This is a genomic window from Muricoccus roseus (genome assembly GCF_900141905.1).
Classification (GTDB): domain Bacteria; phylum Pseudomonadota; class Alphaproteobacteria; order Acetobacterales; family Acetobacteraceae; genus Roseomonas; species Roseomonas rosea.
Genome location: NZ_FQZF01000008.1, coordinates 56,668 through 112,658, shown reverse-complemented (window position 1 = coordinate 112,658; position 55,991 = coordinate 56,668). Strand labels below are relative to the sequence as shown.

The 55,991-nt window shown below is 73.1% G+C and carries 50 protein-coding genes (2 of these 50 only partly in view); 25 read left to right on the top strand and 25 right to left on the bottom strand.

The genetic code is table 11. The annotated features are described in order from the left end of the window. A protein-coding gene (locus BUB97_RS08435) for a YjbF family lipoprotein (RefSeq protein WP_073133588.1) crosses the window boundary here: on the top strand, positions 1-227 show its final stretch. It extends 451 nt beyond the left edge of the window; the window shows 227 of its 678 coding nt (coding positions 452-678); its start codon lies off the left edge, out of view; the stop codon is at positions 225-227. Here BUB97_RS08435 and BUB97_RS08430 read toward each other — a convergent pair. The 6 genes from BUB97_RS08430 to BUB97_RS08405 all read right to left on the bottom strand — a co-directional run bounded on the left by BUB97_RS08430 (position 208) and on the right by BUB97_RS08405 (position 4,886). Continuing rightward, positions 208-1,272 carry a glycosyltransferase family 4 protein gene (locus tag BUB97_RS08430; protein ID WP_073133586.1) on the bottom strand — a complete coding sequence of 355 codons (1,065 nt, stop codon included), beginning with the start codon at positions 1,270-1,272 and terminating at the stop codon, positions 208-210. The genes BUB97_RS08435 and BUB97_RS08430 overlap by 20 nt on opposite strands. Continuing rightward, complete coding sequence (locus BUB97_RS08425; protein ID WP_073133584.1) at positions 1,272-2,021, bottom strand: FkbM family methyltransferase; 750 nt, start codon at positions 2,019-2,021, stop codon at positions 1,272-1,274. The genes BUB97_RS08430 and BUB97_RS08425 overlap by 1 nt, the downstream gene beginning before the upstream one ends. Further along, positions 2,018-2,848 carry a VOC family protein gene (locus tag BUB97_RS08420; RefSeq protein ID WP_073133582.1) on the bottom strand — a complete coding sequence of 277 codons (831 nt, stop codon included), beginning with the start codon at positions 2,846-2,848 and terminating at the stop codon, positions 2,018-2,020. The genes BUB97_RS08425 and BUB97_RS08420 overlap by 4 nt, the downstream gene beginning before the upstream one ends. A gap of 11 nt (positions 2,849-2,859) precedes the next feature. Continuing rightward, on the bottom strand, positions 2,860-3,546 hold the full coding sequence (locus tag BUB97_RS08415; protein ID WP_073133579.1) for a glutathione S-transferase family protein: 687 nt from the start codon (positions 3,544-3,546) through the stop codon (positions 2,860-2,862). Beyond that, positions 3,539-4,558: an NAD(P)/FAD-dependent oxidoreductase gene (locus tag BUB97_RS08410; RefSeq protein ID WP_073133577.1), complete on the bottom strand. Its 1,020-nt coding sequence runs from the start codon at positions 4,556-4,558 to the stop codon at positions 3,539-3,541. The genes BUB97_RS08415 and BUB97_RS08410 overlap by 8 nt, the downstream gene beginning before the upstream one ends. Before the next feature lie 148 nt (positions 4,559-4,706). After that, entirely contained in the window at positions 4,707-4,886 is a 180-nt protein-coding gene (locus BUB97_RS08405) for a hypothetical protein (protein WP_073133574.1), read from the bottom strand. Positions 4,887-5,023: 137 nt separating this feature from the next. Here BUB97_RS08405 and tsaE point away from each other — a divergent pair, with 137 nt between their 5' ends. The 5 genes from tsaE to addA are packed head-to-tail and all read left to right on the top strand — an operon-like array spanning position 5,024 to position 13,724. Beyond that, positions 5,024-5,503, top strand: a complete 480-nt coding sequence (gene tsaE, locus BUB97_RS08400; RefSeq protein ID WP_073133572.1) for a tRNA (adenosine(37)-N6)-threonylcarbamoyltransferase complex ATPase subunit type 1 TsaE — start codon at positions 5,024-5,026, stop codon at positions 5,501-5,503. Further along, positions 5,500-6,525, top strand: coding sequence for an aminoglycoside phosphotransferase family protein (locus BUB97_RS08395; RefSeq protein ID WP_073133570.1), 1,026 nt, complete (start codon positions 5,500-5,502; stop codon positions 6,523-6,525). Before tsaE ends, BUB97_RS08395 begins: the two co-directional genes overlap by 4 nt. After that, positions 6,522-7,247, top strand: coding sequence for a nucleotidyltransferase family protein (locus tag BUB97_RS08390; protein ID WP_073133568.1), 726 nt, complete (start codon positions 6,522-6,524; stop codon positions 7,245-7,247). The genes BUB97_RS08395 and BUB97_RS08390 overlap by 4 nt, the downstream gene beginning before the upstream one ends. 46 nt (positions 7,248-7,293) lie before the next feature. Next, entirely contained in the window at positions 7,294-10,281 is a 2,988-nt protein-coding gene (addB, locus tag BUB97_RS08385; protein WP_073133566.1) for a double-strand break repair protein AddB, read from the top strand. Continuing rightward, the gene (addA, locus tag BUB97_RS08380) at positions 10,278-13,724 is read left to right on the top strand and encodes a double-strand break repair helicase AddA (protein WP_073133564.1); all 3,447 of its coding nucleotides are present in this window, start codon (positions 10,278-10,280) and stop codon (positions 13,722-13,724) included. The genes addB and addA overlap by 4 nt, the downstream gene beginning before the upstream one ends. A gap of 18 nt (positions 13,725-13,742) precedes the next feature. Here the strand turns inward: addA and BUB97_RS08375 are convergent, their stop codons facing one another. From BUB97_RS08375 to BUB97_RS26150, 3 genes are all read right to left on the bottom strand, one after another. Then, positions 13,743-14,999 (bottom strand): RNA polymerase sigma factor, encoded by a 1,257-nt coding sequence (locus BUB97_RS08375; protein WP_073133562.1) that lies wholly within the window; start codon positions 14,997-14,999, stop codon positions 13,743-13,745. Between the two features lie 27 nt (positions 15,000-15,026). Then, positions 15,027-15,452, bottom strand: a complete 426-nt coding sequence (locus tag BUB97_RS08370) for a YciI family protein (protein ID WP_245818236.1) — start codon at positions 15,450-15,452, stop codon at positions 15,027-15,029. A 109-nt stretch (positions 15,453-15,561) separates the two neighbouring features. Further along, positions 15,562-15,717 (bottom strand): hypothetical protein, encoded by a 156-nt coding sequence (locus tag BUB97_RS26150; RefSeq protein ID WP_175562589.1) that lies wholly within the window; start codon positions 15,715-15,717, stop codon positions 15,562-15,564. A 161-nt stretch (positions 15,718-15,878) separates the two neighbouring features. Between BUB97_RS26150 and BUB97_RS08365 the strand changes: the two genes are divergently transcribed. Next, entirely contained in the window at positions 15,879-16,895 is a 1,017-nt protein-coding gene (locus BUB97_RS08365; protein WP_073133560.1) for a Bug family tripartite tricarboxylate transporter substrate binding protein, read from the top strand. A gap of 42 nt (positions 16,896-16,937) precedes the next feature. Here BUB97_RS08365 and BUB97_RS08360 read toward each other — a convergent pair whose 3' ends face one another. The 5 genes from BUB97_RS08360 to BUB97_RS08340 form a co-directional block, all read right to left on the bottom strand. Then, a complete protein-coding gene (locus BUB97_RS08360; RefSeq protein WP_277614025.1) occupies positions 16,938-18,599 on the bottom strand; it encodes a histidine kinase famiy protein in 1,662 nt (553 codons plus the stop codon). A gap of 184 nt (positions 18,600-18,783) precedes the next feature. Further along, positions 18,784-19,482, bottom strand: a complete 699-nt coding sequence (locus BUB97_RS08355; protein WP_073133558.1) for a class I SAM-dependent methyltransferase — start codon at positions 19,480-19,482, stop codon at positions 18,784-18,786. Between the two features lie 125 nt (positions 19,483-19,607). Beyond that, positions 19,608-20,816, bottom strand: coding sequence for a ribonuclease D (gene rnd / locus BUB97_RS08350; RefSeq protein WP_073133556.1), 1,209 nt, complete (start codon positions 20,814-20,816; stop codon positions 19,608-19,610). A gap of 106 nt (positions 20,817-20,922) precedes the next feature. After that, positions 20,923-21,642 (bottom strand): LrgB family protein, encoded by a 720-nt coding sequence (locus BUB97_RS08345; protein WP_073133554.1) that lies wholly within the window; start codon positions 21,640-21,642, stop codon positions 20,923-20,925. Continuing rightward, on the bottom strand, positions 21,639-22,010 hold the full coding sequence (locus BUB97_RS08340; RefSeq protein WP_073133552.1) for a CidA/LrgA family protein: 372 nt from the start codon (positions 22,008-22,010) through the stop codon (positions 21,639-21,641). The genes BUB97_RS08345 and BUB97_RS08340 overlap by 4 nt, the downstream gene beginning before the upstream one ends. Positions 22,011-22,156: 146 nt before the next feature. On the opposite strand from BUB97_RS08340, the gene pgi reads away from it, so the two are divergent. Then, positions 22,157-23,767: a glucose-6-phosphate isomerase gene (gene pgi, locus BUB97_RS08335; protein ID WP_073133550.1), complete on the top strand. Its 1,611-nt coding sequence runs from the start codon at positions 22,157-22,159 to the stop codon at positions 23,765-23,767. Positions 23,768-23,794: 27 nt separating this feature from the next. Here the strand turns inward: pgi and BUB97_RS08330 are convergent, their stop codons facing one another. The 3 genes from BUB97_RS08330 to BUB97_RS08320 are packed head-to-tail and all read right to left on the bottom strand — an operon-like array spanning position 23,795 to position 27,645. Next, positions 23,795-25,081, bottom strand: coding sequence for an NAD(P)/FAD-dependent oxidoreductase (locus BUB97_RS08330; protein ID WP_073133548.1), 1,287 nt, complete (start codon positions 25,079-25,081; stop codon positions 23,795-23,797). A 59-nt stretch (positions 25,082-25,140) separates the two neighbouring features. Continuing rightward, a complete protein-coding gene (locus BUB97_RS08325) occupies positions 25,141-27,219 on the bottom strand; it encodes a TonB-dependent receptor family protein (protein ID WP_073133546.1) in 2,079 nt (692 codons plus the stop codon). Positions 27,220-27,276: 57 nt separating this feature from the next. After that, positions 27,277-27,645: a DUF2946 family protein gene (locus BUB97_RS08320; protein ID WP_073133544.1), complete on the bottom strand. Its 369-nt coding sequence runs from the start codon at positions 27,643-27,645 to the stop codon at positions 27,277-27,279. 111 nt (positions 27,646-27,756) lie between these two features. On the opposite strand from BUB97_RS08320, the gene mutL reads away from it, so the two are divergent. Next, complete coding sequence (mutL, locus tag BUB97_RS08315) at positions 27,757-29,625, top strand: DNA mismatch repair endonuclease MutL (protein ID WP_245818235.1); 1,869 nt, start codon at positions 27,757-27,759, stop codon at positions 29,623-29,625. Between the two features lie 22 nt (positions 29,626-29,647). Here mutL and BUB97_RS08310 read toward each other — a convergent pair whose 3' ends face one another. From BUB97_RS08310 to BUB97_RS08290, 5 genes are all read right to left on the bottom strand, one after another. After that, positions 29,648-30,871, bottom strand: coding sequence for a DUF4336 domain-containing protein (locus tag BUB97_RS08310; protein WP_073133542.1), 1,224 nt, complete (start codon positions 30,869-30,871; stop codon positions 29,648-29,650). Between the two features lie 176 nt (positions 30,872-31,047). Continuing rightward, positions 31,048-31,293, bottom strand: a complete 246-nt coding sequence (locus tag BUB97_RS08305) for a hypothetical protein (protein WP_073133540.1) — start codon at positions 31,291-31,293, stop codon at positions 31,048-31,050. Between the two features lie 67 nt (positions 31,294-31,360). Continuing rightward, entirely contained in the window at positions 31,361-31,807 is a 447-nt protein-coding gene (locus BUB97_RS08300; protein WP_073133538.1) for a DNA polymerase III subunit chi, read from the bottom strand. After that, the gene (locus BUB97_RS08295) at positions 31,804-33,276 is read right to left on the bottom strand and encodes a leucyl aminopeptidase family protein (protein WP_073133536.1); all 1,473 of its coding nucleotides are present in this window, start codon (positions 33,274-33,276) and stop codon (positions 31,804-31,806) included. The genes BUB97_RS08300 and BUB97_RS08295 overlap by 4 nt, the downstream gene beginning before the upstream one ends. Positions 33,277-33,308: 32 nt before the next feature. After that, a complete protein-coding gene (locus tag BUB97_RS08290; protein WP_086062012.1) occupies positions 33,309-35,000 on the bottom strand; it encodes a leucyl aminopeptidase in 1,692 nt (563 codons plus the stop codon). Between the two features lie 325 nt (positions 35,001-35,325). On the opposite strand from BUB97_RS08290, the gene BUB97_RS08285 reads away from it, so the two are divergent. The 16 genes from BUB97_RS08285 to rsmA all read left to right on the top strand — a co-directional run bounded on the left by BUB97_RS08285 (position 35,326) and on the right by rsmA (position 53,854). After that, positions 35,326-36,861 (top strand): GGDEF domain-containing protein, encoded by a 1,536-nt coding sequence (locus BUB97_RS08285; RefSeq protein WP_175562587.1) that lies wholly within the window; start codon positions 35,326-35,328, stop codon positions 36,859-36,861. A 75-nt stretch (positions 36,862-36,936) separates the two neighbouring features. Then, positions 36,937-37,674, top strand: a complete 738-nt coding sequence (locus BUB97_RS08280) for a metallophosphoesterase family protein (protein ID WP_073133532.1) — start codon at positions 36,937-36,939, stop codon at positions 37,672-37,674. Positions 37,675-37,717: 43 nt separating this feature from the next. Further along, on the top strand, positions 37,718-38,491 hold the full coding sequence (cysQ, locus tag BUB97_RS08275) for a 3'(2'),5'-bisphosphate nucleotidase CysQ (protein WP_073133530.1): 774 nt from the start codon (positions 37,718-37,720) through the stop codon (positions 38,489-38,491). Then, positions 38,488-39,456, top strand: coding sequence for an L-threonylcarbamoyladenylate synthase (locus tag BUB97_RS08270; protein ID WP_073133528.1), 969 nt, complete (start codon positions 38,488-38,490; stop codon positions 39,454-39,456). The genes cysQ and BUB97_RS08270 overlap by 4 nt, the downstream gene beginning before the upstream one ends. 10 nt (positions 39,457-39,466) lie before the next feature. After that, positions 39,467-40,582: a THUMP domain-containing class I SAM-dependent RNA methyltransferase gene (locus BUB97_RS08265; protein ID WP_073133526.1), complete on the top strand. Its 1,116-nt coding sequence runs from the start codon at positions 39,467-39,469 to the stop codon at positions 40,580-40,582. A 51-nt stretch (positions 40,583-40,633) separates the two neighbouring features. Next, positions 40,634-41,218 (top strand): chromate transporter, encoded by a 585-nt coding sequence (locus BUB97_RS08260; RefSeq protein ID WP_139281312.1) that lies wholly within the window; start codon positions 40,634-40,636, stop codon positions 41,216-41,218. After that, positions 41,215-41,754, top strand: coding sequence for a chromate transporter (locus BUB97_RS08255; RefSeq protein ID WP_073133524.1), 540 nt, complete (start codon positions 41,215-41,217; stop codon positions 41,752-41,754). The genes BUB97_RS08260 and BUB97_RS08255 overlap by 4 nt, the downstream gene beginning before the upstream one ends. Positions 41,755-41,846: 92 nt before the next feature. After that, positions 41,847-42,866, top strand: a complete 1,020-nt coding sequence (locus BUB97_RS08250; protein WP_073133523.1) for an extracellular solute-binding protein — start codon at positions 41,847-41,849, stop codon at positions 42,864-42,866. 19 nt (positions 42,867-42,885) lie between these two features. After that, entirely contained in the window at positions 42,886-44,565 is a 1,680-nt protein-coding gene (locus BUB97_RS08245; protein WP_245818234.1) for an ABC transporter permease, read from the top strand. An 86-nt stretch (positions 44,566-44,651) separates the two neighbouring features. Further along, positions 44,652-46,052, top strand: a complete 1,401-nt coding sequence (locus tag BUB97_RS08240) for an FAD-binding oxidoreductase (RefSeq protein WP_338141776.1) — start codon at positions 44,652-44,654, stop codon at positions 46,050-46,052. Beyond that, complete coding sequence (locus BUB97_RS08235) at positions 46,049-46,783, top strand: trypsin-like peptidase domain-containing protein (protein WP_073133520.1); 735 nt, start codon at positions 46,049-46,051, stop codon at positions 46,781-46,783. The genes BUB97_RS08240 and BUB97_RS08235 overlap by 4 nt, the downstream gene beginning before the upstream one ends. A gap of 79 nt (positions 46,784-46,862) precedes the next feature. Next, on the top strand, positions 46,863-48,050 hold the full coding sequence (gene lptF, locus BUB97_RS08230; RefSeq protein ID WP_073133518.1) for an LPS export ABC transporter permease LptF: 1,188 nt from the start codon (positions 46,863-46,865) through the stop codon (positions 48,048-48,050). Beyond that, entirely contained in the window at positions 48,047-49,165 is a 1,119-nt protein-coding gene (gene lptG / locus BUB97_RS08225) for an LPS export ABC transporter permease LptG (protein WP_073133516.1), read from the top strand. Before lptF ends, lptG begins: the two co-directional genes overlap by 4 nt. Continuing rightward, entirely contained in the window at positions 49,162-51,543 is a 2,382-nt protein-coding gene (locus tag BUB97_RS08220) for an LPS-assembly protein LptD (protein ID WP_245818233.1), read from the top strand. The genes lptG and BUB97_RS08220 overlap by 4 nt, the downstream gene beginning before the upstream one ends. Positions 51,544-51,635: 92 nt before the next feature. Continuing rightward, positions 51,636-52,976: a peptidylprolyl isomerase gene (locus BUB97_RS08215; RefSeq protein ID WP_086062009.1), complete on the top strand. Its 1,341-nt coding sequence runs from the start codon at positions 51,636-51,638 to the stop codon at positions 52,974-52,976. Between the two features lie 44 nt (positions 52,977-53,020). Continuing rightward, positions 53,021-53,854, top strand: coding sequence for a 16S rRNA (adenine(1518)-N(6)/adenine(1519)-N(6))-dimethyltransferase RsmA (rsmA, locus tag BUB97_RS08210; RefSeq protein ID WP_073133743.1), 834 nt, complete (start codon positions 53,021-53,023; stop codon positions 53,852-53,854). Positions 53,855-54,147: 293 nt separating this feature from the next. On the opposite strand, the gene BUB97_RS08205 is transcribed toward rsmA, so the two are convergent. The 3 genes from BUB97_RS08205 to glpD all read right to left on the bottom strand — a co-directional run. Further along, entirely contained in the window at positions 54,148-54,540 is a 393-nt protein-coding gene (locus BUB97_RS08205; RefSeq protein WP_073133514.1) for a hypothetical protein, read from the bottom strand. Between the two features lie 84 nt (positions 54,541-54,624). Next, positions 54,625-55,071, bottom strand: a complete 447-nt coding sequence (locus BUB97_RS08200) for a hypothetical protein (RefSeq protein ID WP_073133512.1) — start codon at positions 55,069-55,071, stop codon at positions 54,625-54,627. A gap of 32 nt (positions 55,072-55,103) precedes the next feature. Next, a protein-coding gene (gene glpD / locus BUB97_RS08195) for a glycerol-3-phosphate dehydrogenase (RefSeq protein ID WP_245818232.1) crosses the window boundary here: on the bottom strand, positions 55,104-55,991 show its 3' portion. It continues 627 nt past the right edge of the window; 888 of the gene's 1,515 nt are visible here — the last part of the coding sequence; its start codon lies beyond the right edge, outside the window — the gene reads right to left on this strand; its stop codon occupies positions 55,104-55,106.

Here is a 55,991-nt window from a genome sequence, read left to right as displayed (position 1 = left end):
GCAGGGACCCCGGCCGGATGCGCTTCGGCGTGGCGCTGGAATGCCGGATGAAGGCCGCCCGTGTGCCGGAGGGGCTGTTCGTGGAGGAGCGTTGCGGCGGCGGCGCCCGCTTCGTGAACCGCTACTGGGCCGATGCGGAAACCGGGGCCGTCTGGCGCTCCGAGCAATGGGTGGGGATGGAGGACCGCCCCATGACCATCGAGGTGGTCAGCCCGCCCGCCAACTGAGCCCGGCCCGCCGCACGCGGCGCGCGACATAGGCCAGCCAGAGAAGCTGGATGGCGAGCGGCGGCAGCACGATCAGCGGCTTCACCGCGGGTGCCAGATGCGGGAAGGCGAGGGCGAGCGCCGCCTGGAACAGCACGAAGGCGCCGTGGATGGCGGCCACCCGGTGCACCGAAAGGCCGGAGCGCTGGGCCATCTGGTAGAGATGCGTCCGGTGCGGCGTGCTCGGCCGCTCCCCCATGGCGATCCGGCGGGCGAGGGTGAAGCCCGTGTCGAAGAGATGCGCGAAGAGCAGCAGCGGCACGATCAGGAAGGAGAGCTGCGCCGTGTCGAAGCGCGCGCAGGCCACCGCCAGCACGGCCATGACGAAGCCGAGGAACTGGCTTCCCACATCGCCCATGAAGATGCGCGCGGGATGGATGTTGAAGGGCAGGTAGCCGACCAGCCCGGCCGTGAGGAACAGCGCCGCCGCATAGACGAACCAGGCCTCCTGCCCCGCCGCGATGATGCAGAGCGAGGCGCAGGCGACCAGCAGCGACCCGCCGACCAGCCCGTCCATCCCATCCATGAAGTTCACGGCATTGGTGCAGGCCACGATCCAGAACAGCGTCAGCAGCGGACCCGCGATGCCGAGATCCACCACCCCGATCCAGGGCAGAGCGAGGCGCGTCACCACCAGCCCGCTGGCCATGGCGACCAGCGCGGCGCCAGCCTGGGCGGCCAGCTTCACCACGAAGCGGAAGTCGCGAAGGTCGTCCGCCAGCGCCACGCCCGCGATGGCGAGGGCCGCGAGGATGGTGCCGACGAATTCCGGATCGGCGATGCGCGCGAAGCGCGCCGTGCCGTAGAGCACCACCATCCCCGCCACGAAGGCGGCGACGATGCCCAGCCCCCCGCCCTTGGGCGTGGGCACCTTATGCGCGGTGGCCGCGCGCCGGGCCGGGTCGTCCAGCATGGGATAGGCGATCATCAGCCGGACCACGGCGGCGGAGAGCAGGGCCAGCAGCGCGGCGAAGCCGAGATGCGGGACGAAGGCCTCGAAGCGCATCAGGGCATGACCCGCGCCGGGTCGAGGCTGGCATAGACATCCCCGCTGTTCGCGGCGTGGGGCAGGCTCTCGATCCAGTCCCGCATCGCCTCGGCCTCCACCGGGGCTGGCAGGGCGAAGGACAGCGTCTCGCCGAGCGAGGCGTTGAAGCGGTAGGGGCCCAGGGCCGCGAGCCGGGCTAGGCATTCGGCCGCGACGCCGCGCTGGATGGTGGTGAACTCGAAGGAGAGGGCGCGCGGCGCGAAGGAGAGGCCGGCCAGGGCCTCGGCCTCGTAGCCCTCCACGTCCAGCTTGATGAAATGCGGGGTGCCGTGGGTCAGCGCCAGCGCGTCCAGGGTGGTGACGGGGCAGGCGATCTCCCGGTCCCAGCGTTGGCCCTCCCAGCCCGGCGCGCCATCGGCGGCGGCCACGAAGGCGTCCGAGGCCGTGGCGACGGTGGGGTTGCCCGTGTTCAGCCGCAGCACGGCCTCGCCCGGTGCCGCGCCGACCAGGGCGGAGACGATCGCCACCGCCTCGTCCTGGCGGAACAGCCAGCGCAGCAGCCGGAGCAGGCGGGGCTGGGGCTCGACCGCGAGGGCGGTGGCGCCCAGGCGGCGGAAGCTCGCCGTGCGGTCGCCGACATGGGCGCCGATATCGAAGCCCAGCTCCCCGGGCCCGAGGAACCGCGTGAGGAAGCGGTCCAGCGCCTCGTCCCGGCCTGGGGCGTAATAGGTCTCGATGGAGCGCCGCAGGGCGCTGGGTCGCCTCATGCCGAGAAGACCACCGCGCAGCCTGCCGCCTCTTCGGGTGGGACCATCACGCCGGCCGGAACCTCCACGCGCATCACGCCCGACAGGGCGGCCCGCGTCGCCGCGGGGTCGGCGACGCCGACCACCATGCCCATCACCGCGGGCAGGACGGGGGGGCGGACCCCCGGGAGGATTTCGGCGGCCACTGCGGGCGAGAGCATCCGCACCACGGCGCCATCCGGCAGCGGCAGGGCGAAGCCGCCGGCCGGGTCGGGCTCCAGCGGCAGGCCGGCGAGGCGGGAGAGCCGCGCGGCGCTTTCGGCCGGGCTGTCCGAAACGATGATGGCGGCGCGCAATTCCGTGGCGCCGTTCGGGTGCTGCATCCAACGCTCCTGCCAGATCGCCTCGGGCGTCAGGTGACGCACGAGCTGCACCCGCCCTTCCGGGGCCTCGGGCAACGGCAGGCGCTCGAAGCGCGCGACCGGGCCGCCGGGCTCCACGGGGCGGGACAGGGGGGCGATGCCCGGAATCTCCAGGCCCGCCCGCCGCAACCGTTCCAGGTTCCCCTGCGAATCGGTCATTCCCAGGGCAAGGATGCGCGTGCCCTCGAAGCGGTCGAGCATCGCGCCCAGCCCATTATCCGGCAGGGCCGGGTCGAGGATGGCCAGGAGCTCGATATAGCCGCGCCGGAGCATGGCACAGCGATTGGCGGTGCCGAGCGGCTCATCGCCGCGCGACTGCCGGGCGATGGGCGTCAGCGCGAAGCCGAGCCGCTCATAGGTGTCCCACAACGCCGCCGCATCGCGCGAGCAGACGCCGAGATGGTCGAGGCCGGAGGCCGTGCGCATCGGCCGGTCGCTCAGGCGGCGGGCCCGGCCTCGTAATGCGGCAGCAGCCACTCCTCAGGCTCCCGCGCCGCCTCGTCATACCAGCGGGCCACCAGCGGATGCGCGCGCACCGCCTGCACATAGGCCTTGCTGCGCGGCGAGATGGCGGGGCCATAGGTGATCAGCCGGGCGACGACCGGCGCATACATCGTATCCGCCACGCCCATGGCGGCGCCGTGCAGGAAGGGCCCGCCGGTGGCGTCCAGGCATTGCGCCCAGACCGTCTCGATGCGGGCGATATCGGCCAGCGCGTCGGGCGTCGCGCCGCGGCCGGTGAAGTCCCGGCCCAGATTCATCGGCATCGCCATGCGCAGGCCCCGGAAGCCCGCATGCATCTCCGCGGCCGCACTGCGCAGCAGGGCGCGCGGAATGCGGTCCTCCGGCCAGAGGGCGGGCGCGAATTCCGCGCAGTACTCGGCGATGGCCAGGCTCTCCCAGATCCGGGCACCCTTGTGCTCGAGATAGGGAACGAGTCCGGCGGGGGTGGCCGCCTTGATGGCCTTGGTCCCGCCGCCCCCGGCAAGCGGGATCAGCACCTCCTCCACATCCAGCCCGGCAAGATGCACCGCCAGCCAGCCGCGCAGCGACCAGGACGAGTAGCGCTTCGTCCCGATGACGAGCCTGCCGTCCACCCCTTGCTCAGCCCCTTGCTCAGCCATGCGCCGGAACCCCCTTGGAGGTGGAATACTCGAAATGCAGCGCCTCGCCCGGATGGACGCGGGGATGGATGGCATGCGCCGCCATCGCGGCCTCGGAGAAGCCCTGCAGGATCAGCTTGAGCTTGCCGGGGTAGGTCGCGACATCACCTATGGCAAAGATGCCGGGGCGCGAGGTCTCGCAGGTGGCGGGCGCCACGGTCACGTGGCTGCGCTCCATGCCGAGGCCCCATTCGGCGATCGGCCCCAGCTCCATGGAAAGGCCGAAGAAGGCGAGGAGGTGGTCCGCCTCCACGTCGCGCTCCTCTCCCTTCAGCGTGGCCAGGGTGACATGGGTGAGCGTGCTGCCGTCGCCCTTCAGCCCGTGCAGCTGGTAGGGGATGGCCAGCTCCAGCTCGCCCTTGGCGGCGGCGGCATCCATCTGGGCGGCGCTTTCCGGCGCGGCGCGGAACTTGGGGCGGCGGTGCACCACCGTCACCTTCGCCGCGATCTCCTTGAGCGAGAGCGCCCAGTCCACCGCCGAATCGCCACCGCCCGCGATGACCACCCGCTTGCCGCGGAAGTCCTCCCGGCGGGAGACCATGTAGCGAACGGCCCCCGAGGCCTCGTAGCGCTCCAGCTCCTCCAGCGGCGGGCGGTTCGGGCCGAAGGCGCCGGCCCCGGCGGCGAGGATCACGGCCTTGGCGCGCACGCTGTCACCCTGGCTGGTACCGAGGATGAAATCGCCATCCTCCTCCAGCAGCCGCTCCACCCGGCGGCCCAGGAGGTAGATGGGGGAGAAGGGCTGGGCCTGCTTCTCCAGCTGGTCGATCAGGTCGGCGCCGGCGATGCGGGGATGGGCCGGGATGTCGAAGATCGGCTTCTCCGGATAGAGGGCCGAGCACTGGCCGCCGATGGCCTCCAGCGCGTCGATCACCACGCATTTCATCCGGAGCATGCCGCATTCGAACACGGCGAAGAGCCCGGCGGGGCCTGCGCCGATGATGGCGACATCGGTCTCGATATGCGCGGTCATGGGTGCGGCGCGTCCCCGTCAGCGGTCAGGGGAGGCGTGATACAGCGCGTTTCCAGGGGGGGGAAGGCGGGGGAGGCCGCGGGGGGACGCGGCGCTTCCCCCGGAACCCCCCCTTTCGGTTGGGGGAGGCGGGCCTCCCCCGGCACCGTCAGTTCGGCCGCACCCGGTCCACCGCCCGGTCCACGGCCCGCCCGGTCGCCTCGACCGGCCCGCTCGGCGGGTCCACCGTGTCGCGCACGCGCTCGCCGAAGCTACGGTCGTTGCCCGTGCAGGCGGCCAGGGTGGCAAGGAGCAGCATCGGCATCAGGGCCGCGCGGACGAGACGCATGGTGGGGGATCCCTCTCTGTGGCGGCGGCGCTCCGGCCGCCCATGCCGTGCTAACCAGAGGGGGGCGGCGGGGTTTCGCCCGCTTGCCCCCGGCCCGCTTGCCCCGCCCGGGGGCGGGAGGGCAGATTGGGGCGCCCATGACCGCCCCGATCACCTTTTCCCTGCCCGACGAGGCGGCGACCGGCGCGCTTGCTGCCCGCGCCGCCCGGCTGGCCCGCCCCGGGGACGCCATCCTGCTCGATGGCCCGCTCGGCGCCGGGAAGTCCGCCTTCGCCCGGGCCTTCCTCCGCGCGGCGGCGGGCGATCCGGGGCTGGAGGTGCCGTCGCCGACCTTCACCCTGGTGCAGTCCTATGAGCTGCCGGGCGTCACCGCCCATCACATGGACCTCTACCGGCTGGAGGGGCCCGATGCCCTGGCGGAGCTGGGCTGGGAGGAGGCGCGGGACGGGATCGTGCTGGTGGAATGGCCGGACCGGCTCGGCCGCTACGCCCCGCGCGACGCGCTGCGCGTCACCCTCGCCCCGGCCGAGGCGCCAGAGGGACGAGGGGAGGCCCGATCTGTCACCCTGGCGGGCTGGGACGATGCCCGCCTGAACGCCCTGGCGGCCCTCGCATGAGCCCTGATCTCTTCCTCGCCGCCCATGGCTATGCCGCGGCGGCCCGCGCGCCGCTTCCGGGCGATGCCGGGCATCGCCGCTATCTCCGCCTGACCGGCGGGCCACGCCCGGCGCTGCTGATGGACGGCTCCGGCGCGGCGGCCGTGGGCCTGCCCTCGGCCGAGGCCGACCTTCGCGCCTTCATGGCCATTGCCGCCCATCTCCGCCGCCTCGGCCTCTCGGCGCCCGAGGTGCTGGCGGCCGACCCGCCGGCCGGCCTGCTGCTGCTGGAGGACCTGGGCGAGCCCACCCATGCCACGCTGCTGGATGCGGGGGCCGAGCCGATGCCGCTCTACCTCGCCGCGGCCGAGACGCTGGCGGCGCTGCATGCCGCCCCGCCGCCGCCCGGCCTGCCGGCCTGGGAGGGCGAGGCCATGGCCCGCGCCACCGCCGCCACCTTCCTGGACTGGTGGTGGCCCGCCGCCCTGGGCGCGGAGCCCACGGGGGCCCAGCGGGCCGCGTTCCAGGCCGCCATGCGCGCCATGCTCGCCCCGTTCGAGGGGGCGGGCTCCTTCGTCCACCGGGACTATTTCCCCGCCAATCTCCTGCCCTTGCCGGGCCGCCCGGGGCCGGCCTCGGTCGGGATCATCGACTTCCAGGATGCCGGGCAGGGCCACCCCGCCTATGACCTGGTGAGCCTGCTGCAGGATGCGCGGCGCGACGTGCCGCCGGCGGTGCGGCAGGCCGCCACCGCCCGATACCTCGCCGCCCGCCCCGGGCTGGACCGGGAGGCGTTCGAGGCCGCCACGGCGGCCATGGCTGCCCAGCGGCATTTGCGGGTCGCGGCGCTCTGGGTGCGTCTGGACCGGCGCGACAAGAAGCCGCACTACCTCCGCCACGGCCCGCGCTGCTGGCGCCTGCTGGACGAGGCGCTGCGGCACCCGGCCACGGCGCCGCTCGCGGCCTTTCTCGACGAACACGTGCCGCGCAGGCTGCGCGCCAATCCCCAAGGGGCCAATCCCCAGATGGAACCCGCCGCATGATCCGCCCCACCCATGGCATGGTGCTGGCGGCCGGGCTCGGGACGCGGATGCGCCCGCTGACCGAGGCCGCGCCGAAGCCCCTCCTCGCGCTCCGCGGCCGGTCCCTGCTGGACCATGCGCTGGACCGGCTGGCCGATTCCGGGATGCGGGAGGTGGTGGTGAACGCCCACCACCTCGCCCCGCAGATCGTCGCCGCCTGCGAGGGGCGGACGGAGCCCCGCTGCCAGGTGGTGGTGGAGCCGGAGCTGCTGGAAACCGGCGGCGGCATCCGCAACGCCCTGCCGCTGCTGGGGCCCGCGCCCTTCGCCGTGGTGAATGGCGACGCCTATTGGCTCGATGGCCCGGTGCCCGCGCTGCGCCGCCTCGCCGCCGCCTTCGACGAGGAGCGGATGGACGGGCTGTTGCTGATGGCCCGCTCTGCCACGGTGGAAGGCGAGGTGGGGCTGGGCGACTTCCTGCTCGACCCGCTCGGCCGCCTGCGCCGGCCGAAGGAGCGGGAGATTGCCCCCTACATCTATGCGGGGGTGCAGATCCTCCACCCTCGCCTGCTGGATGGGACCCAGGCCGGCCGCTTCGGCCTCATGGGCCCCTGGATGCGCGCCATCGAGGCGGGGCGGCTCTACGGCCTCGTGCATGACGGCGCCTGGTTCCACCTTTCCACCCCGCCGGACCTGCAACGGGCCGAGGAAATTCTGGACAAGGGGCTGGTGAAGCTGTTCTAGCGCTGTTCTCCGGGCGGGGGCCCGGGAAGCAGGGGAGGGGCGCGGGTTGAGGCTGTACGAAATCCCGGCCCATCGCCCGTTCCTGGATGACCTGGCCTATGGCGTGCTCGCCATGGCGCAGGACCCGGACGACCCGGCGGCGCTGGCCCGCACCACCATCCTCCTCCCCACCCGGCGCGCGGCCCGCTCCCTGCGCGAAGCCTTCCTGCGCGCCTCCGGCAAGCCCGCCCTGCTGCTGCCGCGCCTGCGCGCCCTGGCCGGCCTCTCCACCGAGGATGCGGAGGAGCTGTCCCTCCCGGCCCTGCTCGACGAGCCGCCTGCCGTCGATCCCGCCCGGCGGCTGGCGGTGCTGACCGAGATGGTAATGCGCCTGCCGCCGCATTTCGGCGGCCCCGGCAGCCCGGACCAAGCCTGGCGCCTGGCGCTGGAACTGGCGACCCTGCTGGACGAGATGGCGCTGGAGGGCTGCGACCCGGAGCGCCTGCCCGAGCTCGTCACCGGCGATCTCGCGAAGCACTGGGAGATCACCCACACCTTCCTCGGCGGCGTCATCCGCTCCTGGCACGCCTGGCTGGAGGAACAGGGGCTGTCCGATATCGGCGCCCGGCGCGTGGCCGCGCTGCGCGCCCAGGCGGCGGCGTGGGCGGACAACCCGCCGGCCGACCCCGTCATCGCCGCCGGCATCGGCGTCGGCGGCACCATCCCCGCCGCGACCGAGCTGCTGCGCCAGATCGCCCGCATGGAGAAGGGCGCGGTCGTGCTGCACGGCGCCGGGGAGGAAATGGAGGCGGAGCTGTGGGAGGTGCTGCGCGGCGCGCACAGCCACCCGCTGAACGGCACCGCCCGCCTGCTGCGCGGCATGGATGCCACGGCGGAGGACATGCGCCCCTGGCCCTATCGCGCGCCGGATGCGCCCGCGCCCAACGAGGCCCGCGCCGCGCTGCTGGCCCGCGCCCTGCGGCCGGAGGACGCGATCGCCTGCTGGCAGGAGCGCGAGCCGGAGCGCTGGCGCCCCTCGCTGAACGGGCTGGATCTTCTCGTCGCGCCCGACGAGGCCGGAGAGGCCGCCGCCATCGCCCTGCTGCTGCGGGAAGCCCTGGAGACGCCGGGCGCGCGCGCCGCGCTGGTGACGCCGGACCGCGACCTCGCCCGCCGGGTCTCGGTGGAGCTGCTGCGCCACGGCATCCTCGCCGACGACTCCGCCGGCCAGCCGCTGGGCATGACGCCCGCCGGCGCCTTCCTGCGCCTGATCGGGCGGATGGTGGAGGAGGAATTCGCCCCCGTCCCGCTGCTCGCCTGCCTGAAGCACCCGCTCTGCGCGGGCGGTATGGTGCGGTCGAGCTGGATGCAGGCGGTGCGCGAGCTGGAGCGCTACGCCCTGCGCGGCCCGCGCCCCGGCGCCGGGCTGGACGGGCTGCGCCGTGCCGCCGAGGCGATCCGCCACGAGCAGCCGCGCGAGCGCGTGCGGGCGATGCTGGATGCGCTGGAGGCGGCGCTGGGCAACTTCCGCGCGTTGGAGCGGGCGGTGCGCCCACCGGCCGACCTGCTGGCCGACCATCTCTCCGCGGCCGAGGCGCTGGCCTCCACGGATGAGGACCCGGGCGGGCTGCGCCTCTACCGCGGGGAGGAAGGCGAGCCGCTGGCGGTGCATCTGGCCAGCCTGGAGCCCGCGATGCGGGCCCTGCCGCCGCTGGAAGCCGCCGCCTGGCCCGCGCTGTTCGACGCGCTGCTGGAAGGCCCTCTCGCCCCCGGCGTGCGCACGATGCGGGGGCGCAAGGGCGCGTCGCATCCACGCGTGCAGATCCTCGGCCTGCTGGAAGCGCGGCTTCAGAGCTTCGACCGCGTGGTGCTGGGCGCGCTGGAGGAAAGCGTCTGGCCGCTGGCCACCGATCCCGGCGCCTGGATGAGCCGCCCGATGCGCTCGCAATTCGGCCTGCCCGCGCCCGAGGCGCGCATCGGGCGCGTCTGCGCGGACTTCCTGCTCTCCGCGCTGTCCGCGCCGCGCGCCACGCTGTCCCGCGCGCGCAAGCGCGGCGGCTCGCCCACTGTCGCCGCGCGCTGGCTGACGCGGATCGAGACCTTCCTCAACGGGCAGGGGCTGGGCGGGCTGGAAACCTCGCCCGCGACGGGCTGGGCCGGGCTGCTCGACATGCCCGAACGCCCGCTTCCCTGCGCGCGCCCCGCGCCCTCGCCCCCCGCGGCGCTGCGCCCACGCCGGATCAGCGTCACCGATGTGTGGCTGCTGAAATCCGACCCCTATGCCTGGTATGCCAAGCGCATCCTGAAGCTGCGCCCGCTGGATGATCTGGATGCCGAGGCGGATGCGGCGGAATACGGCAACATCGTCCACCACATGGTCTCGCGCTGGCTTCATCTCTGCGACGGCGATCCGCATTGCCTCGACGCGGTGGAGCACTTCGCGCAGGCGACGGAGGAGGCGCTGGCCGAGTTCGCGCCGCGCCCGGGCCTCGTCGCCTATTGGCTCCCGCGCCTCGCGCGCATCGCCGAATTCGTGCTGGAGGAGGAGCGCAAGCGCGACGACGTGGCGCGGCGGCACTCCGAGATCACCGGCGCGATCGACCTGCCCTGCGGCGTCCGCCTGGAAGGCCGCGCGGACCGCGTGGACGTGCTGAAGGACGGCCGCCTCGTCCTGATCGACCTCAAGACCGGCGCGCCGCCCAGCAATGCCGAGATGGCCGATGGCCGCGCGCCGCAGATGCCGCTGGAAGCCGCCATCGCCGCGCGCGGCGGCTTCGCGGGCATCCCCGCCTCCGAGGTCTCCGAGCTGGAGCACTGGCATGTCTCGGGCGGCTACGAAGCCGGGGCGGCGGTGCGCTTTCGTCCGAAGGATTCCACCCTGCCCGAGGTGAGCGAGGAGGCCTTCGAGGCGCTGAACGGACTGGTGCAGGACTTCCTGCTCGGCGAGCGTCCCTTCCTCGCCCGCCCGCATCCCGCGCGCGCGCCGAAGGGCGACGAGTACGACCATCTGTCGCGCATCGCCGAATGGGGCGGCGCGGGTGAGGGCGACGCGTGAACGAAGCCGTTTCCGCGCGCCAGCGCGCCTATGTCGCGCAGCAGATGGCGTCCGACCCGCGCATCTCCGCCTGGGTGGGCGCCTCCGCCGGTTCGGGCAAGACGAAGGTCCTGACCGACCGCGTGCTGCGCCTTCTCCTGCGCGAGGACACGCAGCCCGGCCGCATCCTCTGCCTCACCTTCACCAAGGCGGCGGCGGCGGAGATGGCCACGCGCCTCGCGCTGCGTCTGGGCCAGTGGTCCGTGCTGCCCGAGGACCGGCTGCGCGCCGCGCTGGAGGACCTGACCGGGCACCCGCCAACGCGGGCGGAGGTGGAGACGGCGCGCCGCCTCTTCTGCCGCGTGCTTGAGCAGCCGGGCGGGATGCGGATCGCCACCATCCACGCCTTCTGCCAGTCCCTTCTCCGCAGCTTCCCGCTGGAGGCGCGCCTGCCGCCCGCCTTCACCCTGCTGGAGGAGGCCGACAGCGCCACCCTGCTGGCCGAGGCGCGCGAGGCCGCACTGGCCGGGCGCGCCATTCCGGAGGAGGCGCTGGCCGGCCTGGCCCGCCTCGTCTCCGCCGACAGCCTGGCCAAGGCGCTGCGCGAGCTGGTGGGCAAGCGCGAGCGCCTGCGCCCGCTGCTGGAGCGCGCGGATGGCTGCGACCCCGTGCTGCGCGAATGCCTGGAGATTCCGGATGGCGAGACGGAGGACGGCATCCCCGCCGACATCGTCTGCCCGCCGGATTCCTTCCGCGAAGCTCTCGCCACCCTTCTCCAGCACAAGAACAAGGTGCCCCGGGAAACCGCGGCCTCGTTGCTCGCGCTGCTGTCGGAACCGGAGCCGGCGCGGGCCGAGCGCTGGGCCTCGTGGCAGACGCTGCTCTTCACCGGCGAGGGCAAGCCGCGCGCTGCGCTGGTGAAGGAGGATGCCTTCGCGCGGGAGATCGCGCGGGTGGAGGGCATTCTCGCCCGCTGGACCTCCCACCGGCTGATGGGCGCGACCGGCTCGCTCCTCTCCGCCGCTCGCCCGGTGCTGGAGGACTACAAGTCCCGCAAGCAGCGCCGCGGCGCGCTGGATTTCGACGACCTGATCCACCGCGCCCAGGCGCTGCTGCGTGACCCCGGCTCCGCCTGGGTGCTGTTCAAGCTCGATGGCGGCCTCGACCACCTGCTGCTGGACGAGGCGCAGGACACCAACCCCGCGCAATGGGGCATCGCCCAGGCGCTGGCCGAGGAGTTCTTCTCCGGCAACGGCACGCAGGAGGCGGGGCAGCGCACCCTCTTCGTCGTGGGCGACGAGAAGCAGAGCATCTTCGGCTTCCAGGGCGCCGATGCACGCGGCTTCGCCGAATGGGAGACGCGCTTCGACAATCAGGTGACGCGCGGCGGCGCGGTGTTCGAGCGTGTGCCGCTCACCGTCTCCTTCCGCTCCTGCGCGCCCGTGCTCGCGCTGGTCGATCAGGTCTTCGCGGAGGGCGAGGCGCGGCGCGGCGTGGTGCGGGACGGCGTGTCGCTGCAGCATTCGGCCGACCGCGCCGGCCATGCGGGCCGGGTGGAGATCTGGCCCCTGCTGGAGCAGGCCGGGGCAGATGCGCCCGAGCCGTGGGTGGTGCCGCGCGAGCCCGTGGCGGCGCAGGACGCCGAGGCGCTGCTGGCCGAGGCCATCGCCGCGCGCATCGCCCGCATGATCGTGGAGGAGACGCTGCCCGCGCGCGGCGACCGCCCGATCCGCCCCGGGGACATCATGGTGCTGGTCCGCCGCCGCACCCGGCTGATCGAGCTGCTGGTGCGCCAGCTGAAGCAGCGCGGCATTCCCGTCGGCGGCGTGGACCGCATGGTGCTGGTGGAGCAGATCGCGGTGCGCGACATGCTCGCCCTCTGCGACGTGCTGCTGCTGCCCGAGGACGACCTGGCGCTGGCCGCGCTGCTGAAGTCGCCCCTGGTCGGGATGTCGGAGGAGGACCTCTTCGCCCTGGCGCATGGGCGCGAGGGCCCGCTCTGGCATGTCCTCATCAAGCGCCGGGACGAGAAGTCGCCGATCGGCCAGGCCGCCGCCTGGATCGCGGCGCTGGCCGACCGGGCGGACCTAGTCACGCCCCATGCGCTGCTCTCCGAGGTGCTGGGCGAGCATGGCGGGCGCGCGAAGCTGCTGGCGCGGCTGGGCGCCGAGGCGGCCGAGGCGCTGGACGAGCTGCTTTCCGCCGCGCTGCGCCATGAGAACCGCCACGCCCCCTCCCTCCAGGGTTTCGTGCAATGGCTCCGCCGGGGCGGCGCCGAGGTGAAGCGCGAGATGGAGAACGCGGCGGATGCCATCCGCATCATGACCGCGCATGGCTCCAAGGGCCTGCAGGCGCCCGTCGTCATCATCCCCGATATCGGCCGCGGCGGCGCGCGCGACACGCTGCTCTGGAGCGGTGCCGCGCAGACCGGCGCCAACGCGCCCGACATCCCCCTCTGGGCGCCGCGCCGCGAGTTCCAGGCCACGCCCTGGACCCGTGCCCGGGATGCCCGCGCCCAGGCGGATGCGGAGGAGGAGAACCGGCTTCTCTACGTGGCGCTCACCCGCGCGGAGGACCGGCTGATCGTCTGCGGCCTCGCCCCGCGCCGCGCGCCCGCCCATCCCACCTGGCACGCGCTGGTGAGGGCCGGCGTGCTGCGCGGGCTGGAAAAGGGGGAGGCCGGCTTCGCGCCCATGTCCTTCGACCCCACCCGCCTCGGCCTGCCCGAGGGCTGCGGCTTCGGGGAGGAGGGCTGGGAGATCACCTGCGCGCAGGAGGCCGAGCCGCGCCCGGACCCGCCGGCGCTGCGCGCCGAGGCTGCCATCCTGCCGCACTGGGCCAGCATCCCCGCCCCGGCCGAGGCGAGCGCCGACCCCATCGCCCCCTCACGGCTGGAGGGCGAGGCCGAGCAGCCCGTTGCCGCCCCGCATGGCGCCGGCGACCCCGGCGGCCGCCGCTTCCGCCGGGGCCTGCTGATCCATGGCCTGCTCCAGCACCTGCCGGAGCACGACGAATCCCGCTGGGAGGAACTGGCCCGCCGCCACCTCGCCCGCCCAGGCCATGGCCTCGATCCATCGGAGAGGGAGGCGACGCTCGCCGAGACTCTGGCCGTGCTGCGCCACCCCGCCCTGGAAGGGGCCTTCGGCCCGGCCAGCCTGGCCGAGGCCCCCCTGGCCGGGGTGGTGGACGGCATCCCCATCGCCGGCCAGGTGGACCGGCTGCTCATCGCGCCCGACCGCGTGCTGGTGCTGGACTACAAGACCAACCGCCCCCCGCCCTCAGAGGTGGCGAAGGTGCCGCCCGCCTATCTGCGCCAGATGGCGGCCTATCGCGCCGTGCTGCGGGCCGCCTGGCCCGGGCGCCGGGTGGAATGCGCACTCGTCTGGACTTGGTCCGGCCATGTCATGCCGTTGCCCGACGCGGCGCTGGACCCCCACGCGCCCGGGGCCGCGGCGCGGGGCTGACCCGGCCTGCGGGCCCGCTCAGCCGCAGGCTGCCGCGCGGCGCAGCAGGAAAGCCCGCTCACGTCCGTTGCGGGTGAGGGTGGCCGCGCGCTCAAAGGCCGCCCGCGCCTCCGCCAGGCGGCCGCACCGGAACAGAAAATCCCCCCGTGCCGCCGGAAGGGGCGCGTAGCTGCGCAGTGCGGGCACCGTCTCCAGGGCATCGATCAGCCTGAGGCCGGCCTCGGGACCGAAGGCCATGCTGTGTGCCACCGCGCGGTTCAGCTCGACCACGGGCGACGGCATGACCTCGCCGAGCCGGTCGTAGAGGGCCGCGATCCGTGGCCAGTCCGTTTCCTCCGCGCGCCGGGCCCGCGCATGGCAGGCGGCGACCGCGGCCTGCAGCGCATAGGGTCCCTCCGCCCCGCCCAGCGTTTCCGCACGCGCGAGCGCCACTAGGCCGCGGCGGATGAGGAGACGGTCCCATCGCCCGCGCTTCTGCTCGGTGATCGGGATGAGGGCGCCGTCCGGCCCGGTGCGCGCCGCGAGGCGCGAAGCCTGGATTTCCATCAGCGCGAGAAGGCCATGGACCTCCGGCTCCTCCGGCAGCAGGGCGGCGAGGATGCGGCCCAGGCGCTGCGCCTCGGCGCAGAGCGCCGGGCGGGTCAGGTCCTCCCCTGCCGTGGCGGCGTAACCCTCGTTGAAGACGAGGTAGAGAACCTCGAGCACCGAGGCGAGGCGGGCCTTCCGTTCCGCCCCGCGTGGCACGGCGAAGCTCAGGCTTGCCTCGCCCAGCGTCCTCTTCGCGCGGACGATCCGCTGGGCAATGGTCGGCTCATGCGCGAGGAAGGCGCGGGCAATCTCCTCCGTCGTCAGCCCGCCGATCAGGCGCAGCGTCAGGGCCGCGCGCGCCTCGGGCGAGAGGAGCGGGTGGCAGGCTGCGAAGATCAGGCCCAGCAACTCGTCGCCGATGTCGTCGTCCATGGCGTTCTCGATCGCCTCGGCACCCGCCGTGCTCTCCGCCTCCAGCATCAGGCCGAGCTCGGCATGCCGTCGCGCCAGCATCCGGCTGCGGCGAAACCCGTCGATGGCGCGGCGCCGGGCCGTGGCGGCGAGCCAGGCTCCGGGGTTCCGTGGAACGCCGCTGCGCGGCCATTCGGCCAGGGCCGCCAGCAGGGCATCCTGCGCCAGCTCCTCGGCAAGGCCGACATCCCGCACCAACCGGGCCAGGCCACCGATCAGCCTGGCCCGCTCGATCCTGAACACCGCCTCGATGGCCGGGTGGGCCTCGTTCGTCATGTCCGCGGGACAGGGGTGGGCATGGCCTCAGCGCCCGGCCGTCCTCTCGCGCAGCCGCTCCTCCCGCTCGGCCAGCTCCGGCGTCAACGCGGCGCCGAAATCAGACATCTCGTAAAGCGGGCGGATCTCGATCTCGCTCGGCCCGGGCATGGGGTTGGGGCAGCGCTTCACCCATTCCAGCGCCTCGGCCATGTCCTTGACCTCCCACAGCCAGAAGCCGGCGACCAGTTCCCGCGTCTCGGTGAAGGGACCGTCGATGATGGTGCGGCCCGGGCCGTCGAAGGCGACACGCTTGCCCCGGGAGGAAGGCTTCAGCCCCTCGCCGGCCAGCATGATGCCGGCCTGGACCAACTCCTCGTTGAACCGGCCCATCGCTTCCAGCATCTCGGTCGAGGGCAGGAGCCCCGCTTCGCTGTCTTCGGTGGCCTTCACCATGACCATCACGCGCATCATCGATCTCCTCTCGTCCGGCGGGCCAAGGACGGCCCGCTTGTCATCACGACGAGCGGGCCGAGGCCGGATCGACATCCGGCTCGAAGTTTTTTTCACCAGCTGGCGACGGCTAGTCCTCCCGCAGCGTCGAGATCGGGTCGCTGGCCGGGAAGGTCTCCGCCAGCGCCTCGTCCAGCGCCGCGTCCCTCTTCTCTTTCTCCGCGTCCGTGACGGGGGGAGCGGGCGGCTTGGGGGATTCCTCCTGCGGCTTGGCGGGATCGGGCATCGGGCGCCTCCTGGCGGGTGTGCGGGCCAGACTAGCCAGCCCTGGTCCCGCGCCGCATCCCATGTCCGCGCCGTGGTGTCCCCGTCTTGTCGGTTCTCCCCATGTCGTGAGATGCAAAGGCGGAACGGCCCGCGTGAGGCGGGCCGCGAGGGAACACCAGGATGATCACCCGCCGCATGCTCGGCCTGGCCACGCTCGGCCTGCCGCTGCTCAACCCCGCCGCCGCCCAGACCTCCGCGGCCCCGCCGGCGGGCACCCCCCAGGCGGGCACCCCCCAGGCGGGCTTCCCGGAACGCCCCGTCACCCTCGTCGTGCCCTGGGCCGCCGGCGGCTCCACTGATGCGGTGGCGCGCATCCTCGCGGCGCGGCTGAGCCAGGACACGGGCAAGTCCTTCGTCATCGACAACCGCGCCGGCGCGAACGGCACGATCGGCTTCACCTCCGTCGCCCGCGCCCGGCCGGATGGCTACACGCTGCTGGTGGGCACCATCAGCACCTATGCCATGGCGCCGCACCTGTACCAGCTGCCCTATGACAACGAGCGTGCCTTCACGGGCGTGGGGCTGATCGCGGCGCAGCCCATGATCCTCGTCGTTCCGAAGAATTCCCCGGCGCGCAGCCTCGCGGAGTTCGTGGCGCTGGCGAAGCGGCCGGACAGCACGATGACCTATGCCAATTCCGGCACGGGCAGCTCCACCCATCTCGCCACCGAGCTGTTCCTCCAGGCCGCCGGCATCCGGATGACCGATGTGGGCTACCGCGCCGGCGCGCAGGCCGTGCAGGGCACCTTGCAGGGCGAGGTCTCCATGGTGATCCAGGCCGCGTCCGGCCTGCTGCCGCTGATCCAGTCCGGCGAGCTGCGCGCGCTCGCCATCTCCTCGCGTGAGCGGAGCCCGGTGGCGCCGGAGATCCCGACCTTCCGCGAGCAGGGCTTCCCCGATTACGAGGCGGTGGAGCACATCGCCATCCTCGCCCCGGCGGGAACGCCCGCCCCGGTCGTCGCCCGCATGAACGAGCTGGCGCGGGCCGCCATGACCGCGCCCGAGACGCGCGAGCGCCTCGCCGCACTGGCGGTGACGCCGGAGACGCAGCGGCCGGAGGAATGGGCGGCCTACAACGCCGCCGAGAATGCGAAGTGGCGCGAGGTCATCCGCACCCGCGACATCAAGGTGCAGTAGCGCGGCTCCCACCCGGCCTGGCGCGGCCAGGCCGGGTGGGGCTCACCCCACGCCGGTCGGCCCGTCCAGCACGATCCGCACGCGGCGGGCGAGTTCCGCGCGGCCATAGGGCTTGTTGATCAGGTCGAACTCCGTGCCGCCCACCTCGTCGCGGTTGAGCGAATCATCGGCATAGCCGGTGGTCAGCAGCACCTTCAGGCGCGGGCGGTGGCGGCGGGCCTCGCGCGCCAGCATTACGCCGTTCATCCCCCCGGGCATGATGAGGTCGGTGAAGAGCATGTCGAGCGGGCGGTCGCCGGCGATGATGCGCATCGCCTCCTGCCCGTCATGCGCGAGATGCACCGTGTAGCCGAACTCCTCCAGGATGGCGCGGGCCAGCTCCGCCACCTCCGTCCGGTCGTCCACCACCAGGATCGTCTCCGTGCCCGGGCGCTCCGAGGCGCGGGGGGAGTGGGGGCGCGGCGCCACCTCGTCCTCCGCCTGGGGGAAGTAGAGATGGACCGTGGTTCCCTCGCCCGGGCTGCTCTCGATCCGGGCCGTGCCGCCGGACTGGCGGGCGAAGCCATAGACCATGGACAGGCCGAGCCCGGTGCCGCGCCCTTCCTCCTTGGTGGTGAAGAAGGGCTCCATCACCCGGTTCAGGATGTCGGGCGGCATGCCGCTGCCATTGTCGCTGACGCAGATCGAGACGTAGCGCCCGGGCTCCAGGCGCCCGGCCAGCTCGTGATCCCCCGGCTCCACCGTAACGGAGCGGGTGGCGATGCGGACCACGCCGTCGCTACGGCCGGCCAGCGCGTCGCGCGCGTTGATGAGGATGTTCAGCAGAGCGACCTCGGCCTGGGTCGTGTCCAGGCGGCAGGGGCCGAGCCGCGGCTCGAGGTCGAGATGCAGCGCTACGCCTTCGCCCAGCGTGCGGACCGCCATCTCGCGCATGCCATCAGCCAGGGCGTTGAGGTTGACCGTGCGCCCCTCCAGCCGCTGCTTGCGGGAGAAGGCGAGCAGCTGCTGCGTCAGGGTCGCCGCGCGGTCGGCGGCGGCGCGTGCGGCGCCGAGGCTGCGCTGAAGCCGCACCCGGTCCGGCTCGGGGCGGGAGAGGCCACTGTCGATCAGGTCGAGATAGCCGCGCATCACCTGCAGCAGGTTGTTGAAGTCATGCGCGATGCCGCCGGTGAGTTGCCCCAGAGCTTCCATCTTCTGCGCCTGGCGCAGGGATTCCTCAGCGTCGCGGCGGCGGCTGACATCCAGCTGGGAGGCGAAGAAGTAGATCAGCTCGCCCTCGTGGTTCAACACCGGCGAGATGAAGAGCGCGTTCCAGAAGGTGGAGCCGTTCCGGCGATAGTTCAGGATCTCGGTCGCGATCTCGCGCCGGCTCTCGACCGCGCGGCGCACCTCGGCCACCGTTTCGCGGTCCGTCTCCGGGCCCTGCAGGAAGCGGCAGTTGCGGCCCACGATCTCCGACCGCTCATAGCCCGTCATCCGCAGGAAGGCCTGGTTCGCGAAGGCAATCGGATTGTCCGGCTTGTTCGGGTCCGTGACGATCATCGGCATCCGCGTCATCTCGACGGCGGCGAAGAAGACGTCCGAATGGGTGTCCGTCACGCCGCTGCCCGCACCGCCGCGCACCGTCGGGCGGCTGTTCGGGTCGGACTGGTCCATCACGTCATCGATCGGGTCGCCGGGTGTCGGTTCGGCGTCTTCGTTCATTCGGCAGTCCGGCGGCGTCGAGAGGCAACCACCCCGCGCAGATCGTCCTGCGAGGTCGATCCGCAAGGGTACGGGTCAGGGTCCAAGGCCGGGCGGCCGATCACGCTTTCCGGCGCGGGGTGGCACGACCTGGGAAGGCAGAGGCCAGGGGCACGCGCCTTCGTAACCGGCCAGCCACAGAAGTTCAGGCGGCCAGAGCCTGGACGGCCCTCGCGTTGCGCACCTGCACGAGGGTGAACAACCCGGCCGGCGGGCAGGCCTCCAGGCTCTCCACCTCGGCCTCGCCGTCCAGCAGGTCCGAGAGGGCGAAATCCGGGTGCCAGCCCAGCACGCGCGAAAGGGGGGCCATGGTGCGCTCCACCCACCAGCGCGGCCCATCCTGCGCGGCGAAATGGTTCACGAAGAGCAGCTGCCCGCCCGGGCGCACCACCCGCGACATCTCGGCGAAGAGCGCCCGGGCATTGGGCACCACGCTGGCGGTGAACATGGCCACCGCCACGTCGAAGGAGCCGTCGGCGAAGGCCATCCGCTCGGCATCCATCTCCACCAGCCCCTCGACATGGGTCAGACCCTCGGCCGCCACGCGCTCGCGCGCCTTCTCCAGCATCTCGCGGGAAAGGTCGACGCCCACCACGCGCTTGTCCCGGCGGTAGCGGGGCAGGGCCAGGCCGGTGCCCACCCCCACCTCCAGCACGCGGGTGCCGGGCAGGCGGTTCACCGCCGCCACGGCGCGCTTGCGGCCGAAGGAGGAGACGCCGCCGAACACCGCGTCATAGACCCCGGCCCAGCGGCGATAGGCGTCCCGCACCGCCCCCGCGTCCAGCACCGCGCGCTTGTGGTCCCGTGCGGGATCGGCGGTCAGGTCGGGCAAGGTCCGCGACATGTTTCGTTCAGGATCCAGTGAAGGGGCCGATCAGGGGCGCTAGACTACGGGCCGCCGCCGCGCAAGCGCGGCAGTGCGGCCCGAGGCTTCAATCCACGGGGAGGGCCGGGGTTGCAAGGGTTGCTTCAGCCCGCCGCGGCCTGTGGCGCGGCGGCGGGGCGGATCAGCCGCACGCGGCGGCCCTCCACGCCCAGGGCCAGGTCGCCGTCGCGCAGCGCCAGGGCATCGGCCCCGAACACCTTGCGGCGCCAGCCCTGCAGCGCGGGCAGGTCGCCCGGCGCGTCGGTCGCCAGCCGGTCGATCTCGTCCGAGCTCGCCAGCAGGCGGGGCGCCACCTGGTGCTCCTCGGCCTTGGCGGCCAGCAGCACCTTCAGCAGGGCGACGAGGGCCGGGGAGGGGGAAGGGCCGGCCCGCTCGCGCGGCGCCTCGGGCAGCTCGGAATCCGGCAGGGCCTTCGCCGCCTCGATGGCCTGGATGAGGGAGGCGCCGGACTTCCCCCGGGCGAAGCCCTCGGTCACGCCGCGGGCGCGGGCCAGGGCGCTGGGCTCGGTGGGGGCGGTGGCGGCCACCTCCAGCAGGGATTCGTCGCGCAGCAGGCGCTGGCGCGGGATGTTCACCCGCTGCGCCTCCCGCTCCCGCCAGGCCGCGATGGCGCGCAGCGTGCCGAGGAAGCGGCGGTTGTTCGTGCGGGGCCGCAGCTTCTCCCAGGCGGTATCGGGGTCGGTGCCATAGGTGGCGGGCTCGGTCAGGGCCGCCATCTCCTCGGCCACCCAGTCCAGCCGCCCCTCCCGGTCCAGCCGGTCTCGCAGCGCCACGTAGATACGGCGCAGATGCGTTACATCCGCCGCCGCATAGGCGATCTGGGCGGGGGAGAGGGGGCGGGCCGACCAGTCGCTGAAGCGATGGGCCTTGTCGATCTGGGCATTGGCCAGGGCGCGGGCGAGGCTGTCATAGCTCGCCTGGTCGCCGAAGCCGGCCACCATGGCCGCGATCTGCGTGTCGAACAGGGGCTGCGGCGTCTGGCCGAAGCGGAGGAGGAAGATCTCCACATCCTGCCGGCAGGCGTGGAAGACCTTCACCACCTGCTCATCCGCCAGCAGGGCGCCCAGGGGGGATAGGTCCAGCCCCGGGGCCAGCGCATCCACCACCGCCGTGTCCTGGCTGCCGCCGAGCTGCACCACGCAGAGCTCGGGCCAGTAGGTCCGCTCCCGCATGAACTCGGTGTCCACGGTCACGAAGGGCTCCTGGCGCAACCGCTCGCAAAGCGGGACCAGCTCCTCGGTGGTGGTGATCAGGACGGGCTCGGGATCGGCAACGGCCGGGCGGCGGGACATGGGGCGGGGGTTTAGCCGTGGAACGCGCGCGTCACAAATCCCGGGTCGTGCATTGCTGGCGCGCGGAGCCTGCCACCCGGTCCACTCCCCCTGCTCACGTGGCGCCCTAAAGCAGCGCCCGGAGCACGAGCGGCGCCAGGATGGCGCTCAGCAGCGCGTTCAGCGCCATGGCGATCCCGGCGAAGGTGCCGGCCACCGGGTTCACATGGAAGGCCCGGGCCGTGCCCAGCCCATGCGCCGCCAGCCCCGCCGCGAAGCCACGGGCGCGCATGTCCGTCATCCGCAGCGCCTCCATCAGCGGCGTGACCGTCACCGCCCCGATGGCCCCGGTGAGGATCACCAGCACCGCCGCCAGGGCGGGGTCGCCCCCCAGCCCCTCGGCGATGCCCATGGCGATTCCGGCCGTGACCGATTTCGGCGCCAGCGAGGCCAGCACCGGCCCCGGCACGCCCAGCGCCTTGGCGATCAGCAGCGCGGAGCCCATCGCCGCCAGCGACCCCGCCAGCAGCGCCGCCCCCATGGGCAGGATGGCGCGCAGCACCGTCCGCCGGTTGCGGTAGAGCGGGACCGCCAGGGCGACGGTGGCCGGTCCGATGAGGAAATGGACGAACTGCGCGCCCTCGAAATAGGTGCGGTAGGGCGTGCCGGTGGCGAAGAGCACCCCGGCGGTCAGCACCACGGCGATGAGCATGGGGTTGGCCAGCGGGTGGCGCCGCAGCGCGGCCGAGATCCGGTCCGCCACCACGTAGGAGAGCAGCGTGACCGTCAGCCAGAGCAGCGGCGTACGGGAGAGATAGACCCAGAGGCTGAAATCCGCGTCGCTCATGCCGCCTCTCCCCGCTGGCCCAGCCGGGCCACGCCGACGAAGACCAGCACGGTCACGGCCAGGCCGATGAGGGTGGAGACCACGAGGGCGACGGCCAGGCCCAGCCAATGCGCCGCCAGCACGTCCAGCCGGTTCACCACCCCCACCCCGGCCGGCACGAAGAGGAAGGCGAGGTTCACCAGCAGCCCGTCGGCGGGCCCGGTGACGAACCGGGTATCGACCGGGTCGGCCAGCAGGTCGTTCCCCAGCAGGAGAACCAGCAGGAAGACCATGCCCACCACGGGGCCGGGCAGGGGCCAGCCGGTGCCATGCACCAGCGCCTCCCCCAGGAGCTGGCATAAGAGGATGAGGGCGGCGCCAGGAATCATGGGCCGGGGTTTAGCGAGGATCGTGCCGGCCCGGGGGACGCAATCTGCGGAACCGGTCATGCCCGGCGGAGAGGTGATCGGCCCCTGCCTTCCGCCCCCGCGCCCGCGCCCGTAACCTCCGCCCCGATTCTGCAAAGGGGTTCGGCATGGCGCATTCGGCGGAGGCGGCCTGGGAGCGGGTGACGGGTTTGGCGCGGGAAGCCGGCGCCTCGGCCATCCGCCCGCTGATGGCCGACCCGTCCCGCGCCGCCCGCTTCACCCGCCGCGCCGGGGACATCCTCGTCGACCTGTCCAAGACCTCCCTCTCCGACACGGTGCTGGAGGCCCTGCTGGAGCTGGCCCGCGCCCAGGGCGTGCTCGCCGCGCGCGACGCCATGGCCCGGGGGGAGGCGATCAATGCCACCGAGGGCCGCGCGGTGCTGCACATGGCCCTCCGCGGCCCGCGGGGTGCCTTCCGCACGGGGCAGGAGGATGCCTCCGCCGAGGTGCATGAGACGCTGGAGGCCATGCGCGCCTTCTGCGCGCGCGTCCATGCCAGGGGCCGCTTCACGGATGTGGTGAATATCGGCATCGGCGGCTCCGATCTCGGCCCCCAGATGGCGGCCCGCGCCCTATGGCGGCACGGCATGCCGATGCGGGCCCATTACCTCTCCAATGTCGATGGCCATGCCTGGGAGGCCATGCGCCACGGGCTGGACCCGGCACGCACCCTGGTGCTGGTGGCCAGCAAGACCTTCACCACCGCCGAGACCATGGCCAACGCCCACCTTCTGCGCGACTGGCTGCGCGGCGCGCTGGGGGAAGCGGAGGCGGGCGCGCATCTCGTCGCGCTTTCCACCAACCTGAAGGCCACGCGGGAGTTCGGCGTGCCGGAGGAGCAGGTCTTCGGCTTCCGGGATTGGGTGGGCGGCCGGTTCTCCATGTGGTCGGCCATCGGGCTCTCCATCGCCCTCGCCTGCGGCTGGGACGTCTTCGCGGCCCTGCTCGCCGGCGCCCGGCGGATGGACGAGCATTTCCTCTCCGCGCCGGAGGCGGAGAACCTGCCCCTGCTGATGGCCCTGGCCGAGGTCTGGCATGTGGACGGGCTGGGCTATGGCAGCCGCGCCGTGCTGCCCTATGACGAGCGCCTGGCCCGCTTCCCCGCGCATCTCCAGCAGGTGGAGATGGAATCCCTCGGCAAGCGCGTGACGCTGGGTGGCCTCCCCGTGCCCCGCGCCACCGGCCCGGTGGTGTTCGGCGAGCCGGGCACCAACGCGCAGCACTCCTTCATGCAGTTGCTGCACCAGGGCACGACGCCCGTGCCGGCCGATATCGTGCTGGTGGCGAGACCCGACCACGGCTTCGAGGAAAACCACCGCGAGCTCCTCGCCAATGGCCTCGCCCAGGCCGAGGCCCTTCTGCGCGGCCGGGACGCGACCGAGGTGCGGGCGGAAATGGAGGCCAAGGGCATGGCGCCGGAGGCGATCGAGGCGCTGCTGCCGCATCGCCTCTTTCCCGGCGACCGGCCGAGCACCACGCTCCTCCTGCCCCATCTGGATGCGAACACTCTGGGCCAGCTCGTGGCCCTCTATGAGCACAAGGTGTTCTGCCTCGGTGCGTTGTGGAGCGTGAACGCCTTCGACCAATGGGGCGTGGAACTCGGCAAGCAGCTCGCCGGCGCGCTGCTGCCCGAACTCGCCCCGGGGGCGAAGGCGGGCGCGCATGATCCCTCCACCACCGCGCTGATCGCGGAGATCCTCCGGCTTCGCGGGGGGTGACGAGGGGGGCAGTCCCCCTCCGCCGCCCTAATCCATGCGCACGCGGGGCCGCGCCAGGGCGCGCAGGGCGCCGGACGCCCAGATCAACGGCACCCGCGCGCCATGCACCACGGCCTGGAACTGCCGGTAGAGCAGCGCGTAGCTCAACCGGGCCAGCCAGCCCTCGATAAAGGCGCCGCGCAGCATGCCCAGGCGCCCGAGGCTGCCGAAGGCGTCGTAATCGCCGAGCGAGACGAGCGAGCCGCGCTGCACGTAGCGGAAGGGCGGAATGGGCGTGCCCTCCCGCCAGGCCGGCAGGTGGCGGGCCAGGTGCCGGGCCTGCTGGTGCGCCACCTGGGCCGTGGCCGGCAGCGGCCGCTCCTGCCCGGCGGGGACCAGCGCGGCGCAGTCGCCGAGCGCGAGGATCCGGGGATCCGACCGCGTGACCATCGATTCCTCCACCCGGATGCGGCCGGCCCGGTCCGTCTCCAGCCCGTCCAGGGCGCCGGTCACCTCGGGGGCGCGGATGCCGGCGGCCCAGACCCGCAGGCTGGCCTCGATCCGGCGCCCGCCGCGCAGCGTGACCCCGCCCGCATCCACCGATTCCACCGCGGCATCGGTCAGCACCTCCACGCCCAGTTTCCGCAGCACGGCGGTGGTGGCGGTGGAGACCTTCTCCGGCAGGGCGGCCAGGATGCGCGGGGCCGCCTCCACGAGAGTGACGCGCAGGCGCCGCCGCAGGCCGGGCAGGCCATAGCCCGAGACGAGGTCGAGCGCCTGGTGCAGCTCCGCCGCCAGCTCCGTGCCCGTGGCGCCGCCCCCCACGATCACGATCGAGAGCTGCGGCTCGGCCGGGTCGTCCAGGCAGCGGATCAGCGCGCGGCGCAGCTTCGTGCGGAAGGCTTCAGCCTGCTCGCGGCTGTCGATGAACTCGGCATGCTCGCGCACGCCGGGGATGCCGAAATCATCCGCCCGGCTGCCGATGGCGAGGACGAGGCTGTCATAGGGCAGGGTGGCGGTGACCTCGTCCCGCCCCTCCTCGTCCTGCACCGTGCCGAGGGTGAGGCGCTGCGCGGAACGGTCCAGCCCGCGCAGCGTGCCGGGCCGATAGGCGATCCCGTGCCGCGCGGCATGGGCCAGGAGGGTGATCTCCTCCTGGGCCGTATCCAGCGTGCCCGCCGCCACCTGGTGCAGGCGGGGCTTCCAGATGCTCGATCCGGCCCGGTCCACCAGGGTGATGGCCAGGCCGGGCAGGCGCTGGCGGGCGAGGCGGGTGGACAGATCGAGCCCCGCCGCGCCCGCGCCCACGATAACGAGGCGGTGCGGTGTCGTCATTCCTGTCTCCTCTGCTGAGGCAGGAACGCGGGCCGCAGGGAAAGATGTCAGCTTGGCCTTCAGAACCGGAACTGCACCCCTCCATAGACGCTTCGCCCGTAGCCAGGCTCGAACAGCGCGGCATTGGGCGCGGCGACGGTCGTGACCGAGGCGCTGGAGATGTATCTCCGGTCCGCCAGGTTGCGCCCTTCGGCAAACACGGAGAGCCCGTTCTCGAAGTCCCAGCCCGCGCGAAGGCCGAGGATCGCATAGGCATTCGTCTTCAGCGTGTTGGCGTTGTCCACATGGAAGCCCTGCGGCACCCATTCGATGTTCGGGGCAAGGGAGAAGCCGGCGGGATGCCTGTAGCGTAGCTCCGCGCGGTACAGGTGGCGCGGCGCGCCGGGCAGCAGGTTGTCGCCGTAGCGGGCATCGCCGTCGAAGCGGAAATCGTTGAAGGCATAAGCCTGGCGCAGGGTCAGGCTGTCCCGCGCATCCACCCCGGCTAGGTCGCGCAGCAGCGTCCAGGACAGGGCGGCCTCGATGCCCTGGTGGATCGTGCGGTCCGCGTTCTGCGCCAGGGTCGCGCCCGTGCCGGTGGGATCGAAGAGCTGGATCTCGTCGCGGATGCTCGCCCGATAGGCCGCGACCTCCCATTCCAGCCCGCCCTGCCGCCCGCGCGTGCCGACCTCCACCGTGCGGGCCCGCTGCGCCTTCAGGGAGGAGAAGCCCCGCGCGGCGAGGGGCGTCAGGTCGCTGATGGTCGGCGGCTCGGTCGCCCAGGTGAGGTTGGCGAAGCCCTGCACCCCCGGCGTGATGTCCCAGATCAGCCCGAGCTGCGGATTGGCGAAGCGATAGGTGGTGGAGCCGGACCCGTCGCCATCGGAGAGGAAGCGGTCGCGGCTGGCGCGATAGGCTTCGCCCAGCTGCAGCCCGGCGACGAGGGCGAGATCGGGCAGGACATACAGCGTGTCCTGCAGGGTGAGGGTGTTGGTGCGCGCGCGGTCGGTGCTGGAATAGGTCAGCCGCCCGGCATGGCCGCCATTGTTGACGTAGCGCCGGCTATCATAGGTGCCCAAACCCAGCGTGCCGGCCGCCACCAGCCGGTTCCGCATCCCGCCCAGGCTGCCATCCAGCGTCAGCCGCGCGTAGCCGTTCACGTCGTCCGTGCGCTGGTCCAGGTACTGGAAGATCGGGTGGTCCAGCTCCCGGTGAACATAGGAGGCGCCGGCCTCCAGCACCGCGCCGGGGGCGATGCGCCAGGTGGTGCGGTTGCCGAAGCGGTTGCTCTCGATGTTCCGCTGGTAATCCAGCAGCAGGTTGCCCGCGGCGGCGCGGCGCGGGTCCGAGAGGGCCTGGGCCCGCGTCACCGTGCCGGGAATGCGCTGCTCGATATGGTTGTAGCCGTAATAGAAGCGCGTCTCGACATCCTCGGTGATGCGCCAGCCGAGATTGCCGTTGAAGCGGCGGGAATCACCCTCGCCGTGCCGGCGGAAGCCGTCCTGGCTGAGGGTGGAGAGGCTCGCCCAGCCATCCCAGGCCCCCGAGGCCACGCCGAGGGCGGCCTGGGCGCGGCGATAGCCATAGCTGCCCGCCTCGCCCCGCAGCACCGCGCCGGGATCGCTGCGGCCGGTGGGGGTGACGAAGTTCAGCACTCCACCCAGCGTCGCCCCGCCAAGGCCGAAGGCGTTGCCGCCGCGCAGCACCTCCACATGCTCGAAGGTCAGCGGGTCCAGCTCCTGGAAGTCGCCCGAGCCGTCCGCCTGGTTCAGCGGGATGCCGTCCTGCATCAGCAGCACGCCACGGAGATGGTTGTTCCGCGCGAGGCCCGAGCCGCGGATGGAGAGGCGCGTGTCCTCCCCCCATTTCGGCTGGGCGAAGACGCCCGGCGCGTATTCCAGCACGTCGCGCAGGGTGGTGACGCCCGCGCGGGCGCGGATCTCCTCCGCCGGGACCACGGTGACATTGCCGGGCACCTGCCGCAGGCGCAGCGCCGCCTCGGCGGCGTCGGGCGCGGTGAGGGAAGGGGCGCTTCCGGCGACGGAGACCTCCGGCACCGCGATGGGCGGGGCGGTGGCTTCCTGTGCCCAGGCGGGGGCGGGGGCGGGCAGGGAAAGGCAGCTGGCCGCGAGCAGCGCGGCGCTGAGCGATGGACGCATGAGGACTTCCTGACAGGCATGGAGAAGCCGGCCCGGGAATCGGACCGGCCGGGGCTGTCAGGCGGCGGGTGGGGCTCTGGGCTGTTGCGGCGGGGCGCGGGGCGGGAAGGGTGGCAGGCCCGCGCGCCCCGGCGGATGCGCGGCCACGGCATAGACGATGCGGAGGGCAGGCGCCGCGGGTCCGAGGGTCTCGACCGCGGCCGGGCCCTGGCAGAGGTCGCAGCAGGAGGAATCCTGCGCCTTCTCCACGGGCTTGCCGCTCTCGTCGACGAGGAGGATGCGCATGCCCGAGGGGCTGCACAGCTCCACCGCCATGGCGCTGCCCATGGCCGCCATGGCCCGCGCATGCGGCAGCACCGCACCGGCCCACTGCAGCAGCAGCAGAACGGCGACCAGGCGCGCGGCAAGGCGGCGGGAGGGGCGCATCACCGCCCCGGTATCAGAGCGCAACGGAGGCGGCGAGACGCCGCCTCATCCTTCCTTCACCCGTTTCGCCCATCCTTGCCTCGGGGCCGCGCAGGCCCCATCCCCTCCCTTGTGATTCCCGACCAGGTCATTCGCCGCCTTCCCTCCACCACCGCCGACCGCATCGCCGCCGGCGAGGTGGTGGAGCGCCCCGCCGCCGCCGTGAAGGAGCTGGTGGAGAACGCGCTGGATGCCGGCGCGCGCCGCATCGCCGTCACGCTGGAAGGCGGCGGCATCGACCGCATCCTGGTGGAGGATGACGGCAAGGGCATGGTGCCGGCCGACCTGGCGCTTTGCATCGAGCGCCACGCCACCTCCAAGCTGCCGGATGAGGCGACGCTGTTCCGCATCGCCACACTCGGCTTCCGGGGGGAGGCGCTGCCCTCCATCGGCGCGGTCTCCCGCCTTTCCATCACCACCCGGCCCCGGGACGGCGACGCGCATCGCATCGATGTCGAGGCGGGGCGCGTGGGGGAGGTGATGCCGGCCTCCGCGGCCCCGGGAACGCGGGTGGAGGTGCGGGACCTGTTCTTCGCCACCCCCGCCCGCCGGAAGTTCCTGAAGACGCCGGGCACGGAGGCCTCCCATGCCGTGGAAGCCGTGCGCCGCTTGGCCTTCGCCTGGCCCGAAGTGGCCTTCCGCGTGACGGTGGACGGACGCACCGCGCTGGACCTCGCCCCCTCGGACCGCGCCGGCCGCGCGGCCGCCCTGCTGGGCCGCGACTTCGCCGCCGCCTCCGTGCCCGTGCAGGGCGAATGGCCGGACCTGGTGCTGGAAGGGTTGGCGGGCCTGCCCACCCATCACCGCGCCACTGCGGCCGAGCAGCACCTGGTGGTGAACCGCCGCCCGGTGCGGGACCCGCTGCTGCGCGCCGCCCTCCGCGTCGCCTATCGCGACGTGCTCGCCGCGGGGCGCCACCCCGTGGCCGCTCTGTTCCTGGAGATCCCGCCCGAGCAGGTGGATGTGAACGTCCATCCCATGAAGACCGAGCTGCGCTTCCGCGATGCCGGCGGGGTGCGCGGCGCGCTCATCGCCTCCTTGCGCCGGGCCCTCGGCACGGGGGCCGGGGTGGGCATGGCGCGCAGCGGCTGGGATGCGGGGGGCGGCGCCGACCCCGCCTGGCCCAGCCGCGCCGGCCAGCCGCTGCCGGCCGAAGCCGGGCCGCAGCGGCTGGCCGCCGTCACCTGGTCCGACGGCAGCGCCACCCCGCTGCGCGCGCCCGGCTTCGCCGAGGCCGGCTTTGCCTTCACTACACCGGCTTTCCCCGCCCGGCCGGTCCAGCCCCGCTTCGCTCTGCCGCCCGGCGCCCTGACGGTGCCCGCCGAGGCGCCGCCCCTGCCGCCCGGCACGCCGGAGGAGGGACCGCTGGGCCGGCCGCTGGCACAGCTGCTGGATACCTACATCCTCGCCGAGGCGCCCGATGGCGCCCTCATCCTCGTGGACCAGCACGCGGCGCATGAGCGGCTGACGCATGAGCGCCTCTCGGCCCAGCTCGTGGCGGGCGGGGTTCGCTCCCAGCCGCTGCTGCTGCCGGCGGTGGTGGACATGCCGCCGGGCGATGCCGAGCGGCTGGCCGCCCGCGCCGAGGATCTGGCAAGGCTGGGACTGGAGATCGAGGCCTTCGGCCCCGGCGCCATTCTCGTCCGGGCTCTGCCGGCGCTGCTGGGCACGCCGGAACCGGCCCCGATCCTTGCGGATATCGCGGCGGAGCTGGCGGATTGGGAAGAGAGCACGGCACTGGAGCGGCGGCTCGACGCGGCCGTGGCGCGGCTGGCCTGCCATGGCAGCGTCCGCGCCGGACGCCGCCTGAACCCCGCCGAGATGGCCGCCCTGCTGCGCGAGATGGAGGCGACGCCGCGCGCCGCCACCTGCTCCCACGGGCGACCCACCTTCCTGCGCCTCGGCGCGGGCGACCTCGCGCGGATGTTCGGGCGAAGCTAGCCCACGCCGGGGGAGCCGGCCGTCAGAGAGGCTCGGCGGCGAGGGTGACGCCGCCATGGCCGTCGGGCTTCAGCGGCTCCACCCGCGCCGGGCCGCCCGCGCCCCGCTTGCCGACGGTGAAGAGCCAGCGCAGCGAGCGCCGCAGCTGCTCCGTCCCGTTCGTCTCGAACCAGCGGCCATGGGCGAAGACCACCCGCTCCGGCTCCAGCGCGATCAGCCGCGCGGCCGCTTCGGCCGCCTCGGCATGGCGCCGCTTCACCACCGCCCTGAGATAGGGCGGCGGCATCCCGTCCGGCGCCAGCATGCCGAAAAGCCAGGCCAGCGGCCGCAGGGGCAGCGGCACCTTGGGCGGCTCGAGGTTCATCACGAGGTCGGTCAGCACCAGCGTGCGCGTGGGGGCGTGGAACATCGCCATTTCCTGGAACCCCGCCGCACCCGGCACGGGCACCACCTCGATCGCGCCGCCCCATTCCGCCGGGGTGGTGGCGAAGAGGTCGTGGTCCAACCGCACGCCGCTGCGCCGCACCTGCGCGCGGTCGCGCAGGCCCGGGGCGGCCCAGCTCACCGTCTCGGGCAGGTGGTCCTGCCATTCCTTCAGGAAGGTCCAGTGCGCGATGTTCGGCGCGACGAGGTGGCGGATCGGCCCCAGCCGCTCCAGCTCCCGCTTCAGCGCATAGGTGAAGCGCGTGGGGGAATGCAGCAGCAGGCCGCCATCGGGCAGCCGGATCACCGTCATCCGCACGCCGAGCACCGCCCCCATGGGATTAGGGAGGATGCTGTCCACCACCCAGACACCTTCGGCGGCGGGCTTGGGCGTGTCGAGCGGGTGGTAGGCGGCCTGATGGCCGTGATGCGCCGCCTCATGCCCCAGCAGGCGCCCGGTCATGGAGCCCTGACCGGGGCCCCGGCGCGGCGCGTTGCTGCTGAGCGCGACCACCGCCAGCTCGATCGTGCCGAGGCCGACGAGAAGGGCGCGGTCCGCTTCCGATGCACGCCGCAGCGACAGGCCCGCGCCGATCAGCGCCGCGCCGCCCATGGCATCCAGCGCCAGGTGCTGGCGCATGGAGAGGGCCGGGGTCACGCCGCCCTCGTAATCCGTCAGCAGGGAATAGGCCGTGTGATAGGCGGCGGCCGCGCCGAGGGTGCGGCGCACCGGCCGGGGAAGGCCGGGGGCCATGGCGAGACCGCCGAGCAGGGCGGCCACGCCGTAGTCGATCAGCCCGTGAATACGGGTGGGGATCATCATCGCGCGCTTCCATGCGGGTGGGAGGACCCGAGGGAAACGGCAGGCGCGCGCGATGGATGCGGCGTGCGCCCGATTAGGCTGCGCGGAACCGGGTGAACCGGCCCGCTAGGCCCTACGAGGCCGGCGGCCCCGAAGCTACGCCGGGCCGGTGGTCGGGCCCAGGAAGGAAGATGGGCTCAGGCGCCCTCTTCCTCGTCATCGGAGCCGCGCAGGTCGCAGGCGATGACATAGGCGGGGGAGCCGTCCTCGGCCTCCATCTCCTCGATGAGGTCGATCCCGTAGATATCGATCTCGCCCTCTTCCTCCTCCTCGCCGCCGAGCATGATGCCCAGCGCGACGGGGCGGGACGGGTCGAGCTTCTGCAGCTCGGCGATCAGGGCGCCGACCGTCATGGTCTCGGTGGCCTGGGTGTTGTCGGACATCGGAAAACGCTCCTGAGGATCGGGCCGATGTGGCAGGCCGGCCGGCGCGGGGCAAGGGTGGCGAGGGTTATTCCCGCTTCATCCAGCCATTCGGCCCCTGCTGCCAGTAGGTCAGCGCATGGCCCGCCGCGCGTGCCCGGCGCCAGCGGTCGCGCGCGGCTTCCAGCGCCGCGGGGTCGTTGCCGTCGAACAGGTCGAAGATGCGGTCGTAGCGCCCGGGATTGGCCGTCTCGGCGCCATCCGCCAGAAAAAGATGGCGCGCGCCGTTCGGGGCGTCGTCCTCGGTGGTGAGCCAGATGGGCTGAAGGTCGGCATCCCCGGCCGTGGGGGTGCCATGGGGCAGCCAGTCCGGGTCGGGGCAGAGCCAGAGGGCGGTGTCCAGCGCCGCCAGCCGCTCCGGCCCGCCCACCCGCACCACGGCGCGGCCCCCCGTGGCCAGCACGCGGCCGAGCAGCTTCGGCAGCGCCACCTCCAGCGCCGTTCGGGTCAGGTGATAGAAGCCGATCTCGCTCATTCGAAGCGGTCCGCCACCAGCCGGTCCAGCAGCCGCACCCCGAAGCCGCTGGGGCCGGGGGGGAGGGGATAGGGGCCGGATTCCACCCCTTCCTCCCGCAGGTCCATCCCGGCGATATCGAGATGCGCCCAGGGGATGTGCGGGGCGCCCTCGGGGCAGGCGAATTCCCGAAGGAAGGCGGCGGCGTGGCAGGCGTCGGGCAGGAACTTCCCGGCCCAGCCGCCACCCCCGCCGGCGGGCAGGCAGTGGCGGAGGTCGGCGATGTCGCTCTCCAGGTCGCGCCGGTGGCCCTCGCCGATCGGCATGGGCCAGAGCGGCTCGCCCACTGCCTCCCCCGCCGCCATGGCCGCGTCGCGCAGCCCGGCATCGTTGCCGAACAGGCCCGCGCGCTGATGGCCGAGCGCGCGCACGATGCTGCCGGTCAGCGTGGCCAGGTCGATGATGGCGCGCGGTTCCTGCCGGCGCGCATGGTGCAGCGCATCGGCCAGGACCAGCCGGCCCTCCGCATCCGTGTCCACCACCTCCACCGTGGTGCCGGAGCCCATGCGGAGCACGTCACCGGGGCGGTAGCTGTCGCCATCCGTCGCATTCTCGGCGATGGCGAGCACGGCCAGGGCGGGGGCGGGGCTGTCCCGCAGCGCGAGGGCGAGCATGGCCCCCGCGCAGGCGGCCGCGCCGGCCATGTCGCCCTTCATCGCCTCCATACCGGCCGCCGGCTTGATGCTGATTCCGCCCGTGTCGAAGGTGATGCCCTTGCCCACGAAGGCGACGGGCGGGGTGCCACCCGGCCCATGGCCGGGCCAGCGCAGCACGACCAGCCGGGGCGGATGCGCCGATCCGCGCCCGACCGCCAGCAACCCGCCATAGCCATGCCGCTCCAGCCAGTGGCGGCCATGCACCACCACCTCGATCCCATGCCCCTCCAGCTCACCCAGCCGGTCAGCGAAGTCGCGCGGGGAGAGGCGGTTGCCCGGCTCGGCCGCCAGGTCCCGCGCCAGGCCGGTGCCGCGCAGCACGGCCCGCACCCGCGCCAGCGCCGGCTCGGCCGCCGCGGCATCCTCCACCAGCAGGTCCAGCTGGCGCAGGGCCGGGGGCGGTTCGGCGCCCAGGAAGGGCAGGCGGTGGCTCCTCATGCCCGCGCCCATGGCCAGGGCCGCGACCTCGGCGGGCGCCAAGCCGCGCGCGTCGATCACGGCATGGCGTGGCCCGTCCGGCCCCTCGCCGGCCAGGGAGGCAGCGGCCAGGGCGCCGGCCGCCTCCATTCCATGCGGCCCGGGCGCGACGCCGACCAGCCAGGCGGGGCGGCCCTGCACCACCCCGTCCAGCCGCAGCGCCCCGCCCCGCCCCGCCTCGAAGCCTGCCGCCGCGGCCACGGCCGCATAGGCCGGAGGCAGGGGCTCGCCGGGTATCGCCGGATAGGCGAGGGGAAGGCCGGGCCGTGGCAGCTCGGTCAGGCGAAGCGTCAGCACGATTCCCCCCCGCGATTCCTCCCGGCCGCGCCTCAGCGGCGCGGGCGGCGCGTGGCCGGGCGCCGCGTGCCGCGCGGCGCGGGGGCGGGCTCCGCCGCCGGGCGCGCCGGCAGGTCGGGCGCCGGGAGCGGGGCCTCGGAGCCGGGCGTGCCCTCGGCCAGCACGGCGGGGGAGGCGCTGCCCGCCCCGCTCACCGCGGCCTCCTCTGTCTCGGCGGGTGCCGGGGCGGGCTGGGCCTGCCGGCCCTCATGGTGCTCGGCGACGAGGCGGTCCAGCAGGCGGACGCCCCAGGCGGTGGCGCCCTTCGGCACGGTGGGCTGGTCCTTGCCGCCCCAGGCCACGCCGGCGATGTCCAAATGCGCCCAGGGGCACCCCTCGACGAAGCGCTGGAGGAACTGCGCGGCGGTGATGGATCCGCCCGCGCGGCCGCCGCCCACATTCTTCATGTCGGCGATGTCGGAGCGGATCTGGCGGTCATAGGCCTCGCCCAGCGGCATCCGCCAGGCGAGCTCGCCGACCGACTTGCCGGCCTCCTCGATGCGCTTGGCGAGGTCGTCGTCATTGGAGAAGAGCCCGGCATGCTCGTTGCCGAGCGCGACGATGATCGCGCCCGTCAGCGTGGCGAGGTTCACCATGAAGGCCGGGTCGAAGCGCTTCTTGCAGTAGGAGAGCACGTCGGCGAGGACGAGGCGCCCCTCGGCATCCGTGTTGATCACCTCGATCGTCTGGCCGGAATAGGAGGTGACGACGTCGCCCGGGCGGGTCGCGGTGCCGGAGGGCATGTTCTCCACCAGCCCGACGAGGCCGACCACGTCCACCTTCGCGCGGCGCCCGGCGAGCGCCATCATCAGGCCGGAGACCACGCCGGCCCCGGCCATGTCCCACTTCATGTCCTCCATGCCGCCCGCGGGCTTGATGGAGATGCCGCCGGTGTCGAAGGTCACGCCCTTGCCGATGAAGGCGATGGGCTTGCTGTCCCGCTTCTTCTGGTCCGTGCCGTTCCAGCGCATCACCACCATGCGCGGCGGCTGCGCGGAGCCCTGGGAGACGCAGAGCATCGCGCCGAAGCCGAGCTTCTCCAGGTCCTTCTGCCCGAAGACCTCCACCTCCACGCCCAGCTTCTCCAGCTTGCGCAGCCGGTCGGCGAATTCGGGCGGGTTGAGGATGTTGGCCGGCTCGCTCACCAGCTCGCGGGTCAGGAACACGCCATCCGCCACCGCGCGGCGGGCCGCCCATTCGCCCTTGGCGGCGGGCGGATCGTCGCAGAGCACCTTCACGCCGGTCAGGCGCGGCTTGTCCTCGGGCTTCTCCTTCGTGCGGTAGCGGTCGAAGCGCCAGGCGCGCAGGGCGGCGCCGAGCGCGATGTCGGCCGGCGCCCCGGCCCAGCCGCCGATCGCCCGCGCATCGATGGAGGCGATGCCCTCCTTGCCCAGGGCCGCCACCGCATGGCCGCCCGCCGCCTCGGCCCCGCCGGCATCCAGCGCCTCGCGCTTCCCGAGCCCGACCAGGACGAGGCGCGACAGGCCGCCGCCCGGGGCGAAGAGGGTGACCACCTGCCCCTTGCGTCCCTTGAACTCCGCCGCCGCGAGGCCGCGGGCGAGGCTTCCGCCCAGCAGCCGGTCCCATTCCCCCACCAATCCGCCGCCGAGATCCTCCTCCGCGAGGGGAAGGACGAGGGCGCCGCTCTCCGGCAGGGCGGGCTTGGCGAAGGCGATGTCGAGCATGGGGGCGTCCAGGGCTGTTCGGCCCAGAGATAGCACCGGGCGGGCGATCCGCCATGGCGGGCCGCGCATCGCGGTGAGGGCGCGGGGCGCTTCATCGAAGTGTCACGCGAGCCGCGCATGGTTGCAGGCCACCTGTGCCGCCCAGGAAGAACCAGGGAAGCAATGAAATGAAAGGAAACTCACATTTGCGTGATAATGCTTCTATGCAGCCCAGGGTTGCGGCGCCTAGACTGGGTAAACGGAAAACCCGTTCCCGGAGTCCACCAGACCCATGCCCCCCGTGGCGCCCGAGTCTTCCCGGCTTCGCTGGGAGCGTCCCGTCCGGATGGTCCGCTGGCTCACCACGGCCGGCATGGCCCTGGCGTTCGGAATGCTGGTGCTCGGGGCGCTGGTCCTGGTCGACGCGCGCCGGGATGCCTGGCTCCAGGCGGAGCAGGCGGCCTCCAACCTGGTCGTGACGCTGGAGCGGGACATCGCCCGCAACATCGCCATGGTGGACCTCTCGCTCCAGGGCGTGATCGCCGCGCTCCAGCAGCCCGGCCTGGACGAGGCCACCCCCGAGATACGGCACATGGCGCTGTTCGATCGTGCCGCCACCGCGGAATATCTCGGCGCCGTCGTGGTGATCGACGCGCAGGGCAATGTCACCGCCAGTTCCAACGCCCTGACGACCGAGCGGATGAATGTTGGCGACCGCGACTATTTCGGCGTCCATCGCGAGCAGCCGAATGCGGGGCTCCACGTCAGCCATCCCTTCCGCAGCCGGTTGCGGAACGGCGACCCCACCATCGCGATCAGCCGCCGCCTTCCCAGCGCGGACGGGCGCTTCCACGGCGTCGCCGCCGCCGCGCTCCGGCTCGCCTATTTCCAGGACCTGTTCAACCGCCTGGATGTCGGCAGCAAGGGATCCGTCTCCCTGCTGCGGACCGATGGCCCGCTGATCGCGCGTCACCCCTTCGCCGAAAGCGATCTCGGCCGCAACCTGAGCGATGCCGAGCTGTTCCGCCGCCTCGTCTCGGCACCTTCCGGGCAGTTCGTGGCCACCGCGAGGCTCGATGGGGTGACGCGCTTCTTTACCTTCCGCCAGATCAGTTCCCTACCGCTCGTCATCAGCATCGGCCTGTCGGTCGACGAGATCTATGCGGCCTGGTGGCGCAAGGCGCAGGCGATCGGCTCCATCCTGCTCGTGCTTTGCGGCGCGATCGCGCTGCTCGCGCTGCTCTTCCGGCGCGAGATGCTCGCCCGCATCGCCGCCGAGGGGGCGCTGACGGAAGCGGCCGAGAAGCTGGCCGTCATGGCCGCGACGGATGGGCTGACGGGCCTTGCGAACCGCCGGCATTTCGACCTGCGGCTGGAGGAGGAGTGGCGCCGCGCCGTCCGCAACCGGTCCTCCCTCTCGCTGCTGCTCCTCGATGCCGACTTCTTCAAGGCCTACAATGACGGCTACGGCCATCAGGAAGGCGATCAGGTGCTGATGAGCATCGCCGCCTGCATCCGGATGACAGTGCGCCGCCCGGCCGATGCCGGCGCCCGCTATGGCGGGGAGGAATTCGCCGTCCTGCTTCCCGAGACGGATGCCGCCGGGGCGCGGAAGCTGGCCGAGACGATCCGCGGCGCGGTGGAGGCCCTCGGCATTCCGCATGCGGGCAGCCCGATGGAGCGGGTGACCGTGAGCGTCGGCTGGGCGACCGCCTACCCCCAGCATGGCCAGCCCGCCTCCCTCCTGATCGAGCAGGCGGACCGGGCGCTCTACGAGGCGAAGAGGAATGGCCGGAACCGCATCGCCGCCGCCCGTCTCGCCAACCTGGGCACCCCGTCCGGGCATCCGGGCCCTCCGGGCAGCCTGCACGTCGCTGCCTGAACCGGGGCGGCCTGAGCGGGGGAGGCGGCGACGCCGCCCGGGACCGGAAGGGGCGGACGGCGCTAGGCTGCGCGGATGAGAATTGCAGCCCTCGCCGATACCCACGGCAACCTCCTGGCCCTCGAGGCGGTGCTGGACGACCTGCGCGCGGCGTCGCCGGACCTGGTGCTGAACCTCGGCGACCTCGTCTCCGGCCCCTTCGACCCGGCCGGCGCGGCGGATGCGCAGATGGCGCTGGAAGGGCTGACCCTGGCGGGCAACCACGAACGCCAGGTGATCGAGGGCGGTGGCCCCTCGGACATCTTCGCGCGCGGCTGCCTCACCGCCGCGCATCGGGGCTGGATCGCGGGGCTGCCCGCGACCCTGTCCCTGCTGGGCGGGGAGGTCTTCGCCTGCCATGGCAGCCCGGCGGGCGGGGACCTGGAATACCTGCTGGAGGATGTCTCGGGCGGCCGTGCGTGCCTGGATGCGGAGGAGGCGATCCTGCCGCGCCTGGCCGGGATCGGCGCCGCGCGGCTCGTGCTCTGCGCCCACACCCATACGGCGCGCGCCGTGGCGCTCGGCGGGGTGATGGTGGTCAATCCCGGCAGCGTCGGCATGCCGGCCTACCGGGATACGGCGCCCGTGCCGCATGTCATGGAGGCGGGCAGCCCCCACGCCCGCTACGCCCTGCTCACCCGGGGCCCCGGCGGCTGGGCTGCCGAGCTGCGCGCCGTACCGTATGACTGGGAGGCGGCGGCGCGGCAGGCCGAGGCGAATGGACGGCCGGACATCGCCCATGCCGCGCGCACCGGGCGGGCCTTGCCTGCATAGGCCAGGGCTGCCCCTCGCCCCCCGCACGGGCTATTCCCCGGGGATGACCGACGAAGACCTGCTCGCTCTGGCCGCCGACCTGGCCGAGCGCGCCGCCCATGCCATCAACGCCATCCGCGCGGCCGGCTTCGCCGTGGAGCGCAAGAGCGACGAGTCCCCCGTCACCGAGGCGGACCGGGTGGCCGAGGCGCTGATCGTCGAAGGCCTGCGCGCCGCCACGCCGGATATTCCCGTGGTGGCGGAGGAGGAGGTGGCGGCCGGGCTGGTCACGGCGCTGGCCCGCCGCACCTGGCTGGTGGACCCGCTGGACGGCACGCGGGAATTCGCCAAGGGCTATGACAGCTTCGCCGTGAATGTCGGGCTGGTGGTCGATGGTCGCGCCTATCTCGGCGCCGTCGCCGTGCCGGCCAGCATGGAGATCTTCGCCGGGATCGCGCCGCTCGGCCTCGCCTGGAAGCGCGACGCCGCCGGCCAGCGCGCTATCCGCGCCCGCGCCATCCCGCCCCAGGGCGCGACGGTCCTCGCCTCTCGCCACTATTCCGACGACCCGCGGCTTGATCGCTTCCTGGAGGGGCGCAAGGTCGCGCATATCGAGAAGATCGGCTCCGCCGTGAAGTTCTGCCGCCTGGCGGAGGGGGCAGGGGACCTCTACCCCCGCTTCGGCCGCACGATGGAATGGGACACCGCCGCCCCCCAGGCCGTGCTGGAGGCGGCCGGCGGCCGGGTGGTGGGCTTCGACGGCGCGCCGCTGCGCTACGGCAAGCCGGAATTCGAGAACCCCCCCTTCCTCGCCGAAGGGCTGGTCGGCGCCGCGTGACGGAGCGGCTCGCACCCGGCGACATCGCGCGCGCCGCCGCCCTGCTGCGGGAGGGCGCGCTCGTCGCCTTCCCGACCGAAACCGTCTACGGCCTGGGCGCCGATGCGCGAAACGGGCGGGCGGTGGCAGGGATCTATGCCGCCAAGGGCCGCCCGAGCTTCAACCCGCTGATCAGCCATTTCCCCGATGCCGCTTCCGCCTTCGCCGAGGTGGTGCCCGATGCGCGGGCGGAGGCCCTGGCCGCCGCCTTCTGGCCGGGCCCGCTGACCCTGGTGCTGCCCCGGCGCGCGGGGAGCCGGATCGACCCGCTGACCGGCGCCGGGCTGGACACGCTGGCGGTGCGCGTGCCCGGGCATCCGCTGGCGCTCGCCCTGCTGCGGGAAGCCGGGATGCCCCTGGCGGCGCCTTCGGCCAACCGATCCGGCGGGGTTTCCCCCACCACCGCCGCGCATGTGCTGGACGGGCTTTCCGGCCGGATCGCCGCCGTGCTGGATGGCGGCCCCTGCGCCGTGGGGCTGGAGAGCACGGTGCTGGACCTCAGCGGCCCCCGCCCCCTGTTGCTGCGCCCGGGCGCGGTGACGGTGGAGGCGATGGAGGCGCTGATCGGCCCGGTGGACCGGCCCGTTCCCGGGACCGGAGGGGCAGCGGAGACGCTGCGCTCGCCCGGCATGATGCTCTCGCACTACGCGCCCTCCCTGCCCGTGCGGCTGGCCGCGCGGGCGGTGGGTGCGGATGAGGCGCTGCTCGCCTTCGGCCCGGCGCTGCCGGGTGCGGGTGCCGTCTGGAGCCTTTCCGAGGCGGGCGACACCGCCGAAGCGGCCGCGCGGCTGTTTTCCGGGCTGCGCTGGCTGGACGCGGAAGGCGCGCGGCTCGGCCTGCGCGGCATCGCGGCGATGGAGGTGCCCATGGCGGGGCTGGGCGAGGCGATCAACGACCGGCTGCGACGCGCGGCGGCCCCGCGATGAAGGCCACCCCATGACCGCAGAACAGGACTTCGAGATCTTCCTGGCGACCGCGCCGGGGCTGGAGGAGGCGCTCTGCGCCGAGATCCGCGGCAAGGGCTTCAAGCGGCCCCGCGCCGTGCCCGGCGGCGCGATCATCCGGGGCGGCTGGCCGGAGGTCTGGCGCGCCAATCTCTGGATCCGCGGCGCGGGGCGCGTGCTGGCGCGCCTGGATTCCTTCCACGTCACCCATCTCGCCCAGCTCGATGCCCGGGCGCGCCGCGTGCCCTGGGCCGGCGTGCTGCGGCCGGACGTGCCCTTCCGGGTCGAGGCCTCCTGCGCCGGGTCGCGCATCTATCACAGCGGCGCGGCGGCGGAGCGGATCGAGACCGCCATCCGCGAGACGCTCGGCGCACCCGTCGCGGCCGAGGGCGGCATCCTCGTCCGGGCGCGGATCGAGGCGGATCTCTGCACCATCAGCGTCGATACCTCAGGCGAGCCGCTGCACAAGCGCGGCTACAAGGAGGCCGTGGCCGCGGCGCCGATGCGCGAGACCATGGCGTCGCTCTTCCTGCGGCAATGCGGCTATGACGGCGCGGAACCCGTGCTCGACCCGATGTGCGGCTCCGGCACCTTCGTCATCGAGGCGGCGGAGATCGCGGCACGGCTCAACCCCGGCCGGGCGCGGCATTTCGCCTTCGAAGAGCTGGCGAGCTTTGATGCCGAGGCCTGGCAGCGCATGCGGGAGGTGAAGAGCATGCGCGAACCCGCCGCGCGCTTCCATGGCAGCGACCGGGATGCCGGGGCCATCGCCATGAGCCACGCGAATGCCGAGCGCGCGGGCGTCGCCGGATGGACCAGCTTCCGGCAGGCCACGATCAGCGAGATCGTCCCGCCCGATGGCGCGCCCGGCCTCGTCATCGCCAACCCGCCCTATGGCACGCGCATCGGGGACAAGGCGAAGCTGCTGCCCCTCTACCAGACGCTCGGGCAGACGCTGCTGCGCCGCTTCTCGGGCTGGCGCGTCGGGATCGTCACGAGCGAGCCGCGCCTCGCCCATGCGACCGGCCTGCCCTTCCTGCCGACCGGCGCGCCGGTTCCGCATGGCGGGCTGCGCGTGACCCTGTACCAGACCGCCCCCCTGGCCTGATCCGCACGCGAGCCCCTTGCCCTGGCGCGCGGGCAGGGGGAGTTTGGGCCCGTGTCCAAGAATGCCGCGCCCCCGCCCGAGGAACCTCCGCTCAACCCGTCGCCCGGCCCCGGACAGCTCTTCATGGCCTTCGCCAAGGCGGGGCTGATGGGCTTCGGCGGGGCCCAGATCTGGGTTCGCCGCGCCATGGTGGAGGAGCGGCGCTGGATGACCGAGCGCGACTATGCGGAGGTGCTCGGCCTCGGCCAGGTGCTGCCCGGGCCGAATGTGGGCAATGCCGCCGTGATGATCGGCCGCCGCTTTGCCGGGCTGCGCGGCTCCTTCGCCGCCACGGGCGGCCTCTATCTCTTCCCGCTCATCGTCCTGATCTCCCTCGTCCTGCTCTGGCAGGGCTTCGCGGATAATCCTGACGTCAGCGCCTTCATGCATGGGCTGGCCTGCGCGGCGGCGGGGATGGTGATCGGCAACGCCTTCCGCATGTCCGGCCGCCTGCGGCCGCCGCCGGAGCTGATTGCGATCGGCCTGCTCTCCACCCTCGCCGCGGCCTGGTTCCGCGTGCCGCTGCCGGTCATCGTGCTGGTGCTCGGCCCCGTTTCCATCGGCGCCGTGGTGTGGCGGATGCGGAGGGCCGGATGACCCCCGCCGCCTGGGACCTCTTCGTCTTCTTCCTGAAGCTCTCCCTCCTCGCCGTGGGCGGGGCCAATGCCGCCGTGCCCGAGATGCACCGGGAGGTGGTGGAGCTGCGGGGGTGGATGACCGATGCCACCTTTTCCCAGGGCTATGCACTGGCCTCGGCGGCGCCGGGGCCGAACGTGCTCTTCGTGGCCGTGATCGGCTGGCATGTGGCGGGGGCGCAGGGGCTGGTGGCCAGCCTTCTCGGCTTCCTCGGCCCGACCTTCATCCTCGCCTGGGCCGTGGCGAGCCTCACCCAGCGCCTGGCCGGGGACTGGCGGCTGGCGGCGCTGCGGGCGGGGCTGGTGCCGGTGGCGATCGGGCTGATCCTGGCCACCGGCCTCGTCACCGGGGCCGCGGCGGCGCGCGGCTCGGGGGTGGAGGTGGCCGTCGCGGTCACGATCACCCTGGCCTCCGCCCTCTTCACCTGGCGCAGCAACCTCTCGCCGCTCTGGGCGCTGGCGGCGGGCGGCGCGCTGGGGTGGCTGCTGCTGCACTAGCCCAGGCTGATACGCATTCTCAGCCACTTGCGGCCGTCACGGCCTTGGAACAGATTGCGCCTGCTTCATCTACCCCAAACAAGGCCAGCACCATGATCCGCCCGAAGAAGGCCGTGCTCTTCGCCCTCTCGCTGCTTCTGGCCCCGGCGGCGGCCCGGGCGGCCGAGGTGAATCTCTACACGACCCGCGAACCCGGCCTGATGCGCCCGCTGACCGAGCGCTTCACCACCCAGACGGGCATCCAGGTCAACACGGTCTTCGTGCAGGGCGGGCTGGCCGAGCGCCTGGCGGCCGAGGGCAGCCGCTCCCGCGCCGATGTCGCCATGGTGGTGGATGTGGGCAACCTGATGGAGCTGGTCGACCGCAACCTCACCCAGCCCGTGGAATCCGCGGCCCTCACCGCGGCCATCCCGGCCCATCTGAGGGATCCCCAGGGCCGCTGGTTCGCCCTCTCCACCCGGGCGCGCGCCATCTATGCCTCCCGCGAGCGCATCCCGGAGGCCGAGGCTGCGAAGCTGACCTACGAGGACCTGGCCGACCCCCGCTTCAAGGGGCGCGTCTGCATCCGCTCGGGCCAGCATCCCTATAACACCGCCCTCTTCTCGATCCTGATGATCGAGCATGGAGAGGGCTGGCTGCGCGACTACCTGACGAAGCTGAAGGGTAACCTGGCCCGCCGCGCGACGGGCGGCGACCGCGAGGTGGCGCGCGACATCCTGGCCGGCATCTGCGATGTCGGGCTCGCCAACACCTATTATGCCGGCCTCATGCTCTCCGGCCGGGGCGGCGAGGAGCAGAAGCGCTGGGGCGAGGCCGTGCGCGTGGTGCTGCCGGCCAACGAGACGGCGGTGAACATCTCGGGCGGCGCCGTGACGCGCCATGCGCCGAACCGGGCCGAGGCGGTGCGCTTCCTCGAGTTCCTAGCCTCCCCGGAGGCGCAGACGATCTATGCCGACGGCAATTTCGAGAATCCGGTGCGCCCGAATACCCCGGTGAACGAGATCGTCGCCGGCTTCGGGCCCGTGACGCCGCGCAACGTCTCCCTGCCGGAGGTTGCCGCCCGCCGCGCGGCCGCCAGCCGGATCGTGGACGAGGTCGGCTTCGACCGCTAAGCGGCTTCGGCCGGCCATCTTGCATTTCCCCCGCCCCCGGCGGGCGGGCAGTATCCGCCTGGGGGCGGCGCTCAGCGCCGCCCTCGTCGCCTTGCCCGTCCTCGCCCTCGCCATCGCCGCCGCGCGCGGCTCGGGCGATCTCTGGCCCCATCTGATCCGCTATGTCCTGCCGCAGGCGGTGCTGGAAACGGCGCTGCTTCTGGCGGGCGTCGGCGTGGTGGTGGTCGGGGTAGGCACGGGCACGGCCTGGCTCGTCTCCTGCCACCGCTTCCCCGGGCGCCGCGTCTTTTCCTCGGCGCTGGTGCTGCCCCTGGCGCTGCCCACCTATGTGTCCGCCTATGCCTGGCTGGACGTGATGCACCCGGCGGGGCCGGTCCAGTCCGGGCTGCGCGCGCTCCTCGGCGTCACCGATCCCCGCGCCATCCCGCTGCCCGAGATTCGCTCGCTGCCCGGCTGCATCATGGTGATGGGCAGCGTGCTCTTCCCCTATGTCTATCTCGCGGCCCGTGCCGCCTTCCTGACCCAGGGGGCGGACCTGCTGCGGGCGGGGAGGGGGCTCGGGGCCGGGGGGATGCGCCTCTTCCTCTCCATCGGCCTGCCCATGGCCTGGCCGGCCATCGCGGCCGGGGCGTCGCTCGCGCTGCTGGAGACGCTGAACGACGTGGGCGCGGCCGAATTCCTCGGCGTCCGCACCCTCACCGTCTCGGTCTATGTCACCTGGATCACCCGCTCCTCGCTGGAGGGGGCGGCGCAGATCGCGCTGATGATCCTCGCCCTCGTCGCCGCCCTGGTGGCGCTGGAGGGCTGGGCCCGCAGCCGGGCGCGGGGCGCCCATGCGGTGCGGGAGGGCGCGCGGCCGGACCGGCGCACCCTCTCCCCCCTGGCCGGGCTGTTCGCGGCCCTGTTCTGCGCCCTGCCCGTGCTGCTCGGCTTCCTCGTGCCCGTCTCCTATCTCGTCTGGGCCGCCTGGCGGCGGGTGGCGGAATTCGGCCTGCCGCCCGATCTCGGTGCCTGGATCGGCAACAGCGCGCTGCTTTCGGGCGCCGCCACGCTGCTGGTGCTGCCCGCAGCCCTCAGCCTCGCCGCCGGGGCGCGGGGGGATGCCATGCCGGACCGCCGGGCCATGGCCGGGCCGCTGCTGCTGCGGGCCAGCCTGATGGGCTATGCCCTGCCCGGCGGGATCGCGGCGGTGGGGCTGATCGTCGCCTTCGGCGGGCTGGATGACCTGACGGAACGCTTCGGCGACTGGGCGCCCGCGCTTTCGGGCACCGCCGCCGCGCTCATCCTCGCCTATTTCGTGCGCTTCCTCGCCATCCCCGCCGGCGGGCTGGACGCCGCCTATGCGCGCATCCGCCCGCAGATGGATTGGTCCGCCCGCTCCATGGGCGCGGGGCGGGGGCGGCTGCTGTGGCGGGTGCACCTGCCGCTGCTGCTGCCCGCGCTTTCGGCGGCCGCGCTGCTCGTCTTCCTCGACGCCATGAAGGAACTGCCGGCCACGCTGCTGCTGCGCCCCTTCAACCGCGAGACGCTCGCCACCGCCCTCTATGCCGAGGCCGCGCGCGGCACCTATGAGGAAGGCGCGGTGGCCGCCCTGGCGCTGGTGGTGGTGGGCCTGCCGGTGATCGGGTTGCTGGTGGCGGGCGGGCGGCCGAAGGAGCGTCCGCCGAAGCGGATGCAACGGAGCGAATCGCGCCCTTGACCCATCCCCTCGCGGTGGCGTTTGGTCCTCTTCCAATGCCCGATACGAACCCGCCCCGCCCCGCGATCCCGCTCCCGGATGAGCTGATGGCGTCGCTCCTGTCCATCCTGGGCCCGCGCGGCATCGTCACGGACCCCTCGGACCTCGAGCCGCATCTTTCGGACTGGCGCGGCCTCTATCGCGGCGCCTCCCCCGCCCTGCTGCGCCCCGCCTCCACCGAGGAGCTGGCCGCCTGCATGCGCCTCCTCCACGCGGCCGCCATCCCCGTTGTCCCCCAGGGTGGCAACACCTCCATGGTCGGCGGCGCCATGCCAGATGAGAGCGGGCGGCAGGTCATCCTCTCCCTCTCCCGCATGAACCGCATCCGCGATCTCGACCCCGTGGACATGACCATGGTGGCCGAGGCCGGGGTGGTGCTGAAAACGGCGCAGGACGCGGCGGCCGGCGCAGGCTGCCTCTTCCCGCTCTCGCTGGGCGCTGAGGGCACGGCCACCATCGGCGGCGTGCTCTCCACCAATGCCGGCGGCAACACCACGGTACGCTACGGCAATGCGCGGGACCTGATGCTGGGCCTCGAGATCGTGCTGCCCGATGGCGGGGTCATCCACGGCCTCCGCCGGCTGCGCAAGGACAACACGGGCTATGCGCTGCGCCACCTGATGGTGGGTGCGGAGGGCACGCTGGGCATCGTCACCGCCGCCGTGCTGCGGCTGTTCCCCCGCCCGCGGGCCGAGGCTATCGCGCTATGCGCCGTGGAGAGCGAGGACGCGGCCCTCGCCCTATTCCGCCGCTTCCGCGACCGGGATGAGACGGCGGTGCGGGCCTTCGAATACATGTCCGGCAACGGCATGGAGATGGTGCTGCGCCATATCGACGGCGCCACCCTCCCGCTCTCCGAGCGTGCGGATCACTACGTGCTGGTGGACCTCGCCTCCTCCCGCCCGGATGCCGACCTGCGCGGGCTGATGGAGGCGGTGCTGGAGGAGGCGCTGGAGGCCGGGGAGGTGCTGGACGCCGCCCTGGCCGAGAGCGAGGCCCAGCGCCACGCCATCTGGCGCCTGCGCGAGGAGCATCCGGAGGCCCAGAAGAAGGAAGGGGCCTCGGTCAAGAACGACGTCTCCGTGCCCGTCTCCAAGGTGCCGGAGATGATCCGGCGCTGCAGCGCGGCCCTGCAGGCGCTGATCCCCGGCAGCCGCCCCGTGCCCTTCGGCCATATGGGCGACGGCAACATCCACATGAACCTGGAGCAGCCGGAGGGCATGGACGCAGCGGCCTTCCTCGCGCGTTCCCATGACATCATGGATTGCGTGAACGACATCGTCCGCGACCTCGACGGCTCCTTCAGCGCGGAGCACGGGGTGGGGCGGCTGAAGCCCGACATGCTGGCAGAATGGCGCGGCGGCGCGGAGCTGGATGCGATGCGAAGGATCAAGGCCGCGCTCGACCCCAAGGGCCTGCTGAACCCGGGCAAGGTGCTGCCCGCGTGATCCACGGCCCCGGCGGGGCGTCTCTGGCGGCGCTGGCCCTTCTCTCGGCCTGCGCCTCTCCCTCTCCCTCCGTCCGCTCCTGGGTGGAGGACGAGCCGGCGCGGGCCGCGCCGGGGGAGCCCAGGCGCCTGCCGGACCTGCCGGACGCCTTCCGGGCGGAGCTGCGCGGCGGCCGGGCCCCCGGCTGCCCCCTGCGCGGCGAGGCTGTTTATCTCGGCGAAGGCCGCTTCCTCACGGCGGCGCATCTGGTGGACGACATCGTCCCGGGGATGCGCCACTGCTCCGGCGCCCCGATCCCGACCACCATCCGCTTCCGCGACCGCGTGCTGCATGTGCGCCCCGTGCGGATTGGCCAGGGCTATGTGGAGCCGGGGGTGGGGCCGCTCTACCGGCAAGGCCAGGACCTCGCCCTCCTCCAGGCCGGCATGGCGCCGCCCGGCCCCGCGGCCCGGCCCTGCGCCGGGGGGCCGAAGCAGGGCCAGCCCGTCCTGGTTCTCGCCACCAACCGGCGGGAGGCCGTGCGCGCCGGGCCGGTCGTGCCCGAAAGCCGCCCGGCGGATGGCGCCTATACCGACCTTCCCCTGCCGATGGCCGAGGGGGAGTCCGGGGCCGGCGTCTTCGACCTGGAGAGCGGCTGCCTCCTCGGCATCGTGAGCCACCGCCCCGATTCGATGCCGGGGCATGTGCGGATCGTTCCGGCCGACGCCATCAGGGCGTTTCTCGGGACCTGACGGGGCGGGGTGGAAAGGGGGCCTTCATCGCGAAGGGCCATTTGCTCCCACCGGGTCGGATGGATAGGTTGCGCCCCCCATGAGCCGCGTCACGCGCTACATATCGAGGCAGATCGCCCTCAGCCTGCTGGCCGTGACCATCGGCCTGGCGGCGCTGATCTGGCTCACCCAGTCGCTCCGCTTCATCGAGCTGGTGCTCGACCGCGGCCTGCCCTTCTCGGTCTTCCTGGAGCTGACGGGGCTGCTCCTGCCCTCCTTCTTCGCGGTCATCCTGCCGATCACGACCTTCGTCGTGACCCTGTTCACCTATGTCCGCCTCTCCACGGACCGGGAGCTGGTGGTGATGCGCGCCGCCGGGCTTTCGGACTGGCGTCTGGCCCGGCCGGCCCTGATGGTGGCGCTGGTGGCGACCGGGCTCGGCCTGATGCTGCAGACCTGGCTGGTGCCGATCTCCCACGCCGCCTTCCGCGAATGGCAGTTCGAGATCCGCAATCAGATGGCCGCCATCCTCCTGCAGGAGGGGGTATTCAGCAGCGTCAGCAACGACCTGACCGTCTATGCCCGCATCCGCGAGCGGGACGGGACGCTGCGCGGCATCCTCATCCATGACCAGCGCGAGCCGGGGGCGCCCGTGACCATCCTGGCCGAGCGCGGGGTCATCCTGCCCAGCCCGAACGGGCCGCGCGTGGTCCTGCTCAACGGCCAGCGCCAGCAGATGGAACGCGCCGTGCCCCCCAATTCTCCGCCCGGGACCCCGCCGCAGCCGCGGCTGACCGTGCTGGCCTTCGGCGAGAACAGCGTGGACCTGGCCCGCACCAGCCGCACCGAGGATTCCCGCAACCGCGACAGCCGCGAGCGCTTCGTGGGCGAATTGCTGAACCCGGACCCGGAGGAGGGGCTGCCGGAGCGCGACATCCGCAAGTTCAAGGCGGAAGGGCATGGCCGCCTGGCCTCGCCCTTCACCGCCCTGTCCTTCGCCCTGGTGGGGCTGGCGGCCGCGCTGGCCAGCGGCTTCCGCCGGCATGGCGGGGGGCTCACCGCCGTCATCGCGGTGGGGGCGGTGGTCTCGCTCCTGGCGCTCGGGCTCGCGGTGGGCAATCTCGCGGCGCGGGATAACCGCTTCATCCCGCTGATCTGGCTCCATGTCCTCGGCCCGGGGGTGATCGCGGCCTGGGTGCTCTCCGGCGCGCCGGGCTGGCCGCGCCGGGCGCCGCCCGTCGCCGGCCCGGCGCCGGCCGGCGAATTGTCGCGGCGGGCCGCCGGGTGACCTTTCCCCTGACCTTCGGCGCCTATGTCGCGCGCCGCTTCGCCGTCATGTGCCTGATCATGCTGGCGGCGCTGACCGGCCTCGTCGCGCTGTTCGACTTCATCGAGCTGCTGCGCCGCGCCGCGACGCGTGAGGCGGGCTTCGGCATCGTGGCGACCATCGCCGCCCTGCGCGTGCCCTTCGTGGCCATGCAGGTGCTGCCCTTCGCCATCCTGCTCGGCGGCATCCTGGCCTTCTGGCGCCTTGCCCGCGGCTCGGAGCTGGTGGTGGCGCGCTCGGCCGGCATCTCGGCCTGGGGCTTCCTGCTCGGGCCGGTCCTGGTCGCCACCATGCTCGGCGCCGGCGCCACGGCCGGGCTCTCGCCCCTCTCGGCCATGCTGCTCGCGCGGGCGGAGCGGTTGGACGCGGCCGTGCTGCGCAACACCGCGGGCATCACCACCCTGGCCGGCGGCCGGCTCTGGCTCCGTCAGGCGGACCGGGAGCTGGACCCGCAGGGCGTGGCCATCCTCTCCGGCCGCCCGGCGGCCCGCAGCCCGGCCTCCGGCATGGCCTTCGCCCTGGAGGAGGTCTCGGTCTGGCGCATCTCGGGCGCGGACCGCTTCCTCGGGCGGGTGGAGGCGCCGCGGGCGACCCTTGCGAGTGGCGCCTGGGTGCTGGAGAGCGCGATCTCCTTCGGCCCGGACCGGCAGGCCAGCCCCGCGCATGAGCTGCGCCTGCCAACGGAGCTGACGCCGGACCGGATCGAGGACAGCTTCGCGAGCCCGGACACCCTTTCCTTCTGGGTGTTGCCCGACTTCATCTCCGTGCTCGAAGATTCGGGATTCTCCGCGGTGCGGCACCGGCTGCAGTTCCATTCCCTGCTGGCCTTGCCCATGCTGGCCGTCGCCATGGCCCTTCTCTCCGCCGGTTTCTCGATGCGCGAGGCCCGCAAGGGCGGCGTCGCCCAGATGCTCGGGGCGGGCGTGGCCGCCGGCTTCGCCCTGTTCCTGCTGGACCGCGTGACCGGCGAGTTCGGCGAGACCGGAACCCTGCCCGTGGTGCTGGCCGCCTGGGCCCCCGCGGCGGCCGGCCTGATGTGTGCGGTGGCCCTTCTGCTTCACCTGGAGGACGGATGACGGACGTGACCGGGCGGAAGCACCCCGAGGCGATGCTTCCCTCCCGCCGCAACCGGCTGCTGGCCGGCACGGCCTTCCTGGCGATGCTGGCGCTGCCGGCGGGCCTGCCCGCGCCTGCCCTGGCACAGGGCGCCCCGCTGACCCTGCGCCCGGACCAGCTGGGCGCCGGCATGGGCCCGATGGGCGCGCCGGCGACGCAGCCGGCGGCCCCCAGGGCTCCCGGAAGCCCGCTGCTGGGCGGTGGCGGCGCCGCGAGCTTCGACCGCGACGCCCCCGTGACCTTCACGGCCACGGAGGTGGAGTACGACCAGAACGAGAACCGCGTGACCGCGAGTGGCGCGGTGGAGGCCTGGCAGGGCGAGCGCATCCTGCGCGCCGACCGCTTCACCTATGACCGCGACACCGGCATCGCGATCGCGGAGGGCAACGTCCAGCTTCTGGAGCCCGACGGGCAGGTTCTCTTCGCGGACCGCGTCGACCTGCAGGGCGGCATGCGGGATGCGGTGGTGCAGGGGCTGCGTGGCCTGCTGGCCCAGAACGGCCGGGTAGCCGCCAACGGCGCCCGCCGTCGCACGACGGAAAGCGGGGCGGTCATCATGGACCTCTCCCGCGTGGTCTATTCGGCCTGCGACCTCTGCGCCGACGACCCTCTGGCGCCGCCGATCTGGCAGCTCCGCTCTCGGCTCGCGACCCAGGACGGGGAGGCGCGGCGTATCCGCTTCCGCGACGCCACGGTCGACTTCGCGGGGGTGCCGGCCTTCTACACGCCCTACCTGTCGATGCCCGACCCGTCCACGCCGCGCTCCTCGGGCTTCCTCACGCCCTCCTTCGGCCAGACGAACTATCTCGGGGCCTTCGCGGAGGTTCCCTATTACTGGGCGATCGATGATTCCAGCGACGTCACCATCACCCCGATGGTGGCGACCCAGGCGCCGCCCAGCGGCTTCTTCAACTACCGCCAGCGCTTCAACTTCGGCCAGCTGAGCGCCCAGGGCTCGCTCGGCTACATGAACGGCAAGGAGTCGAGCGAGGAGAAGGGCTGGGGCGGGCATATCTTCTCGCGCGGCAGCTTCGTCATCGACGAGAACTGGCAGGCCGGCTTCAGCGTCAACCGTGCGACGAGCGAGACCTATCTGCGCGCCTACCGCCAGCCCGCCACGGCGGTGCTGAGCAGCACGGCCTATGCCGAGGGCTTCTGGGGCTACAACTCCTATGCCCGCATCCGCGCCCTGGCCTTCCAGGGCCTGCGGGAGCAGGACGAAACCAGCCGCATCCCCTTCGTCCTTCCCGACATGTATTACGAGACGGTGCTGGGCCGGGACTCGCTGGGCGGCACGCTGACGGCCGATGCCACCGCCTTCCAGATCTACCGCAGCGAAGGCACCCAGACCCGCCGCCTCGGCACCCGGCTTCGCTATGAGCTGCCGCGCTTCGACAGCATGGGCGGGCAATGGACCTTCCGCATGCAGGCGGACGGGCTGGGCTACAACGCCACCAACCTGAACCTGGCGCCGAACTTCAGCGAGGAAAGCACGACCACCACGGCCACCGGCAACATTCGCGTGGCGCTGGACTGGCGGCTTCCCCTGGTGCGCTCGGCCGGCCGCCTCGGCACGCAGCTCATCGAGCCGCGGATCCAGCTCGTGACCGGCCCGAACACCGGCCGCCAGACGGACATCCCGAACGAGGACAGCCTCGACTTCGAGTTCACCGACGCGAATCTCTTCGAGCTGAACCGCTTCAACGGGCGGGACCGGCAGGAGGGCGGCACGCGGGTGGACGCGGCGCTGCGCGGGGCCTGGTACTTCCCCAATGGCGGCTCGGTGGAGGCGCTGGCCGGGCGGTCCTTCCGGGCCTCGGACGAGGCGGTGTTCCAGGAGCGCTCGGGGCTGGAGAAGCGGGCATCGGACTGGGTGGGGCGGGTGACCGTCGCGCCCACCTCGTGGTTCGACGTAACGGCGCGCACCCGGCTGGACGGCGAGACGGGCGACCGGCGGATGGTCGACACCTCGGCCGGCTTCGGGCTGGACCCGGTCGGGCTGCCCGGCACCCGCTTCAACCTGGGCTACCTCTACCAGATCCCCTCCACGCTGCGGACGCCCGTCCGCTACACGCGCGAGGTCTATGGCGGCATCAACACCCGGATCGGCACCTATTGGCGCGCCGGCGTCTTCGGGCGCTACGACATCGAGGACCAGCGCGGCGTGGCGGCGGGCGTGACCGCCGCCTATGAGGATGAATGCGTCGTCTTCGAGGGGCGCTTCTTCCGCTCCCTGGCCGAGAACCCGAGCACAGGGCGCACCTATCCCGGCGGCACGACGGTCGTCTTCCGCATCGCGCTGAAGACCGTGGGAGACTTCTCGCTGCGCGCCCTCTAGGGCGCCTCTCCCGCCCAGGTTGAAACGAAACGCGACAACGGCCATCCACGGGATCGCTTCAATCCCGGGCGCGCATGGTCTAGGAACCCGCCATGCGACGCTTTCCCCGCCTCCGCCCGGCGCTGCCCGCCCTTCTCGGCCTGTCCCTCGGACTGCCTCTCCTGATGCAGCCGGCCGATGGCTGGGCGCAGCCGACGGGGCGCCAGGCGCAGTCGCGGCAGGCCCAGCCCCCGGCCGCCTCGCTCAACCGGATCGTGGCGGTGGTGAACGGCGACGTGGTGACCGAAGCGGAGGTCCAATCCCGCGCGCGCCTCTTCGCCCTGAATGTCGGGCTCGCCCCCCAGGGCGACCTGCTGACCCGGATCCGTCCGCAGATCCTGCGCCAGCTGATCGAGGAGCGGCTGCGGCTCCAGGACATCCAGCGCCGCCGCATCCCGGTTGGCGATGATGAGGTGGCCCAGGCCATCGGCGATATCGAGCGCCGCAATGGCCTGCCCCAGGGCGGGCTGCGCGCCCAGCTCCGCACCGCCGGGATCGAGCCCCGGGTGCTTTACGACCAGATCCGCTCGCAGATCGGCTGGTCGCGGCTGATCCGTGGCATGCTGGGCCCGCAGGCCGAGCCCTCGGAGGATGCGATCCGCGAGGCCGTGGCCGCCCATGCCGCCCGGGTGGGCCAGCCGGAGTACCTGGTGTCCGAGATCTTCGTGCCCGTGGAGGACCCCTCCTCCGCCGGGGAGACGAAGCGCTTCGTGGACGACGTGATCGCGCGGCTCCGTCAGGGCCTGCCCTTCCCGGTCGCGGCCACCCAGTTCAGCCAGAGCCAGACGGCGCTGCAGGGCGGCGACCTTGGCTGGGTCAGCGCGGAGCAGCTGGACCCGGAGGTCGCCTCGGTGGTGCAGCGCATGCCGCCCGGGGCGATCTCCAACGCCGTGGAAGTCCCCGGCGGCTACCAGATCGTGTCCCTGCGCCAGAAGCGCGAGACCGGCCGCGAGAACGCGACCATGATCACCATCCGCCAGGCCTTCCTGCCCTTCTCCTCCCCGCTGGACCCGCAGAACCCGACGGAGCAACAGCGTAACCAGCTGACCAAGGCCCAGGCCATCCGCGGCGGCTGCGACGCGGTGGAGGCCGCGAACCGAGCCGCTGGCGCGGCCCGCCCCGCCGATCCGGGCGGTGAGGTTCGGCTGGAGACGCTGAACCCGCCCCCGCTGCGCCAGCTCGTCTCCGGCCTGGCCCCCGGCCGGGCCAGCCAGCCCATCGTCACGCCGGACGGCATTCTGGTGATCGCGGTCTGCACGCGGGAGACGCGGAACCTGGCGAGCTTCACTCCGGAGATGGCGAAGGCGCAGCTGGTGCGCGACCGGGCGGAAAACCTCTCCCGCCAGCAGATCCGCGACCTGCGCCGCCGCGCCACGATCGAGATGCGCAACTAGGCCGGCGAGACAGGCCGGCGGAGCGCCAGGGCATGGAAGCGCGCATGCAGCCGCCCCTGACCCCGCTTCCCACCCTTTCCGAGACGGTACACCGGCATGGGCTGGCCGCGCGCAAGGCGCTGGGCCAGCACTTCCTGCTCGACGAAGCACTGTGCGGCCGGATCGCACGGCTGGCGGGGGAGCTGGCTGGCCGCCAGGTGCTGGAGGTCGGCCCTGGCCCCGGTGGTCTGACCCGCGCGCTGCTCGCGAACGGCGCGGACCATGTGCATGCGGTGGAGCTGGATGCGCGCGCCGTCGCCGCCCTGGCGGAGCTGGAGGCGGCCTATCCGGGCCGGCTGACGGTGATCGAGGCGGATGCGCTGAAGGTGGACCCGGTGGCGCTGATGCCGGCACCGCGGCGAATCGTGGCGAATCTTCCCTACAATGTCGGCTCGCCGCTGCTGATCGGCTGGCTCGCCCGGGCGGGCGAGTTCGAGAGCCTGACGCTGATGTTCCAGCAGGAGGTGGCCGAGCGGATCGTCGCCGCCCCGGACACCGAGGGCTACGGCCGCCTGGCGGTGGCCGCCCAGTGGCGCTGCGACGCGCATCTCGTGCTGCGCCTGCCGCCCGGCGCCTTCAGCCCGCCGCCGAAGGTGTGGTCCGCCGTGGTGCATCTTGTGCCCCATGCGGAGCAGCCCGAGCCGGAACTGGCCCGCGCGATGGAGCGGGTGACGGCCGCGGCCTTCGGGCAGCGCCGAAAGATGCTGCGGGGCTCGCTGAAGTCCCTGGGCGAGGCGGAGGCGCTGCTGGCCGCCGCCGGGATCGAGCCCACCCGGCGGGCGGAGACGCTGGCGGTCGCGGAGTTCGAGGCGCTGGCCCGCGCGCTGCTCGCTCGGTAGGGGGGCAGGGTGCTTTGAGGGCTCCGCCCTCAACCCGCCAAGGGCCTGAGGCCCTTGGAACCCCGTCTGACTGCCGTGGATGCCCCGGATCGGTGGGGGTCCTGATTGAAGGGGACTGACCCTGCGTTTGCAGTCGCCTCGGGTCGTGGATCCGAGGCGCACCGTCAGCCCCATGATTCCAAACTTCTAGAAAAAGATGATGGGTCGAAGGCACTGCCTTCGACGGGGCCGGGGGAGGCAGAATTCCTTCTCCCTCTCCCCGGGACAGAACGCCCCATCAGAAAGGGACTGGATCAGCCCTCGGCCAGCACGTCCAGCACCAGCACCGAAGCCTCCGGCGCCCCGAGGCAGGCCGCCCAGTTCGTGGCTTGCCGCTTGGCACGGCGCTCATCCACCGGGCCGATCTGGATCTGCAGGGGGAAGGGGTAGTCTTCGGCGGCTTGCTCCACCACGGGGATGGCTGCCTCGTCGGCGGCGAGCACCTGCACGGCCACGGGGCTGGCCGGCATCCAGATGCTCGCGACAGCCTGGGACCGCGTGATGGCTTCGAGCATGGCGGCCATACCGGGCGTTCCGCCCTTGCGGACCAGTAGGGCGATCACCGCGGAAGGCGGGCGCGACTGGGTCAGGACACCGTCCGCGACGGTCTCGGCGGCGGCGGGATAGGGCCAGCTGATGATGGTCATGCGAAGTTTATGCGTGACCCGCGTGACAGGCGCGGGATGGCTTCGTGACAGCTCGATGAAGGCCGCTGCTCCGGGCCGGGAATGTCAGCGCCGGTCGCAGGCTTCCCCGGGCTTGCAGCCGCGCTGCAGGGCGCGCTCGGCCATGCCGGTCACGGCTTCGAAAGTCAGGCGGTTCAGCGTGCCGATGAGGCGCGCTGCGTTCGGGCTGGCCTGGATGGCGGCGCGGATGGAGCCGTCGGCCAGGGCGCCCCGAAGGGCCTCCGGGCTGAGTCCTTCGGCGAGGGCGGCGGCCAGGGCCTCCCGATAGGCGGGCTCGGCGGTCGTCAGCTCGGCGTCGATGGTGGCTCGGAGTTCCGCGGCTTCCGTGCCGCTGCCATCCCCGGCGGCGCCGAGGACGAGGCCGCGCAGGTCGGGGAGGGTGCCGCGGTGCCGCGCCACATAGTCCCGCGCCAGGGCGAGGGCTTCCGGCGTGGCTTGCGCCAGGGCGGGCAGGGCGGCCAGGAGCAGGGCGGGGAGGAGGCGTCGGCGCATGGGCCGGTGATGCGCGCCTCCGCGCCGCCTGGCTAGGCCACCGCCGCCAAGCCGCCGAAGCGCTCGGCGAAGGCCTCGCGCTCGGCCGGGGTCATGTGCAGCCCGCGCTTGGTCCGGCGCCACAGCACGTCGTCCGGTGCTGCCACCCATTCCTGGGCCCGCATCCATTCCAACTCCCGCGCCGTGATGCCGCCGCCGAGATCGCCGCCCATCGCCTCGATGGAGGTGGCGCCGTCGATCACGCGCTCGAGCAGGCTGCCATGGGTGCGGATCAGGCGGTCCAGCAGCGGGCGGTCCAGCCAGGGATGGGCGCGGGCCATGCTCTCGGTGAAGGCGGCGCGGGAGAGGCCGCCGAGGTCGCCGCCGGGGAGTGCCGCCTTGCCGGTCCAGGGCGTGCCGGGGCGGCCGAGCGCGCGGGTGATCTGGCCTGTCGCATCCTCCGCCAGGCGACGATAGGTGGTGATCTTGCCGCCCAGCACCGTTAGCAGCGGCGCGCCCTCGGTATCCATGGAGAGGGTGTAGTCGCGCGTGACGGCGGAGGGGTTGTCCGAGCCGTCGTCATGCAGCGGGCGCACGCCGGAATAGGTCCAGGTGATCTGGTCGGGCGTGACGGGGTTGCGGAACTGGCGGGAGACGGCCTCGCAGAGATAGGCGGCCTCCTCCGGCGTGCAGTGGGGCGTGCCCATGGCGGGGTCATGCGGCACGTCGGTGGTGCCGATGAGGGAGAAGCGCTCCTCATAGGGAATGACGAAGACCACGCGGCGGTCGTCATTCTGCAGAATATAGGCCTGGCTGCCCTGGTAGAGGGCGGGCACCACGATATGGCTGCCGCGCACCAGCCGCACCCGGCCCTTCAGCGCCGTGCCGGTGGCACCCTGCGCCACCGTCACCCAGGGCCCGGCGGCGTTGGCTATGGCGCG

Coding starts and splice junctions, on each gene's coding strand:
- BUB97_RS26150 (WP_175562589.1), bottom strand. CDS start 15,717: ATGCCCGATCCCGCCAAGCCGCAGGAGGAATCCCCCAAGCCGCCCGCT.
- BUB97_RS08360 (WP_277614025.1), bottom strand. CDS start 18,599: ATGAACGAAGACGCCGAACCGACACCCGGCGACCCGATCGATGACGTG.
- BUB97_RS08420 (WP_073133582.1), bottom strand. CDS start 2,848: ATGCGCACGGCCTCCGGCCTCGACCATCTCGGCGTCTGCTCGCGCGAT.
- BUB97_RS08395 (WP_073133570.1), top strand. CDS start 5,500: ATGAGCCCTGATCTCTTCCTCGCCGCCCATGGCTATGCCGCGGCGGCC.
- BUB97_RS08375 (WP_073133562.1), bottom strand. CDS start 14,999: ATGACGAACGAGGCCCACCCGGCCATCGAGGCGGTGTTCAGGATCGAG.
- BUB97_RS08340 (WP_073133552.1), bottom strand. CDS start 22,010: ATGATTCCTGGCGCCGCCCTCATCCTCTTATGCCAGCTCCTGGGGGAG.
- BUB97_RS08320 (WP_073133544.1), bottom strand. CDS start 27,645: ATGCGCCCCTCCCGCCGCCTTGCCGCGCGCCTGGTCGCCGTTCTGCTG.
- BUB97_RS08410 (WP_073133577.1), bottom strand. CDS start 4,558: ATGACCGCGCATATCGAGACCGATGTCGCCATCATCGGCGCAGGCCCC.
- BUB97_RS08215 (WP_086062009.1), top strand. CDS start 51,636: ATGCGACGCTTTCCCCGCCTCCGCCCGGCGCTGCCCGCCCTTCTCGGC.
- BUB97_RS08415 (WP_073133579.1), bottom strand. CDS start 3,546: ATGGCTGAGCAAGGGGCTGAGCAAGGGGTGGACGGCAGGCTCGTCATC.
- BUB97_RS08425 (WP_073133584.1), bottom strand. CDS start 2,021: ATGAGGCGACCCAGCGCCCTGCGGCGCTCCATCGAGACCTATTACGCC.
- BUB97_RS08365 (WP_073133560.1), top strand. CDS start 15,879: ATGATCACCCGCCGCATGCTCGGCCTGGCCACGCTCGGCCTGCCGCTG.
- BUB97_RS08310 (WP_073133542.1), bottom strand. CDS start 30,871: ATGATGATCCCCACCCGTATTCACGGGCTGATCGACTACGGCGTGGCC.
- cysQ (WP_073133530.1), top strand. CDS start 37,718: ATGACCGACGAAGACCTGCTCGCTCTGGCCGCCGACCTGGCCGAGCGC.
- BUB97_RS08405 (WP_073133574.1), bottom strand. CDS start 4,886: ATGCGTCTCGTCCGCGCGGCCCTGATGCCGATGCTGCTCCTTGCCACC.
- BUB97_RS08280 (WP_073133532.1), top strand. CDS start 36,937: ATGAGAATTGCAGCCCTCGCCGATACCCACGGCAACCTCCTGGCCCTC.
- BUB97_RS08305 (WP_073133540.1), bottom strand. CDS start 31,293: ATGTCCGACAACACCCAGGCCACCGAGACCATGACGGTCGGCGCCCTG.
- BUB97_RS08285 (WP_175562587.1), top strand. CDS start 35,326: ATGGTCCGCTGGCTCACCACGGCCGGCATGGCCCTGGCGTTCGGAATG.
- BUB97_RS08345 (WP_073133554.1), bottom strand. CDS start 21,642: ATGAGCGACGCGGATTTCAGCCTCTGGGTCTATCTCTCCCGTACGCCG.
- BUB97_RS08205 (WP_073133514.1), bottom strand. CDS start 54,540: ATGACCATCATCAGCTGGCCCTATCCCGCCGCCGCCGAGACCGTCGCG.
- BUB97_RS08220 (WP_245818233.1), top strand. CDS start 49,162: ATGACGGACGTGACCGGGCGGAAGCACCCCGAGGCGATGCTTCCCTCC.
- rnd (WP_073133556.1), bottom strand. CDS start 20,816: ATGTCCCGCCGCCCGGCCGTTGCCGATCCCGAGCCCGTCCTGATCACC.
- BUB97_RS08355 (WP_073133558.1), bottom strand. CDS start 19,482: ATGTCGCGGACCTTGCCCGACCTGACCGCCGATCCCGCACGGGACCAC.
- BUB97_RS08200 (WP_073133512.1), bottom strand. CDS start 55,071: ATGCGCCGACGCCTCCTCCCCGCCCTGCTCCTGGCCGCCCTGCCCGCC.
- BUB97_RS08430 (WP_073133586.1), bottom strand. CDS start 1,272: ATGCGCTTCGAGGCCTTCGTCCCGCATCTCGGCTTCGCCGCGCTGCTG.
- pgi (WP_073133550.1), top strand. CDS start 22,157: ATGGCGCATTCGGCGGAGGCGGCCTGGGAGCGGGTGACGGGTTTGGCG.
- BUB97_RS08390 (WP_073133568.1), top strand. CDS start 6,522: ATGATCCGCCCCACCCATGGCATGGTGCTGGCGGCCGGGCTCGGGACG.
- tsaE (WP_073133572.1), top strand. CDS start 5,024: ATGACCGCCCCGATCACCTTTTCCCTGCCCGACGAGGCGGCGACCGGC.
- BUB97_RS08325 (WP_073133546.1), bottom strand. CDS start 27,219: ATGCGTCCATCGCTCAGCGCCGCGCTGCTCGCGGCCAGCTGCCTTTCC.
- BUB97_RS08300 (WP_073133538.1), bottom strand. CDS start 31,807: ATGAGCGAGATCGGCTTCTATCACCTGACCCGAACGGCGCTGGAGGTG.
- BUB97_RS08265 (WP_073133526.1), top strand. CDS start 39,467: ATGACCGCAGAACAGGACTTCGAGATCTTCCTGGCGACCGCGCCGGGG.
- BUB97_RS08290 (WP_086062012.1), bottom strand. CDS start 35,000: ATGCTCGACATCGCCTTCGCCAAGCCCGCCCTGCCGGAGAGCGGCGCC.
- lptF (WP_073133518.1), top strand. CDS start 46,863: ATGAGCCGCGTCACGCGCTACATATCGAGGCAGATCGCCCTCAGCCTG.
- BUB97_RS08250 (WP_073133523.1), top strand. CDS start 41,847: ATGATCCGCCCGAAGAAGGCCGTGCTCTTCGCCCTCTCGCTGCTTCTG.
- BUB97_RS08330 (WP_073133548.1), bottom strand. CDS start 25,081: ATGACGACACCGCACCGCCTCGTTATCGTGGGCGCGGGCGCGGCGGGG.
- rsmA (WP_073133743.1), top strand. CDS start 53,021: ATGCAGCCGCCCCTGACCCCGCTTCCCACCCTTTCCGAGACGGTACAC.
- BUB97_RS08255 (WP_073133524.1), top strand. CDS start 41,215: ATGACCCCCGCCGCCTGGGACCTCTTCGTCTTCTTCCTGAAGCTCTCC.
- BUB97_RS08370 (WP_245818236.1), bottom strand. CDS start 15,452: ATGATGCGCGTGATGGTCATGGTGAAGGCCACCGAAGACAGCGAAGCG.
- BUB97_RS08240 (WP_338141776.1), top strand. CDS start 44,652: ATGGCGTCGCTCCTGTCCATCCTGGGCCCGCGCGGCATCGTCACGGAC.